Genomic DNA, 56,184 nt, shown 5'->3' with positions numbered 1-56,184 from the left:
TTGAGCTGGGTGACGCAGGCCGAGAGCAGGCCCTCGCACACGTCCTGGTTGAAGCGGCTCATCACCACGCCGACCTTGAGGCCGGCGCCGGCGAGGTTCTCGTCGTATTCGTAGATGTCGTTGAAACGGGCCATGGGGGCTCCAGTCTGGTGTTCGTTACAGGGCGGCGGCGTCCGCCGGGGAAGGCACGTAGCCGGTGACTTCCAGGTCGAAGCCGGTCATCGACGGCATGCGCCGCGGGCTGCCCAGCAGCTTCATCTTGCGCACCTTGAGGTCGCGCAGGATCTGGGCGCCGATGCCGTAGGAGCGGGGGTCCCACTTGCGCGGGGCGGGCTTGTCGGCGGGGGCGGCGGTGAGGGCCGCTTTCAGGTCGGCGCCGCTCTCGGGGCGGTGCAGCAGCACGATCACCCCGGTGCCGTGGCGGGCCACCGCCTGCTGGCACTGGTCCAGGGAAAAGGCGTGGCGGCCGCTGTCGGGGTCGAGGAAGTCGAGGATGGACACGGGCTCGTGTACCCGCACCAGGGTTTCCGTGTCCGGCCCCGGGGCGCCCTTGACCAGGGCCAGGTGCACCTCTTCGGCCACCCGGTCGGCGTAGGCGATCAACTGGAACTCGCCGTGGGGCGTGTTCACGGTGCGCTCGGCGACGCGGCTGACCAGGGTTTCGACCCGGCTGCGGTAGTGGATCAGGTCGGCGATGGTGCCGATCTTCAGGCCGTGCTCCCGGGCGAACTCGATCAGGTCCGGCAGACGGGCCATGGTGCCGTCGTCCTTGAGGATCTCGCAGATCACCGAGGCCGGTTCCAGCCCCGCCAGGGCGGCGAAGTCGCAGCCCGCCTCGGTGTGGCCGGCGCGCACCAGCACGCCGCCGGGCTGGGCGCGCAGGGGGAAGATGTGGCCGGGCTGGACGATGTCGTCCGGGCCCGCATCCTTGGCCACGGCGGCCTGCACGGTGCGGGCGCGGTCGTGGGCGGAGATGCCGGTGGTGACGCCTTCGGCGGCCTCGATCGAGACGGTGAAGGCGGTGCCGTGGGGCGTCTTGTTGTCGCGCACCATCTGCTCCAGGCCGAGCTGGCGGCAGCGGGCGTCGGTCAGGGTCAGGCAGATCAGGCCACGGCCGAACTTGGCCATGAAGTTGATCGCTTCCGGGGTGACGAACTCGGCGGCGAGCACCAGGTCGCCCTCGTTTTCCCGGTCTTCCTCGTCCACCAGGATCACCATCCTGCCGGCGCGGATGTCGGCGATGATGTCCTGGACCGGGGCGATGGCGGAGGCTTGCACGGCGTTCATGCGGCCACCTCGCTCTCGGTGTCGGCGTTGAGCATGCGCTCGGCGTAGCGGGCGATCAGGTCCACTTCCAGGTTCACCTTGGCGCCCGCCGCGAGCAGGTGCAGGGTGGTGTTGTCCAGGGTGTGGGGGATCAGGTTGATGGCGAGGTCGCGGCCGTCCACCGTGTTGGTGGTCAGGGACACGCCGTTGACCGCGATCGAGCCCTTGCGCGCGATGTAGCGGGCCAGCTCGGCCGGGGCGCGGATGACCAGGCGGCGGTTGTCGCCGATGGCATCGAAGGCGAGCACTTCACCGACTCCGTCCACGTGGCCGGACACCAGGTGGCCGCCCAGGCGGTCGGCCAGGCGCAGGGCCTTTTCCAGGTTGATCGGGCCGTCGCCTTCCAGACCGACGGTGCAGGACAGGGACTCGGGGGAGACGTCCACCTTGAACGTGCGCGGGCCGAGCTCGACCACGGTGAGGCAGACGCCGTTGCAGGCGATGGAGTCGCCCAGGGCGACGTCGCTGAGGTCCAGGGTGCCGGCGTCGATGGTCAGGCGCACCCCGGCTTCGCGGGGGGTGCGCTCGGCGATGCGGCCGACGGCGGCAATGATTCCGGTGAACATGGGGATTCCCGCGCAAGCGGTGAGGGAGGAAAGGCGGCGATTTTACCACGGGGCCCCGCCGGCACCGGGCAGGGCCGGGCCGGCGTTGCCGGAGGCCGGAAGAGGTCGGTGGTTGCCGAAGGGCGGGACGGCGCCCCGCCCCGGTGCGTCCGGCGGCGGACGGCGGCTACGGTGGCTAGGGCTTGGCGGCGGTCGGCTGGGGCGGAATGATGCCGGCGGCCTCGGCCTTGGCCCGTTCCTCGGCCCGCTGTTTTGCCTTGGCCTCGCGCTGGGCCTTCTTCTCGGCCACCTTGGCGTCGCGCTCGGCCATGCGCTGGTGGGCCTCCTGCACGCTGGCGCGCTGGTCCTCGGCCCGCTTGGCGGCTTCGGGTGCCTGGGCGGCCTTGTCGGCGCGCTTGCCGGACAGGCGCGCGGCGGTTTCGCGCCGCTCGGCGGCGGCCTGGGCGGCGCCGGCCTCCACGGCCTTGGCCTTGTCCTCCTGCCGCTGTTCCCGCTCCGCGTCCTGGCGCGCCTTGTCGGCCTTGAATTCCTCGCTCTGGCGCTGCTGGCTGGCGGCGCGGCGCGGTGCCTCTTCCCGTTCGCGGGCGGCCTTGGTGGCCTGGTCCCGAGTGCGAATCTCCAGTTCCAATTCCCGGGCTTCGGCATCCACCTTGCGGGCTTCGAGTTCGGCGGCGGTCTTGGCTTTCTTGGCCTCGTCCTGGCACGCGACGACGCGGAAGCGGGCGTAGCAGGCCTGATACTCGGCCTGGTACTTGGCCACCGATTCGTCGCGCATGGCCTTGGCCCGGGTGCGCAGGGTATCGGCCCGGCCGACCAGGCCGGCGCGCTCGGCGTCGCCGCTCCAGGGCTGGTCGTTGGCCGGGGCCGGCTGGGCGTGGACGGTGGCTGGCAGTAGGGCGCAAAGGGTGAAAAGGCCGAGAAGGGTGGCCGCGATGAGGCGCGGCGTGCGAAGGGTTGCGGTGGGGGCGGCGGGGAGGGCTGAGGCGGGACGGGAGAAGCGCATGGCGGTGGGGGAAATTCCGAATCCCCGTAAAATAGGGGATTTCCCCGTTTTCCGAAACCCGCCGGCCGTTCGGCCGCGGCGCGCCGACGCCGGTTGCCGCCCCTGTCCGCCCCCTATGGGTGCACGGCGATGGGCCGTGTGTCGGGCAGTGTCCGGGGTGATGTCCCTCTCAGTTCTGGATTTGCCATGATCGTTCTTCGCCGTTTGACCTTCGCCCGGGCGGGCCATCCCCTGGTGCGCGACGCCTCGCTACAGATCGCCCCGGGTTGGCGCGTCGGCCTGGTGGGGGGCAACGGCAGCGGCAAGTCCACCTTCTTCGCCCTGTTCAACGGCGGCCTGCACCCGGAATCCGGCGACCTGGAGTGGCCCGAGCGCTGGGTGATGGCCCACGTCGCCCAGGAAACCCCGGCCCTGCCTTCGCCGGCCCTGGACTTCGTCCTCGACGGCGACGAGGAACTGCGCCGCCTGGAGGCCGATCTGGCCCGGGCCGAGGAAAGCCACGACGGCGAGGCCATCGGTGCCATCCACGCCCGCCTGGGCGAGATCGGCGGCTACGGCGCCAAGGCCCGGGCGGCGGAACTGCTGCACGGCCTGGGCTTCCACGATCCGGATTTTTCCCGCCCGGTGGCCGAGTTCTCCGGCGGCTGGCGCATGCGCCTCAACCTGGCCCGGGCCCTGATGTGCCGCTCCGACCTGCTGCTGCTCGACGAACCGACCAACCACCTGGACCTGGACGCGGTGCTGTGGCTGGAGACCTGGCTGAAGAGCTACCGGGGCACCCTGCTGTTGATCTCCCACGACCGGGACTTTCTCGATGCGGTATGCGGCAACGTGCTGGCCATCGAGCAGCAGGCCATGACCCTGTACAAGGGCGGCTACTCCGACTTCGAGACCCAGCGCGCCGCCCAACTGGCCCAGCAGCAGTCCCTGTTCGAGAAGCAGCAGCGCGAGGTGGCCCACCTGCAGGTCTACATCGACCGCTTCCGCGCCAAGGCCACCAAGGCCCGCCAGGCCCAGAGCCGCATCAAGGCCCTGGCGCGCATGGAGACGGTGGCGGCGGCCCACGTGGACACCCCGTTCACCTTCAGCTTCCGCGATCCCGAAGCCCTGCCCGACCCCCTCCTCAGCCTGGACAAGATCCAGGCCGGCTACCGCAGCGCTGCGGGTGAGAACACGATCGAGCGCACCATCCTCAGCCACGTGCGCCTGACCATCCGCCCCGGCGACCGGATCGGCCTGCTGGGCATGAACGGCGCCGGCAAATCGACCTTGATCAAGCTGCTGGCCGGCGTTCATCCGCCCCTGGCCGGCGAGCGCCAGGAGGCCAAGGCCCTCAAGATCGGCTACTTCGCCCAGCACCAGGTGGAAGCCCTGCGCCCCGAGGGTTCGGCCCTCGACCACCTGCGCTGGCTCGACCCGGACACCCCGGAGCAGCAGCATCGCGACTATCTGGGCGGCTTCGACTTCCGCGGCGACGCCGCCACCCGGCCGGTGGCGCCCTTCTCCGGCGGCGAGAAATCGCGCCTGGCCCTGGCCCTGCTGATCTGGCAGCGCCCCAACCTGCTGCTGCTCGACGAACCCACCAACCACCTGGACCTGGAGATGCGCGAGGCCCTGGCCTTCGCCCTGCAAGGCTTCGAGGGCGGCGTGGTGCTGGTTTCCCACGACCGGCACCTGGTCAAGACCACCGCCGACACCCTGCTGCTGGTGGCCGACGGCCAGGTGACGCCCTTCGACGGCGACCTGGACGACTACGCCGCCTGGCTGACCCAGGCGCGCAACGCCGCCCGGCCGGTGGACGTGGAAGCCAAGGAAGCCAAGGCCGAGCGCGCCGCCAGCCGGGAGGCCGACGCCGCGGCGCGCAAGGAACTGCTGGCCAAGCGCCGTCCCCTGGTCAAGGAAGGCGAGCAACTGGAAAAGAAACTGCACGGCTGGCAGGGCGAGAAGAAGCTGCTCGAAGAGCGCCTCGCCGATTCGTCCCTCTACACCAGCCCGCCCCACCCCCAGCTGGCCGGCCTGCTCAAGCGCCAGGGCGAACTGGCGACGATGATCGAGGACGGCGAGATGCGCTGGCTCGAAGTGCAGGAAGCCCTGGAGTCTCTGCCCGAGGCATAACGGGGGGCAGCTCGGAAGTCCGCGCCTGGCGCGGGTTTCCACGGGGCCTGCCCCAAACCCGTGGCAGGGCGCGGCGTTTGGCCGTGCCCGCCCGAAGATGCCCGTCTGGCGCGGACCTTGCGCGCCGCCTCAACGCCTGTCCAGTCAGGGGCGGCGCCCCCTCAGCGCCCCGGGTTGAGCCGGAAGAAGTGCATCAGTTGTTGCAGGGATTCGGCCTGGGCGCCCATTTCTTCTGCCGTGGCCGCCAGCTCCTCGGAGGCCGAGGCGTTCTGCTGGGTGGCCTGGTTGAGCTGGCCCATGGCCTGGTTGATCTGGGCGATGCCGCGGGCCTGCTCTTCCGAGGCGCTGGCGATGTTCCGCACCAGGGCCGAGGTCTGGCCGATGGTCGGCACGATGCGCTCCAGCAGTTCCCCCGCATGCGCCGCCTGGCGTACCGTGGTGCCGGCCACGGTGCCGATCTCGCCGGCGGCCACCTGGCTGCGCTCGGCCAGCTTGCGCACTTCGGCGGCCACCACGGCGAAGCCCTTGCCGTGTTCCCCGGCCCGGGCCGCCTCGATGGCGGCGTTGAGGGCCAGCAGGTTGGTCTGGTAGGCGATGTCGTCGATGATGCCCACCTTGTCGGCGATCTGGCGCATGGCCTGGACGTTCTCGGCCACGGCGGCGCCGCCGGCTTCCGCCTCCCGGGCGGCCTGGGTGGCCATGCCGTCGGTGGTGTGGGCGTTCTCGGTGTTGGTATGCACCGAAGCGGTGGATTGCTCCAGAGTGGCCGAAATCTCCTCCACCGACGCCGCCTGCTGGCTGGCGGACTGGGCCAGGGACTGGGCGGTGGCCGAGACTTCCTCCGACGCCGCCGAAAGGTTGTCGGCGGCGCCGCGCACCTGGCCGATGATGTTCGCCAGGCGGTCCGTCATGTGCGCCATGGCCTGGAGCAGGCGGCCGATCTCGTCGTCCCGCGCGGCCTCGGGGCGCGCCGTCAGGTCGCCTTCGGCCAGGGCGTCGGCGGCCGCCACGGCCTGGCGGACCGGGGCCAGCACCACCCGGCGCAGGACCAGGGTGAGCAGGGCCAGCAGGGCGGCGGTGATGACCAGGCCCCCCGCCAGCACCGGCAGGGCGGCGCGGCGGCCGGCTTCGGCCACTTCCTGGCGGCTGTAGGCCACCGCCACCCGGAAGCCCCAGGCCGGAAAGTCCCGTTCGATCGCTTCCCAGTCGCGCCCGCCGTCCCGGCGGGCTTCCGCCAGGCGCGCCAGGAGCGCGTCGGGCTCGATGCCCCGGGAATGGAGGAAGGGCTGGCCCTTGCCGTCGAGCAGGGCGACGAAGCCGGAGCCGAAGGCGGCGCTCTCGCCGATCAGGGCCTTGAGCCCGGCCAGATCGGCCTTGAAGCCCACGTACCAGGCGCCGACCACCTTGCCGGCCCCATCCACGATGGGCTCGTAGCCGGTCAGGTAGGGGGAGCCGAGGATGTCCACCTGGCCGTAGAAGGCCTCGCCCCGGCTGAGGGCGGCGTAGGCCTTGCCGTTCGGGTCCAGGGCCGTGCCGACGGCCCGCTGGCCGTCCGCTGTCTTGACGTTGGTGGCGATGCGCACGAAGTCCTGCCCGTCCCGGGCGAAGAGGGTGGCGCTGCCGCCGGCGATGCCGGTCATGCCGTCCACCAGGGCCGTGCCCAGGGCCTGGCCCCGGCCGCCGAAGCGCAGGTTGGGCGGCGTGCGGCCGCCCACCGCTACCGCCTCGCCCGCGCTGGCCGGGCCGAGCTGGGCGCTCGTTTCCTTGAACAGCTTCATGGCGCTGCGGGTCTGCTCGCCGACCAGGCCGTCGCTCAACTGCAACAGTTGCAGGATGCTGGCGGCGGTGTTGGCGGACTGCTGCCGCACTTCCGCTTCCATGCGGCGGGATTCGTTGATCGAGAGGGCCATCGCCCCGATGACCAGGGCCACCACCAGGGGCGCGAAACCGAAGAGGGCGAAACGGGCCTGGAGTCCCAAACCTTTCATCTGGAGTCCTTCATGGGGATGCGGTGTCGAGTTGGCGCCGCGCGGGTGGCACGGCGCAGGGTCTTACCCTAGCAACAATCGCACTGTCATCCTTTAGGGACTATCCACAGGTCGGCCAGGCCGGAAAGCCAATGTCCACGCCATTCTTCAGCCATGCGCCCACGCAGGCGGGGCGGCGGCCGCTGGGGCAAGGCCAACCTCGCGCCCATGAAAAAGCCCGGGACGGCGTGGCCTCCCGGGCTTGTTGCAGCCGGCCCCGGGGGCCGGTTGCGGCGGTCGCTTTACTCGACGCCCTGGCTGGCCAGGTAGTCCTCGTAGCTGCCCTGGTAATTGACCACGGTGCCGTCGCCCTTCACCTCGATGATGCGGTTGGCGATGGTGGAGACGAATTCCCGGTCGTGGGAGACGAACACCAGGGTGCCCTTGAACTTGTCCAGGGCGGTGTTGAGGGATTCGATCGACTCCATGTCCAGGTGGTTGGTCGGTTCGTCCATCACTAGCACGTTGGGCTTTTCCAGCATCAGCCGGCCGAAGATCATGCGGCCCTGCTCGCCCCCGGAGATGACGTTGGTCGGCTTCTTCTGCTCATCGCCGGAGAAGAGCAGCCGGCCCAGGGTGCCGCGGATCAGGGTTTCCAGGTCGCCGCCGTCGGCGATGGTGGCCCGCGCGTAGGGCGCCACCCAGTCGGTCAGGCTGACCGGGTTGGCGAACTCGGCGGCGTGGTCCTGGGCGTAGTAGCCGAGCTTGGCCTTGTCGGCCCACTTGAGGGTGCCGTGGTTGGGGGTCAGCTCGCCCATCAGGAGCTTGAGCAGGGTGGTCTTACCGGCGCCGTTCTCACCGATCACCGCCACCCGGTCGCCGGCTTCCACGGCGAAGGTCAGATTGTTGAAGATCGGCCGCTCGCCGCCCGGGTAGGTGAAGGACAGGTTTTCCACTTCCACCGCCAGCCGGTGCAGCTTGTCCTTGTCGTCGTACTCGAAGCGAATCCACGGGTACTGGCGCGACGAGGGCTTCACGTCCTCGGGCTTGATCTTGTCGATCAGCTTGAGGCGGGAGGTGGCCTGCTTGGCCTTGGACTTGTTGGCGGAGAAGCGGCGCACGAATTCCTGCAACTCGGCGACCCGCTCCTTGGCCTTGGCGTTGGCGTTCTGCTGACGTTCCCGGGCCTGGGTCGAGGCTTCCATGAAGTCGTCGTAGGTACCCGGGTAGACCGTGATCTTGCCGTAGTCCAGGTCGGCCATATGGGTACAGACCTGGTTGAGGAAGTGGCGGTCGTGGGAAATGATGATCATGGTGGATTCGCGCTCGTTGAGCACGTTTTCCAGCCAGCGGATGGTGTTGATGTCCAGGTTGTTGGTCGGTTCGTCCAGCAGCAGGATGTCCGGGTTGGCGAACAGGGCCTGGGCCAGCAGCACCCGCAGCTTCCAGCCCGGGGCTACCTCGCGCATCGGGCCGAAGTGCTTTTCGGTGGGGATGCCCACGCCGAGCAGCAGCTCGCCGGCCCGGGATTCGGCGGTGTAGCCGTCGTATTCGGCGAACTTGCCTTCCAGTTCGGCCGCCTTCATGTAGTCGTCTTCGGTGGCTTCCGGGTTAGCGTAGATGGCGTCCTTCTCCTGCATGCACGCCCACATCTCTTCGTGGCCCATCAGCACCACGTCGATCACCCGCTGGTCCTCGTAGGCGAACTGGTCCTGGCGCAGGTAGGCCATGCGCTCGTGTACGTCCTTGCTGACGTTGCCGGCGGAGGGGTCGAGGTCGCCGCAGAGGATCTTCATGAAGGTGGACTTGCCCGCCCCGTTGGCGCCGATCAGGCCATAGCGGTAGCCCTCGCCGAACTTGACGGAGACGTTTTCGAACAGGGGCTTGGCCCCGAATTGCATGGTGATGTTGTTGGCGACGAGCACGGTGAATCCTGTGGCGGGACGAACCCGCGTAAAAACAAAACCTTGAATTATACCCGAGGGGCGTTGCCCCGCCGCGGCGCGCCCGGCCTCGGTCCGCGCCGCCGGGGCATGAGAACCGGCCCCGGGCACGTATAATCGCCCTTTTGCAATTTTTCGCCCGGCGATGACCCACGACATTCGTTCCCATCTCACCAGCCTGCTCCAGGCCGCCCTGGCCAGCGTCGCCCCCGGGGCCGAGGCCGACATTCATCTGGAGCGGCCCAAGCAGGAATCCCACGGCGACTTCGCCACCAACCTGGCCATGCAACTGGCCCGGGCCCTGAAGAAGAACCCCCGGGAAATCGCCCAGCAACTGATCAACGAGCTGCCCCGTTCCGAGTGGCTTGAGAAGGTGGACCTGGCCGGCGCCGGCTTCATCAACTTCACCCTCAAGCCCGCCGCCAAGCTGGCGGTGGTGCGTGCCGTGCTCGACGGCGGCGCCGACTTCGGCCGGTCCACCCTGGGTGGCCAGCAGAAGCTGCAAGTGGAGTTCGTCTCCGCCAACCCCACCGGTCCGCTCCACGTCGGCCACGGCCGCGGCGCCGCCTACGGCGCCTCCCTGTCCGACCTGCTCGCCTTCGCCGGCTGGGACGTGACCCGGGAGTACTACGTGAACGACGCCGGCCGGCAGATGGACATCCTCGGGGTGTCCACCTGGCTGCGCTACCTGGAACGCCACGGCGTGGCCGTGCCCTTCCCCCCCAACGGCTACCAGGGCGACTACGTGCGCGACATGGGCGCCCAGATCGACGCCGCCCACGGCGCCAAGTACGTGCGCCCCGCCGCCGAAATCCTGGCCGACGTGCCGTCGGTGGAAGCCGACAAGGAAGCACACCTGGATGGCCTGATCGCCAACGCTAAGCGCCTGCTCGGCCCCGACTGGGCCTACGTCCACCAGCACGCCCTGTCCGAGCAGCTGGCCGACGGCCGCGACGACCTGGAAGAGTTCGGCGTGCGCTTCGACGTGTGGTTCTCGGAAAAGTCCCTGTTCGACACCGGCTTGGTGGCGAAATGCGTCGAACGCCTGGAAAAGGCCGGTCATCTGTACGTGCAGGACGGCGCCAAGTGGTTCCGCTCCACCGCCTTCGGCGACGAGAAGGACCGGGTGGTGCAGCGCGAGAACGGCCTGTTCACCTACTTCGCTTCGGACATCGCCTACCACCTCAACAAGTTCGAGCGCGGCTTCGACAAGGTCATCAACATCTGGGGCGCCGACCACCACGGCTACATCCCCCGGGTGAAGGGCGCGCTCAAGGCCCTGGACCAGGACGAGGCCAAGCTGCAGGTGGCCCTGGTGCAGTTCGCCGTGCTCTACAAGGACGGCCAGAAAGCCTCCATGTCCACCCGCTCCGGCGAGTTCGTCACCCTGCGCGAGCTGCGCCGCGAGGTGGGCAACGATGCCTGCCGCTTCTTCTACGTGCTGCGCAAGTCCGACCAGCACCTGGACTTCGACCTGGACCTGGCCAAGAGCCAGAGCAACGAAAACCCGGTCTACTACATCCAGTACGCCCACGCCCGGGTGTGCTCGGTGGTCAACCAGTGGGGCGGCGAGGCCGCCGACCTGGCCAAGGTCGACCTGGGCCTGCTCGCCAACCCCCGGGAACTGGCCCTGGCCGCCCGCCTGGCCGCCTTCCCCGAGGTGATCGAGGCCGCCGCCCGGGACCTGGCGCCGCACGCGGTGGCCTTCTACCTGAAGGACCTGGCCGGCGACTTCCACGCCTGGTACAACGCCGAGCGCATGCTGGTGGACGACGCCGCCCTGCGCGACGCCCGCGTCGCCCTGGCCCTGGCCACCCGTCAGGTGATCCGCAACGGCATGGTGCTGCTCGGCGTCTCCTGCCCCGAATCGATGTAACTCCGGAATCCCTCTATGAGCCGTGACCTGAAACGACCCCAAAGCACTTCCGGCAAGCGCTCCCCGGCGAAAAAAGCCGGCGGCGGCACCCTGATCGGCATCATCATCGGCCTGGTGCTGGGGGTCTGTGCGGCCCTGGCGGTGGTGCTGTACATCAACAAGGCGCCCATGCCCTTCGTGGACAAGACCCAGCCGCCGCCCAAGGACGCCAAGGAAACCTCCGGCAACCTGGCCGCCGCCAAGCCCGGCACCCCGGCGCCGGCCCAGGCCCCGGCCGCCGGCGCCGCGCCCCAGGCGGCCGCTCCGGTACCCCTGCCGGGCAAGCCCGGCGACCCGGTGCCGGAAAAGCGCTTCCAGTTCTACGACATCCTGCCCGGCAAGGCCGAGCCCAAGACCGACGCGACGGCCGCCGACAAGCCGGCGGCCAAGGACGCCGCCAAGGATGGCAAGGATGGGGCGAAGGAATCCAAGGAGGCGAAGGAGACTAAGGACGGCAAGGAAGGCCCCTTCTTCATCCAGGCCGGTTCCTTCCAGCGCTCGGGCGATGCCGACAACCAGAAGGCCAACCTGGCCATGCTCGGCATGGAGGCCACGGTGCAGCAGGTGATGGTCGGCGACAAGGTGTGGTACCGGGTCCGCCTCGGACCTTATGGCAAGATGGACGAGGTTAACCGCGCCCGTTCCGAACTGGCCAAGGCCGGCGTCGAGGCCAGCCTGGTCAAGAACAAGGATTGATGGAGATTCCCCATGGTGAAGATTGATCGTTCCCGTCGTGATTTCGTCCTGGCCGCCGCCGCGTCGGCCTCTCTGGCCGCATTCCCCGCCCTGCCGGCCTTTGCCGCCCCGGCGGCCCGTGGCCGCGACTATCAGCCCATCGATCCGCCCCAGCCCACCGAGTCCGGCGCCAAGATCGAGGTGATCGAGTTCTTCTCCTACGGCTGCCCGCACTGCAACGACTTCCACAAGCCCCTCGACGCCTGGGTCGCCAAGCTGCCCGCCGACGTGGCCTTCAAGCGCGTCCCGGCCGGCTGGAACGCCGCTTGGGCCAACCTGGCCAAGCTCTACTACGCCCTGGAAGTGACCGGCGACGTGGCCCGTCTGGACAGCGCCATCTTCGCCGCCATCCACGAGCAGGGCGTGCGCATGCCGGTGCCCGACGACATGCAGGCCTGGGTCGAGAAGCAGGGCGTGGACGGCCGCAAGTTCGCCGACGCCTACAAGTCGTTCTCGGTCGCCAGCAAGGTCAACCGGGCCAACCAGATGGTCCAGGCCTACCGCATCAACGGCGTGCCCGCCCTGGCCGTGGATGGCCGCTACCTGGTCAGCACCGAGGGTGTGAAGAACCTCGGCGAGGTGCTCACCCGCGCCGACGCGGTGGTCGCCCTGGCCCGCAGCGACAAGGCACGCAAGTAAGCCAGCGGAACGCGCGAGCGCGTGAGCCTGTGATCCCGTGACTTCGCCCCTGCCCGTTCCCGTCGGCAAGCAGAATGCGCCGCGCCAGTCCCCCCCGGGGCTGCCGCGGCGCGTTTTCATCACCGGGGCCAGTTCCGGCCTGGGCCAAGCCTTCGCCCGCCACTATGCCGCCGCCGGTTGGCAGCTCGGCCTGGCCGCCCGCCGCGCCGACCGGCTCGACGAATTGGCCCGGGAGCTGGGTGGTGCGCTAGCCGCCACCTATCCCCTCGACGTCACCGACAGCGCCGCCCTGGCGTCCGCCGCCGCCGACTTCTGCGCCCGCTTCGGCGCGCCCCACGTGGTGATCGCCAACGCCGGCATCTCGGTGGGCACCCTCACCGAGGAAAGCGAGGACCTGGTGGCCTTCCGCCGGGTGCTGGAAGTCAACGTCTTCGGCATGGCCGCCACCTTCGCCCCCTTCCTGCCGGCCATGAAGGCCCTGCGCGACGGCCTGCCGCGCCGCGTGGTCGGCATCGCCTCGGTGGCCGGTATCCGCGGCCTGCCTGGGGCCGAGGCCTACTGCGCCTCCAAGGCCGCCGCCATCGCCTACCTGGAATCCCTGCGCCTGGAACTGGCACCGTCCGGCATCCGCGCCGTAACCATCTGCCCCGGCTATGTGGATACCCCCATGACCGCGGTCAATCCCTACCCCATGCCCTTCCTGCTGCCCGCGGCGGAAGCGGCGCGGCGCATGGCCCGGGCTATCGACGCCGGCACCGGCTACGCCGTGGTGCCCTGGCAGATGGGCGTGGTGGCCAAGCTCCTGCGCCTGCTGCCCAACGCCGTCTACGACCGCCTGTTCGGCCGGGCCAAGCGCAAGCCCCGGGGACTGCCCCTGTAGTTAGTCCCGCGGCCGACCGGGCAATCCCGTTGGCATGGCGGGGCGGTTTCCCCCGCAACCCGCATAAACCCTATGTCCGCAACGGCTTTAGGGGTGTTACAAAAGAACGCTGGTATCCCCGGCCAAGGGCGTCCACCATGGCGGTTTCATCAGGGGAGCCGCCATGTTCTTTTCGTCCGCCAAGGAAGCCCTGAGCCGCAGCGAGATCGAGTGCGCCGCCCTGCGCGCCGACAACGCCCGCCTGGAGACCCGCGTCGCCACCCTGGAGGCCGAGCGCTCCGCCTTGACCGACGAGCTGGCAGCCCTGCGCGCCCGCCAGGCCCTGCTCGATGGCGTGTTCACCAGCCTGGGGCGCTTCGGCGATTCGCTGACCGGCCTGCAGGGCTCCTTCCTCGGCCTCACCACCACCCTGCAGGGGGGCAAGGAATCGGCCACCACGGCGGCTGCGGAGTCGGAAACCAACCGGGCCGCTTTCCAGACCATCGCCGCCAATCTGACCGACATGGTGGGGCGCATGACCGAGGCCTCTGGCAGCGTCGAAAGCCTGTCCAAACGGGTCACCGACATCGCCGGCTTCGTCAGCCTGATCAAGGAAATCGCCGACCAGACCAACCTGCTGGCCCTCAACGCCGCCATCGAGGCGGCCCGGGCCGGCGAGGCCGGGCGCGGCTTCGCCATCGTCGCCGACGAGGTGCGCAAGCTGGCCGAGCGCACCACCAAGGCCACGGTGGAGATCTCCGGCTTGGTCGGCACCATCCAGGGCGATACCCAGCAGGCGCGCAGCGTCATGTCCCTGGGGGCGGCAGATGCGGCCCGTTATTCCGCCGAGAGCGAAGCCGCCACCCACAGCATGGGGCGGCTGCTCGACCTGTCCCAGACCATGGAGCGGGCGGTGTCGTCCTCGTCGCTGCTGGCCAACGTGGAATTGGCCAACATCGACGAACTGGCCTTGAAACTGGAGGTGTACAAGGTCTTCCTCGGCCTTTCCACCCTGCGCCCCGAGGAGCTGCCGGACGAAACCCAGTGCCGCCTCGGCCGCTGGTACTACGAGGGCGAGGGCAAGGCCCACTTCGCCCGCCTGCCCGGGTACGCCGAAATGGAAACGCCGCACAAGGCGGTGCACGACCACGCCCGCCGGGCGGTGGAGCGCTTCTACGCCCGGGACGCGGATGGGGCACTGGCCGCCCTGATGGCCATGGAGCAATCCAACCTGACGGTGATGGCGGGCATGAAGCGCATGCTCAACGGATTGAACTAAGCGCCCCGGCGGCCGCTCCATAGGGGAAGTTCCCCGCCTGGAGGCCGCCATGCAATCCGCCGACGAAAAGAGCCTGACCTTCGAGTTGCTGGCCGCCATCCGGCCGGTGGACGGGGACGCCCCCCTGGCCTGGCTGCGCGCCGGCTGGGCCGACCTGCGCGCCCATCCGGCCCCTAGCCTGGCCTACGGGGCGGCCTTCGCCCTGTGCGGCTGGCTGCTCGCCGCCACCCTGGACCACGCCACGGCGCTACTCAGCGCCCTGGTCACCGGCATGCTGCTGGTGGGGCCCTTCCTCGCTCTGGGCCTCTACGACCTGTCGCGCCGCCGCGAGCGGGGCGAGCCGGTGAGCTTCTTCGCCTCGGCCCTGGCCTGGCGCCACAACGTCTCCAACATCGGCCTGTTCGCCGCCGTCCTGGCCGTCGTGCTGATGGTCTGGGCGCGGGCCTCGATGGTCATCTTCGCCGTCTTCTACGAGGGGGCGATGCCCTCCTTCTCCGGTTTCGTCCACGCCTTCTCGGCCCTGGACAACCTGGAGTTCGTGGTCTTCTACCTGGCGGTAGGGGGCTTCTTCGCCACCCTGGTGTTCGCCGTGTCGGTGATCTCGGTGCCCCTGATGCTCGACCGGCGGGTGGACGCCATCAACGCCGCCATCGCCAGCGCCACGGCCCTGGCCCGCAATCCCGGGGCGATGCTGGGTTGGGCGGGGTCGATCGTGTTCCTCACCGCCCTCGGCTTCGCCACCGGCTTCGTCGGCCTGGTCGTCACCATGCCCCTGGTGGGGCACGCCACCTGGCACGCCTACCGGGCCCTGATGCCCGAGCCGCCGTCCGGCGTGTAGGCCGAACGGCGGAGCCCGGGCTTACCAGGCCACGGGCTGGCCGTCGCGGAAGAAACCGCCGCTGGGGCCGTCCTCCGGCAGCAGGGCGGCCCAGGTGATCGACGCAGCGCCCTCGGCGGCGCTGCGCGGGGCCGCCGCGCTGCCCATGTCGGTGCGGCACCAGCCCGGGCATACCGAGTTCACCTTGACGTCGGCCAGTGCCGGGTCCAGTTGCAGCTCATGGGCGGTGGTGCGGGTCAGGGCGTTGAGGGCCGTCTTCGAGATGCGGTAGCCGGGCCAGTAGGGGCCGCCCTCGGCCAGGGACCCCATGCCCGAGGCCACATTGACCACCCGGCCGTGGCCCCGCGCCACCATGCCCGGCAAGAAGGCCTGGATCAGGCGCAGGGGGCCGAGTACGTTGATGGCGAAACTGCGCTCCACCACCGCCGGATCGCTGGCAAGCACGCCCTGGGCGGCAGGATCGTCCGGGGTCTTGGGGTCCAGGTACACGCCGGCGTTGTTCACCAGGATGTCGGTACCGCCCCAGGCGGCGTCCACCCAGGCGGCCAGGGCATTCACCTCGGCGGCGTCGCCCACGTCGGCGGCCCGGCCGGCCACGTCCAGGCCTTCCGCCGCCAGGGCGGCCACCGCACGCTCCAGGGCGGTACCGTCCCGGGCGACCATCACCACCCGGCAGCCGGCCTGGCCGAGCCGGCGGCACACCTCGAAGCCCAGGCCCCGGCTGGCGCCGGTCACGACGGCGGTTTTTTTGGCTAGCATTCCGTTCTCCTCGATCATGTGGGGATAGGTGGCCGCCGCCCCGGGGGCGGCGCCTTTCCTTCTTTCTAGCATGGATTTGCCTTCCGCCGCCGCCGACACCATCGCCTCCATCCCGGCCGACGCCCGGGGTGTGCGCCATCCCGCCGCCGGCCCCGGCGCGCGCATCGTCTCCCTGGTGCCGTCGATCACCGAGCTGCTCGTCGACCTGGGCCTTGCCCCCCTGCTGGTGGGGCGCACCGGCTTTTGCATCCATCCCCGCGAAGTGGTGCGGCACATTCCCAAGGTGGGTGGCACCAAGGGCTTCGACCTGGACAAGCTGCGGGCCCTGGCCCCCACCCACGTGATCGCCAACATGGACGAGAACCGGGCCGAGGAAATCGACGCCCTGGCAGCCTTCGTGCCCCACGTGGTGGTCACCCACCCCAATACGCCGGCGGACAACCGGGCCCTCTACCGCCTGATCGGCGCCCTGTTCGGGCGGCACCGCGAGGCGGCCGCCCTGATTGCCGAACTGGACGCGGCCGAGGCCGGACTGGCCGGTCTGGGGCTGCCCCGGGAGCCGGTGCTCTACCTGATCTGGCGCGACCCCTGGCTGACCGTGGCGCGCAACACCTACATCGCCGCCACCCTGGCTGCCGCCGGCTGGGACACGGTGCCGGCCCGCCTGGGCGGCGACACCGGCGCCGATCGCTATCCAGCGGTGGATTTGGAGCGCGCCGTGGCCGAGGCCGCCCGCATTCTGCTGCCTTCCGAGCCCTACCATTTCGGCCTCGGGGAACAGGCCGAGCTGCAAGCCCGCTTTCCCACGGTGCCGGTGACCCTGGTCGATGGCGAGATGGTCTCCTGGTACGGCAGCCGGGCGCCCCGAGGGCTCGACTATCTGGGCCGTCTGCGCCGGGAGTTGGGCCAGTGACTGTTCTGCGTTGCCGGGCGCCGACGCGGTTTTAGCCGGTTTTAGCTGGCTTGGGCCGTCTCCGAAACCTCTTTGACCGAGGTCAAGGGGCGGTGGGCGGCGGGGGCCTAGACTGCGCCCTTTCCATTTCCCGCGTCGCGCCATCATGGTGAGCAGCACTCCGACGACGACTACGAGCGCCTTCCGCATCCCCCATCTGGTCTGCCCCGCCGGCAGCCTGCCCGCCCTCAAGTCGGCGGTGGACAACGGGGCCGACGCGGTCTACCTGGGCTTCAAGAATGCCACCAACGCCCGCAACTTCGCCGGGCTCAACTTCGACGACAAGAGCCTGCGCGAGGGCGTACGCTACGCTCGGGACCGGGGCCGCGAAGTGCTGGTGGCGATCAACACCTACCCCCAGGCCGGGCGCCTGGCCGAGTGGCACGGGGCGGTGGATGCCGCCGCCGACCTGGGCGCCACCGCCGTCATCCTGGCCGACGTGGGCCTGCTCGCCTACGCCGCCGAGCGCCATCCGGCCCTGCACCGCCACCTGTCGGTCCAGGGCTCGGCCACCAGCTACGAGGCGATCAACTTCGCCCAGGACGCCTTCGGCGTGCGCCGCGCCGTGTTGCCCCGAGTGCTCACCCTGGCCCAGGTGGAAAACGTGGTGCGCCACACCACGGTGGAAATCGAGGTGTTCGGCTTCGGCAGCCTGTGCGTCATGAACGAGGGACGCTGCTGGCTTTCTTCCTACGCCACCGGCGAATCGCCCAACACCGTGGGGGCTTGCTCCCCGGCTAAGTACGTGCGCTGGGAGCAGCAGGGCAAGACCATGAACGCCCGCTTGAACGGCATCCTCATCGACAGCTACGGCGAGGGCGAGCCGGCCGGCTACCCAACCCTGTGCAAGGGCCGCTTCGAGGTGGCCGGCGAGACCGGCTACGCCCTGGAAGAGCCCACCAGCCTGAACGTGGTCGAACTGCTGCCCCAGATCGCCGCCGCCGGCGTGGCCGCCATCAAGGTCGAGGGGCGCCAGCGCAGCCCGGCCTACGTCGGCCAGGTGACCCGGGTGCTGCGTCAGGCCATCGACGCCCTGAAGGCCCCGGGCTTCGCCGTCAAGCCGGCCTGGCAGAGCGAACTGGCCAAGGTGGCCGAGGGCCACCAGGTCACCCTGGGCGCCTACGATCGTCCCTGGCGCTGAGGAGCCCGTCCATGAGCAACCCGATCAAGCTCGCCATCGGCCCGATCCTGTTCTACTGGAGCAAGGACGAGGTCCAGAACTTCTACCTGCAAGCCAGCGATTCGCCGGCCGACATCGTCTACGTCGGCGAGAGCGTCTGCTCGCGCCGCTGCCAGCTGCGCACCTCCGATTGGATCGGTCTGGCCAAGGACCTGGCCGCCGCCGGCAAGGACGTGGTGCTGTCGGCCCTGGCCCTGGCCGAATCCGAGGGCGACCTGATCGCCCTGCGCAAGCTGGTGGCCGCCTGCGCCGAGAGCGGCGGGCGCATCCGCCTCGAAGCCAATGACCTGGGGGCGGTGAAAGTGGCCGCCGAGGCCGGTGTGCCCTTCGTCTGCGGCCCCCACCTCAACGTCTACAACGAAGCCACCCTGGCTTGGTTCGCCGCCAAGGGCGCCGTCGCCTGGGTGCCGCCCCTGGAAGCGCCACGCAGCCTGATCGCGCCGCTCCACGCCAGCCGTCCGGTGGGCATGGCCACCGAGGTGTTCGCCTGGGGCAAGATCCCCCTGGCCTTCTCGGCGCGCTGCTTCACCGCCCGCCACTATGGACTGAAGAAGGACGACTGCCAGTTCCGCTGCCTGGACCACGCCGACGGCCTGACCCTGGCCACCCGGGAAGGCCAGTCCTTCCTGACCATGAACGGCATCCAGACCATGTCGGCCCAGCACTACTCGCTGCTCGCCGAACTGCCCGCGCTGCTGGACCTGGGCATCGACGCCCTGCGCCTGTCGCCCCAGTCGAAGGACTTCTTCGCCGTGCTGGCCGCTTTCGACGCCGCCCGGCGCGGCGAGCCGGCCGGGTTGCCGGCCGCTTGCACCGACCACGGCACCTGCGACGGCTACTGGCACGGCCAGGCGGGGATTGCCAAGGTCGGCGCCGAGGACGACACTCTGGTTGTTGCCGCCTCCGGCGCGTGAATCCAATGAACCCGATCGCCATGACTACCCGCTTTACCCTGCCCGGCCTGCCGGGCATCAACCTGCAGGTGCCCACCTTCCGCCTGCCCGCCTTCGTCACCCGCATCGGCCAGAGCCTGCCCCAGTGGCCCCACGCCCTGGGCCTGGTGGGCGGCCTGAACGGCCTGCTGCTGCTGAAGCTGCTCGACGCCGAGGCCTTGGAGCCCCTTACCGGCCGCGTCTTCGCCGTGGAGGTGGAAGACACCGCGGCGGTGGCCCGCTTCACCTTCGACGGCCTGCGCTTCGTTCCTTTGCTCGCCGCCGATGGCCCGGCGCCGGACCTGACCTTTCGCGCCACCCTGTCGGCCTACCTGCAGCTGCTGGCGCGGCAGGAGGACCCGGATACCCTGTTCTTCCAGCGCCGCCTGGTGATCGAGGGCGACACCGAGCTGGGCCTGCTGGTGAAGAATCTGCTGGACGCGGTGGAATGGCCGCGTCTGCCTTTTATCGCCGAGCGCACCTGAGGGCTTGGCACAACGAACCTAAGCGGGGATTGGTGAGAGCCCCACGGGGAGGAAGACCGGCACCCAGTCTGGGCCAGTCGGCATAAAAGAAGGAATGGGGGCGCCTACGGGCGCCCCCGTTTCGTTGACGCCCCCCGCTTTGCGCCCCCGCCTCCACCGCCCTGGCGTAGATACGAAAACGCCCGGCGCGGGGCCGGGCGTTGCGAGGTGGCGCGATGACCTGGGCCGGATCAGAGCCGGAAGCGGCTGGTGTCCTGCGCCAAGCTGGCGGAGGCCCCCAGCAGGGTGCCGGCCCGTTCCCGGTTGGTCTGGGCGGAGCGGCCGGTCTGCTCGGCCATGACGGCCACCTGTTCGACCTGGCGGGCGATGCTCTGGGCGGCGCCGGCCTGTTCCTGGGTGGCGCCGGCGATGTCCTCGATGGCTTCGATCACCCGGGACGAGCGGTTGGCCACGTCCCCCAGGGCGGCTTCCAGCTGGCGCGAGGCCTCCACCGAGCGGGCCACCTGGTCTACGGCGCTGGCGATGGTCTCGCGTACCGAGCCGACGCCGGCCTGGACCTGGGAGAGGATGGCGGAGATTTCCTGGGCGGACTGGCCGGACTGTTCGGCCAGCTTACGCACCTCGTCGGCCACCACGGCGAAGCCGCGTCCGGCCTCGCCGGCCCGGGCGGCCTCGATGGCGGCGTTGAGGGCGAGCAGGTTGGTCTGCTCGGCGATGCCCTTGATGGCGGCCAGCACGTGCTCGATCTCCTGGGAGCGGCGGCCCAGGTCGCCCACCTGCTCGGCGGACTGCTGTACTGCCTGGGACGAATCCTCCATGGCGGCGATGGCTTCGCCCACGGTCGCCTGGCCGGTGGTCACCACGCTCCCCGCCGCCCGGGTCAGTTCCAGGGCGGAGCGGGCGCCCTCGGCCACCTGGTCGATGCTGCTGGACAGCTGTTCGGTGGAGGCGGACATGGAGGCTGCGGCCTCGCTCTGGGCGGCGGTGGCCTGGTCGAGTTCGGCCGACGTGCCGGACAGTTCCTGGGCGGTGCTGCCCAGGGCACCGCTGGTGTCCTTGAGGCGGCTCACCAGGCTGCGGATCGAGGCGATGGCCTGGCCCAGGGAGCGGGATAGCACGTCCACCTCGTTGCGGCTGGCGGGGTCGCCGTGCAGGGCCACGGACAGGTCGCCGGCACCGAGGCGCTCGGTGGCCTGGACCAGCCCGGCCACGGGCTTGAGGCGCCAGGCGGCGAAGGCGGCGATGCCGGCCACCAGGGCGATGCCGAGCAGGGCCGAGACGAGGATGACCTTGTTGCGCAGGGTCAGGGTGTCGCCGGTGAATTCGTCGGTCCAGGAACCGACGGCGACGATCCAGTGCAGCTCGGGCATTTCGCGGATCACCACCACCTTGTCGCGGACCCGGCCGTCGCTGTCGGTCCAGGGGTATTCGAGCATGCCGGTCTTGAGCTTGAAGAGCTGCTCGCCGATGGCCGCCGCCGCAGGGCCGGCGTCGGAGAGCTTCTTGCCTTCGAGCTTGGGATGGATCACGTACATCCCTTCCTTCTGGTCGCCGTGAGGCTCGGACAGCACGAAGGGGTAACCGGTCTGGCCGACCTTGGCGGCGAGCAGCTTCTCCTTGAGCAGGGTCACGTTGCTCTCGGCGTCGAGGCGCATGGTGATGGCGCCGACCACCTTGCCAGCCTCGTCCTTGATCGGCGTCACGGCAATGGCGTACATGCGGCCGCTGCGCTGGATGGTGCCGACGAAGTTCTCACCCTTGGAGATGTTGGGGATGTAGCTCTCCTTCTCCGGCACCGCCTCGCCGATCCGGGAAGCGCCGTTGGAGTCCTTGAGCAGGGTGGCGGTCCGGTAGAAACGCTCGCCCTGGCGTACCAGGAAGGCGGCTTCGCGGCCGCTGTTGAGCTTGCCGTAGTGCTCCAGGAAATCCCGGTTGCCGCTCAGCACCAGGTTGCCCGCCACCAGCTCGGGCAGTTCTTCCTGGCCCTGACGCACGGTACGGCCGGACAGTCGCACCGGGCCGGGCAGGGTGCGCTCGAAGGCGCGCAGGTTTTCCAGGGCCCGGGCCTTCAGGGACTCCTGGGCGAATTCCAGGGTGGTGATGATCAGGCCGGCCTGCTCGTTGAGGGCGGCCTGGGTGCGGGCCAGGGCGCTCTGCTTGGCCAGGTAGGCGACGACCAGGCTTTGCGCCACGATCATCAGGAGGGTGGCCAGGGCGGCCACGGCGAGGAGTTGCTTGGAGAGTGGCAGGCGTTTCATTGATTTTTATCGTGCGTTGGTCGGCAGGCGTTCTCGGGCGCGCACGTTGGTCGTGCGTCTTGGCCGGGGATTGTAGGAGAAATACCACTTTAGTCATGTGGTCTTATCCACGGCCCCAGTAAAAAGGCCCGGCGGATGCCGGGCCTGGGCGCCATCCGGGGGATGGCGGGGGCGAGATGACGGCTGCCGTGCCGGGGCCTACACCCGGAAGCGGCTGGTGTCGGCCGACAGGGCGTCGGCGGAGGCCAGCAGGGACGAGGAGCGTTCCCGGTTGGTCTGGGCGGAGCGGCCGGTCTGCTCGGCCATGACGGCCACCTGCTCGACCTGGCGGGCGATGCTCTGGGCGGTGCTGGCCTGTTCCTGGGTGGCGCCGGCGATGTCGCCGATGGCCTCGCCGAGCTGGCCCGAGTGCTCGGCCACCTGGCCCAGGGCGGCCTCCAGCTGGCGCGAGGCGTCCACCGAGCGGGCCACCTGGTCCACGGCGCTGGCGATGGTCTCGCGCACCGAGCCGACGCCGGTCTGGACCTGGGAGAGGATGGCGGAGATTTCCTGGGCGGATTTGCCGGACTGTTCGGCCAGCTTGCGCACTTCGTCGGCCACCACGGCGAAGCCGCGGCCGGCCTCGCCGGCGCGGGCGGCCTCGATGGCGGCGTTGAGGGCGAGCAGGTTGGTCTGCTCGGCGATGCCCTTGATGGCGGCCAGCACGTGCTCGATCTCCTGGGAGCGGCGGCCCAGCTCGCCAACCTGGTCGGCGGACTGCTGCACCGCCTGGGCGGTTTCTTCCATGGCGGCGATGGCCTGGCCCACCGTCACCTGGCCGTCTTCCACCACCTGACGGGCTTCCTGGGTCAGGCCCAGGGCGGAGCGGGCGCCTTCGGCCACCTGGTCGATGCTCACCGACAGTTCTTCGGACGAAGCGGACATGGAGGCGGCGGCCTCGCTCTGGGCGGCGGTGGCCTGGTCCAGGTCGGCGGACGAGGCCGACAGCTCCTGGGCGGTGGAACCCAGGCTGGCGCTGGTGTCCTTGAGGCCGGCCACCAGGCTGCGGATCGAGGTGATGGCCTGGCCCAGGGAGCGGGACAGCACGTCCACCTCGTTGCGGCTGGCGGGGTCGCCGTGCAGGGCCACGGACAGGTCGCCGGCACCGAGGCGCTCGGTGGCCTGGACCAGCCCGGCCACGGGCTTGAGGCGCCAGGCGGCGAAGGCGGCGATGCCGGCCACCAGGGCGATGCCGAGCAGGGCCGAGACGAGGATGACCTTGTTGCGCAGGGCCTGGGTGCGGCTGGTGAATTCGTCGGTCCAGGAGCCGACGCCCACCTTCCAGTGCAGTTCCGGCAATTCCCGCACCACCACCACCTTCTCCCGCTGCCGGCCGTCGGCGTCCGCCCAGTCGTAAGTGAGCATGCCGTCCTTGTGCTTGAGAATCAGCTCGCCGATGCGGGCACCCTGTTCGCCGGTCTCGGAGAATTTCTTGCCCTCCAGAGAGGGATGGATCACGTACATGCCTTCTTTTTGGTCGCCGAAGGGCTCGGCCAGGACGAAGGGATAGCCGGTTTCGGCGATGCGCGTCTCGTGCAGTTTCTTCTTGAGCAGGGCCACGTTGCTCTCGGCGTCCATGCGCAGGGCGATGCCGGAGATGACCTTGCCGCTGTCGTCGACGATCGGCACTACGGCGATGGCGTTCATCCGACCGCCGCGCTGGACCGTGCCCAGGTAGGGCTTGTTGGCCAGGATGTCCTGGGTATACGAACCGGGGGCCGGCGGCATTTCCTCGCCGTTGCGGTACTGGCCGTTGGCCCCTTTGACCAGGGTGGCGATGCGGTACAGCTTACCCTCGTGGGCCACCAGCCAGCCCACCTCCCGTCCGGGGTTGGCCTTGCTGAAGGCGTCGAGGGCGGCGGAGTTGTTGTTCAGCACCAGGTTGCCGGCGGCCACCTCGGGTAGTTCGATGTTGCCGGTCTTGACCATGCGCCCGGTCAGATGCACCGGGCCGGGCAGGTTGCGCTGGTAGTTGGCCAGGGCGTTCTGGGCCCGGTCCTTGAGGGATTCCTGGGCGAATTCCAGGGTGGTGACGATCAGGGACGCCTGCTCGTTGAGGGCGGCCTCGGTCTGGGCGATGGCGCTTTGCCGGGCCAGGTAGGCGACCACGGCGTTCTGGACGAGCACCATGACCAGGGTGGCGGCGGCGGCGATGGCAAGGATCTGTTGGGTGAGGGAGAGTCGTTTCATGGCTGGAGTGGGGCTGGCCTGGTGTGGCGCACCAAGTGCGCCACACAGTTATGCCAGAAATAGTTTTTTGTATGCACGGACGATTCTACTTCGAACGTCATAGGACGTATAGTTTGAAAATCGGTTGCTCATGGCGTAACTCCAATAGGGGCGCGGAGTTCCGGGCAGTTTGCCCGGCGAATGGCGGGCCGGCGTATCCGCAAGCCGGGGAGCGGAGCGGTGTCCGGCGGGGAGCGCGAAAAAAGAAACGGGGGCCCTGGCGGCCCCCGTCGGTTACGGCGTGTTGCAGTGTGGTCAGCGCTGGCGCATCAGGCCGTCACGGCGGTGTCGAGACGGAACTTGACGAAGCTGCCGGGGGCCGGCTCCACGGCCTTCAGGCCGCCCTGGCCGGGCACCCGGGCGGGCACCTGCTTGCTGCCGTTGAGGGCGGTGACCCACTCCTGCCAGTCGCTCCACCAGGAACCGGGATTCTGGGTGGCGCCGGCCAGGAACTCGTCGCTGGTCTCGGGTAGGGTGGCGGCCGGGTTGGTCCAGTAGCCGTACTTGTTGGCCACCGGCGGATTCACCACCCCGGCGATGTGGCCGGAGCCGCCCAGCACGAACTTGACCGGACCCTTGAACAGGCGGGCGCCCAGGTAGGTGCTCTTCCACGGGGCGATGTGGTCCTCGACGGTGGAGATGAAGTAGGACGGCGTGGTGATCTTGCTCACGTCGATCTTCACCCCGTTCAGGGTGATGCCGCCCGGGTCCTTGAGCTTGTTGGCCATGTACATGTTGCGCAGGTAGAAGCTGTGCATGGCCGCCGGCATGCGAGTGGAATCGGAGTTCCAGTACAGCAGGTCGAAGGGGAAGGGGTCCTTGCCCATCAGGTAGTTGTTCACCACGAACGACCAGATCAGGTCGTTGGCGCGCAGCATGTTGAAGGTCATGGCCATCTCGGAGCCTTCGAGGAAGCCGCGCTCGTTCATCTTCTTCTCCAGGGACGACACCTGGTCCTCGTCGATGAACACGCCCAGTTCGCCCGGGATGGAAAAGTCGATCATGGAGGTGAAGAAGGTGGCGGAGGCGACCCGCTTGTCCTTCTTGGCCGCCAGGTAGGCCAGGGTGGTGGCCAGCAGGGTACCGCCCAGGCAGTAGCCGGCCATGTTCACTTCCTTCTCGCCGGTGGCCTGGCACACCGCCTCGATGGCCGCCAGGGAGCCTTCGAGCAGGTAGTCCTCAAAGCTCTTCTTGGCCAGGTGGGCGTCCGGGTTCACCCAGCTCATGATGAAGGTGGTGTGGCCCTGGTCGGTGGCCCACTTCACGAAGGAGTTCTTCTCGCGCAGGTCGAGGATGTAGTACTTGTTGATCCAGGGCGGGATGATCAGCAGCGGGGTCTTGTTCTGTTCCTTGGTGGTCGGCTCGTACTGGATCAGCTGGAACAGGTCGTTCTGGAACACCACCTTGCCCGGGGTGGCGGCCACGTTCTTGCCCGGCTCGAAGGCGCTGGTATCGGTCATGCGGATGCGCAGCTGGCCGTCCCCCGCCTCGATGTCGTGAAGCAGGTTGTTGAGGCCCTTGATCAGGTTCTGGCCGTGGCTCTTCACCGTCTCGCGGAACACTTCCGGGTTGGTGAAGGCAAAGTTGGACGGCGACAGGGCGTCGATGTACTGGCGGGTGTAGAAATTGACCTTCTTCTGGGTGTTGTCGTCCAGGCCCTCGACGTCGCACACCGTGTCGTGGATGTGGCGGGCGGCGATCAGGTAGGACTGCTTCATGAAGTCGAACAGGAAGTGCTGTTCCCAGTCCTCGTCGCGGAAGCGGTTGTCGCCCTTGGCCGGACTGGCCACCGGCTGGGCGTTGACGCCCATCATGCGCAGCATGGAGCCCTGCCACAGGGAGAAGTAGTCCCACATCATGCCCATCTGGGCCTGGGCGATCTTGTAGGGGTTGGCCATCAGGCGGGCGGACAGGTCCATGAAGGCCCGGGCGATGCCCAGTTCGTCGGAGGGGGGGCTGACCCCTTCCTTGGCCTTCTTTTCCATGTAATGGGTCAGCAGCCGGGAGGCCCGTTGCGCCACCTCGGCATAGGACTTGGCGATTTCGGCGGGGTTGGGCAGGGGAGTGCTTTCGTTCTCGACTTGCTGCGACATCGGTGTCTCCTTGGTTTGGATCAGGTCTGGCGGCACTGCTGAAGAACGGTTGCCCCCGAGCGGATCAGGGGCGGCGGAAGCGGATCACGCCGTCGCCGCCGGCCTCGCGGCGCAGGCGACGGGCGTGCTCCAGGTAATTCAGGTGGGCGATGGCCTCGCTCATGGCGAACATCACCTGGTGCGAATCCAGCTCGCGCTTGAACAGCACTGGCAGCAGGTCGCCGGCGCTCCGGGGCTCGGTGCAGGCGGCCTCCACGTCGGCCAGGCGCTCGTCGTGGTGCTCGGCCAGGGCGGCGACCCGGTCGGCCAGGCCGTAGAACGGCCGGCCATGGGAGGGCAGCACCAGGGGATCGTCGCCCAGGGCACCGTAGCGGGCCACCGAGTCCAGGTATCGAGACAGGGAATCGGCGTCCGGCGTCACGGCGAACACGCTGACGTTGGTGGTTATACGCGGTAGGACCATATCCCCCGAAATTAATACGTCATGCTTACAGGAAAATAACGCCGCGTGTTCAGGCGCATGACCGTAACCGGTCACCACCTGCCATTCCGCATCGCCGACGGCGATCCGGTCCCCGTCGATGAGCCGCTCGTAGCGCTGCGGCAGGGCCGGCACCCCCTTGGGATAGACCGCTCCCCGGGCCGCCAGCTTGGCGCAGCGCTCGTCGTCCAGCCCGTGCAGGCGGAAGAAGCTCACCATGTCGTCGGTGCCGTGGCCGGCGGCTTGGTGCCACACCGCGTGGGCGGTGAGGAACTCGCCGGCGGTCATCGCCAGGGGGGCGCCGGTGCGCTCCATCAGCCAGGCGGCGAGCCCCAGGTGGTCCGGGTGAAAGTGGGTGACGACGATGCGCTCCACCGGCTTGTCCAGCCCGGCCAGCAGGGTTTCCCAGGCGGCCTTGACCTCGGGGGTGGCGATGCCGGTGTCCACGATGGTCCAGCCGGTGGGGGATTCGAGCAGCCACAGGTTGATGTGGTCGAGGGCGAAGGGCAGGGGCATGCGCAGCCACCAGACGCCCGGGGCCACTTCGATGCGCTCGCCCGGGGCGGGCAGGTCGGGGAAGGGGTAGCGGGGTTGGCCGGCGGTTTCGCCGGAGGCGGCGGCAGCGGGTGCGGCGGTGGTCATGAAACGTCCGTGAATTGATGGAGGTTGGGGAAACTGACTACACTGGGGGATTGGGACGGCCGTCAGGCGGTCCTGCCCTCTGGGACGGGAAGTATCTCCGTCCATGCTCCGGGAATTGTGGAGCCGTGTTGTCTCTTTTCTTCGACTATAGCCCTCAAGGCCCGGGCCTGACCACAGGCAGCGCTTCGCCGCTCCGCTTCGCCACCCTGTTCCGGCCCGCCAGAATCCATGCCCACTACCCGCACCTACACCATCTCCGAGCTCGCCCGGGAGTTCGACATCACGCCCCGGACGATCCGCTACTACGAAGACCAGGGTCTGATCGCGCCGAGCCGGGAAGGACGCAACCGGGTCTATTCGCGGCGCGACCGCATCCGCCTCAAGCTGGCCCTGCGCGGCAAGCGCCTGGGCATCTCCCTGGCCGAGATCCGCGAGATGATCGACATGTACGACATCGGTCGCGGTGACGAGGTGCACCAGCTGGAACGTTTTCTCGACGTGCTGCAACGGCGCCGCGCCGCGCTGCTGCAACAGCGCGAGGACATCGAGGCGGTGCTCGGCGAGATCGATTCCTTCGAAACCCAGTGCCGCCAGATGCTCGCCAGCCATGAAGGGGCCGTGGCTGCGCCGGGCGCGTCGACCGCTTCGTCCGCCCCGGCGCTTCAGGAGCAGGCCCGGGCCAAGGCCTGAGCGCTTTGCGCGGCGGCTTGGTTGACGTTAACGTCAACGTCACGTAAAAACACGCCATCGCCCCCCGGCCAATCCGCCACCAGACTTCCGCCATGTCCGCTCCTCGCACCCCCTTCTATCCCGCCGACGCCGGGTTCGCCGGCCGGGTGCGCGCCAGCTTTGCCCGGCAGAAGGCCATGGCCCACCTGGGCGCCAGCCTGGCCGAAGTGGAAGCGGGGCGCTGCGTCATCCAGCTGCAGCACCGCGAGGAAGTGACCCAGCAGCACGGCTACATCCACGGCGGCGTGGTGGGCGCCATCGCCGACTCGGCCGCCGGCTACGCCGCCATGACCCTGACCCCGGCCGACGCCAGCGTGCTCACCGTGTCCTACACCCTGAACCTGATGGCACCCGCCGCTGGCGACCACATCGAGGCCCACGGCGAGGTGGTCCGGGCCGGCCGCACCCTGCTCGTCACCCGGGCCGACGTGTTCGCCTATAACGACGGGGAGGCCACCCTGTGCGCCACCCTGCAACAAACCATCATGGCCCTGGCCAACCGGCCGGAGCGCTGAGGCGCCGGCCGCCGGAATCGCAAGATCGCAGCACCCCATATAAAACGACAATCCGGAGACAAACCATGCACATCCCTTCCCTCGATTTCGGCCTGGGCGAAACCCTGGACATGCTGCGCGACACGATCCGCGATTTCGCCGAAAAGGAGATCGCCCCCCGGGCCGCCGAGATCGACCGCAACAACGAATTCCCCGCCGACCTGTGGAAGAAGTTCGGCGACCTGGGCCTGCTCGGCATGACCGCCGAGGAGGAGTACGGCGGCACCGGCCTGGGCTATCTGGCCCACATCATCGCCATGGAGGAGCTGTCTCGCGCCTCCGCCTCGGTGGGCCTGTCCTACGGCGCCCACTCCAATCTGTGCGTCAACCAGATCCGCCGCAACGGCAACGCCGCCCAGAAGGCCAAGTACCTGCCCAAGCTGATCTCCGGCGACCACGTCGGCGCCCTGGCCATGTCCGAGCCCAACGCCGGCTCCGACGTGGTATCGATGAAGCTCAAGGCCGAGAAGAAGGGCGACCGCTACGTCCTCAACGGTTCCAAGATGTGGATCACCAACGGCGGCGACGCCGATACCCTGGTGGTGTACGCCAAGACCGACGTCAACGCCGGCGCCAAGGGCATGACCGCCTTCATCGTCGAAAAGGGCATGAAGGGGTTTAGCCACGGCACCCACCTGGACAAGCTGGGGATGCGCGGCTCGAACACCTTCCCCCTGTTCTTCGACGACTGCGAAGTGCCCGAGGAGAACGTGCTGGGCGGCATTGGCAACGGCACCAAGGTGCTGATGTCCGGCCTTGACTACGAGCGTGCCGTGCTGTCCGGTGGCCCCCTGGGCATCATGGCAGCCTGCATGGACACGGTAGTGCCCTACCTGCACGAACGTAAACAGTTCGGCCAGAGCATCGGCGAATTCCAGCTGATGCAGGGCAAGGTCGCCGACATGTACTCGGTGTGGTCCGCCGCCCGGGCCTACGCCTACGCCGTCGGCCGCGCCTGCGACAACGCCGATCACGCCCGCAGCCTGCGCAAGGACGCCGCCGGGGTGATCCTGTACACCGCCGAGAAGGCCACCTGGATGGCCGGCGAAGCCATCCAGGCCCTGGGCGGCGTCGGCTACACCAACGAATATCCCACCGGCCGCCTGTGGCGCGATGCCAAGCTCTACGAAATCGGCGCCGGTACCAGCGAGATCCGCCGCATGCTGATCGGCCGGGAGCTGTTCGCCGAGACTGCATGACCGAATCCGCCCGGGGGCCTCGCGGCGCCCGGGCCGGAGCATTTCAACCTAGGAGAGCACCATGTCTGACCCCATCGTCATCGTTTCTGTCGCCCGCACCCCCATGGGGGGCTTCCAGGGCGACTTCAACAGCCTGACCGCGCCCCAGCTCGGCGCCACGGCCATCAAGGCCGCCGTGGAGCGGGCCGGCATCAAGCCGGAGCAGGTGGAAGAGGTGGTGTTCGGCAACGTGCTGCAAGCCGGCGTCGGCCAGGCCCCGGCCCGCCAGGCCGCCTTGGGCGCCGGCCTGTCCCTGGCCGCCGGCTGCACCACCATCCACAAGGTGTGCGGCTCCGCCCTCAAGGCGGTGATGATGGTGCACGACGGCCTGCTCGCCGGCTCCTACGAGATCGGCGTCGCCGGCGGCCAGGAGTCGATGTCCAACGCCCCCTACCTGCTGCCCAAGGCCCGCGGCGGCTATCGCCTCGGCCACGGCCAGCTGCTCGATCACATGTTCTTCGACGGCCTGGAAGACGCCTACCAGAAGGGCCGCCTGATGGGCACCTTCGCCGAGGAATGCGCCGAGTCCTACGGCTTCACCCGGGCCGCCCAGGACGAGTTCGCCATCACCTCCACCACCCGGGCCCAGGCCGCCATCAAGGAAGGCAAGTTCAAGTGGGAAATCGCCCCCGTCACCATCGCCGGCAAGAAGGGCGACGTGGTGGTGGACCAGGACGAGCAGCCGCTGAAGGCCCAGATCGACAAGATCCCCGCCCTGAAGCCCGCCTTCAAGAAGGACGGCACCGTCACCGCCGCCAACTCCTCCTCCATCTCCGACGGCGCCGCCGCCCTGGTGCTGATGAAGGAATCCAAGGCCAAGGCCCTGGGCCTCACCCCCCTGGCCAAGATCGTCGGCCACACCACCCACGCCCAGGAACCCAACCTGTTCACCACCGCCCCGGTCTTCGCCATCGAGAAATTCCTGAAGAAGGCGGGCTGGAATGCTGCCGACGTGGACCTGTGGGAAATCAACGAAGCCTTCGCCGTGGTCACCATGGCAGCCATCCACGACCTCAAGCTCGATCCGGCCAAGGTCAACGTGCACGGTGGCGCCTGCGCCCTGGGCCACCCGATCGGCGCGTCCGGCGCCCGCATCCTGGTGACCCTGCTCGGCGCCCTCAAGCAGTACGGCAAGAAAAAGGGCGTTGCTTCCCTGTGCATCGGCGGCGGCGAGGCCGTGGCTGTCGGCGTGGAGATGCTGTAACGTGCGGACGGCCGGCGCACTCCCCATGGCGCACCTTGCGGTGCGCGGCATGGCGGGCGCCGGCCGTCCTCCCGTCCGTCCCGCGAAAGCCCCCGTCTTGAATTCCCCGACCGCCACCGCCGGTAGCACTCGGCTCACCCCGGCCATCCTGGCCAAGCTCGTCGTCACCATGTTCTTCTGGGGCGGTACCTGGATCGCCGGCCGCGTCGTCGTCCAGGAAGTCCCGCCCCTGGCCGCCGCCTTCTGGCGCTTCCTCACCGCCGGCCTGGCCCTGGCCGCCGTGGCCGTGGTCAGCGAAGGCGGCCTGCCCAAACTGTCGCGCCAGGAGTGGCTGACCGTCACCCTGCTCGCCCTGTCCGGCATCGCCCTCTACAACTTCTGCTTCCTGTTCGGCCTCAAGCACATCGCCGCCGGCCGGGGCGCCCTGGTGGTGGCCCTCAACCCCGCCGTGGTGGCCCTGTCCGCCTGGTTGTTCTTCGGCGACCGGATGACCCCGCGCAAGGCCCTGGGCATCGTCCTGGCCATGGCCGGCTGCCTGCTGGTGATCGCCAACGGCCACCCCACCCGCCTGTTCGCCGGTGCCATCGGCCTGGGCGAGGTGCTCATCCTCGGCTGCGTCGTCTTCTGGGCCATCTACACCTTCATCGGCCGGCGCGCCACCGCCACCATGAGCGCCCTGGCCGCCACCGCCTACGCCAGCCTGATCGGCTGCGCCATGCTCGGCGCCGCCGCCGCCGTCAACGGCGACCTGGGCGTGCCCGACTACAGCCCGACCGCCTGGTCGGCGATCCTCTTCCTCGGCCTGCTCGGCACCGCCCTGTCCTTCACCTGGTACGCCGACGGTGTGCAGCGGGTGGGGCCGGCGCGTACCGCGGCCTTCATCAACCTGGTCCCCCTGTTCGCCGTGTTGCAGGGGGCCTGGCTGCTCGGCGAGCGGCTGTCCACCGCCGCCTACCTGGGCGGCGCCCTGACCATCGTCGGCGTGATGTTCACCACCGGCGTCCTGGGAGGCCGCCGCGTGTAGCCGCCGCAAGCAACGCCGTCCGGCGCTCCGCCACCTAAATAAAACCGGGGGCGCCGGATTTCAATCACAGGGAGCCGCCCGGCGGCTCCGGGGAGACGAGAACGTGGAGGAGACACCCATGCATCGCAACCACCCGCCCGGCGGCCTGCCCGCCGGCAGACGCGCGCAACCCGCGCGGAGGGCGCCATGACCGCGCCCCTGGACTTCTACTTCGATTTTTCCTCGCCCTACGGCTACCTGGCGGCGGAACGGATCGACGACCTGGCGGCCCGCCACGGTCGCAGCGTGGCCTGGCATCCGGTACTGCTCGGAGTGATCTTCCAGAAGACCGGCGCCGTGCCTCTGACCCAGGCGCCCATCAAGGGCCAGTACGTGCTGCGCGACTTCGCCCGGTCGGCACGCTTCATGGGGCTACCCTACCGCCAGCCGAGCCGCTTTCCGCTCGCCACCCAGGTTGCCGCCCGGGCTTTCTACTGGGCCTGGGATCGGGATCAAGCACGGGCCCGCGACTTCGGCCGGGCCCTGTTTCGCGCCCTGTTCGTGGATGACCGGGACATTTCCGACCCGGCCACCGTGCTGGCCATTGCCGCCGCCCAGGGGTTCGACCCCGCCGCCCTGGAAGCGGCCCTGGCCACCCCGGCCCTCAAGGACCGTCTCAAGCAGGAAGTCGAGGCGGCCCTGGCGCGCGGCGTGTGCGGGTCGCCCTACATCGTCGTGGACGGCGAACCTTTCCTCGGCGCCGACCGGCTGCCCCAGCTCGAACGTTGGCTGGCGGCGGGCCCAGGCGGTTTCTGACGGCCTTCCGGCCGCGGTTTCATCCCGAATCCAATCCAACCCAGCAGCGCATCTCCCGACGCACCGCGAGTGACGCCATGACCATACTGACAACCCAGCTCAATCCCCGCTCCCTGGACTTCCAGGCCAACGCCGAAGCCATGGGCACCCTGGTGTCCCACCTCCAGGACACCGTCAACCGCATTGCCCTGGGCGGCTCCGAATCCGCCCGGCAGAAGCACCTGGCCCGGGGCAAGCTGCTCCCCCGGGAGCGGGTGAGCACCCTGGTGGACCCGGGCTCCCCCTTCCTGGAAATCGGCCAACTGGCCGCCTACGGCATGTACGGCGGCGCCGGCGAGAACTTTGAGGTGCCCGCCGCCTCGATGATCGCCGGCATCGGCCGCATCGAGGGCGTCGAATGCATGATCGTCGCCAACGACGCCACGGTGAAGGGCGGCACCTACTACCCCCTGACCGTGAAGAAGCACCTGCGCGCCCAGGAGATCGCCGAGCAGAACCATCTGCCCTGCGTCTATCTGGTGGATTCCGGCGGCGCCTTCCTGCCCCTGCAAGACGAGGTCTTCCCCGACCGGGACCACTTCGGCCGCATCTTCTACAACCAGGCCAACCTGTCGGCCAAGGGCATCCCCCAGGTGGCCGTGGTGATGGGCTCCTGCACCGCCGGCGGCGCCTACGTGCCGGCAATGAGCGACGAATCGGTGATCGTGCGCGAGCAGGGCACCATCTTCCTCGGCGGCCCGCCCCTGGTGAAGGCCGCCACCGGCGAGGTGGTGTCCGCCGAAGACCTGGGCGGCGCCGACGTGCACACCCGGGTTTCCGGGGTGGCCGACCACTTCGCCGAGAACGACGCCCACGCCCTGGCCATCGCCCGGCGCATCGTGCGCGACCTGAACTGGAAGAAGCAGCCGCCGGTGAGCCTGCTGCCGCCGCGCCCGCCCCGCTACGACGCCCGGGAGCTGTACGGCGTGATCCCCACCGACACCAAGAAGCCCTTCGACGTGCGCGAGATCATCGCCCGCATCGTGGACGGCTCCGAGTTCGACGAATTCAAGGCCCGCTACGGCACCACCATCGTCTGCGGATTTGCGCGCATCTTCGGCTATCCGGTGGGTATCGTCGCCAACAACGGCATCCTCTTCTCGGAATCGGCCCTCAAGGCCGCCCACTTCATCGAACTGTGCGCCCAGCGCGGCATCCCCCTGGTGTTCTTGCAGAATATCACCGGCTTCATGGTCGGGCGCAAGTACGAGAACGGCGGCATCGCCCGGGACGGGGCCAAGATGGTGACGGCGGTCGCCACCGCCAAGGTACCCAAGTTCACCGTGGTCATCGGCGGGTCGTTCGGCGCCGGCAACTACGGCATGTGCGGCCGGGCCTACTCGCCCCGTTTCCTGTGGATGTGGCCCAACGCCCGCATCTCGGTGATGGGCGGCGAGCAGGCCGCAGGCGTTCTGGCCACGGTCAAGCGCGACGGCCTGGAGGCCGCCGGCAAGACCTGGAGCGCCGAGGACGAGGCCGCCTTCAAGGCGCCGATCCGCGACCAGTACGAAACCCAGGGCCACCCCTACTACGCCAGCGCCCGCCTGTGGGACGATGGGGTGATCGACCCGGCCGATACCCGCCGGGTCCTCGGCCTGGGCCTGTCGGCCGCCTTCAACGCCCCGGCGGAAGAAACCAAGTTCGGCATCTTCCGCATGTGACCCCCGCACGGATACGACCATGACCACCTACAACGCCATCCTGCTCGAAGTCGACGGCCCCGTCGGCATCCTCACCCTCAACCGGGGCGACCGGCACAACGCCTTCGACGAAACCCTGATCGCCGAGATCACCGCCGGCCTGAAAGAACTGGAAGCCAACCCCGCCGTGCGCGTGGTGGTGCTCTCCTCCACCGGCAAGAGCTTCTGCGCCGGGGCCGACCTCAACTGGATGCAACGCGCCGCCGGCTACAGCCCGGAAGAGAACCTGCGCGACGCCCGCAACCTGGCCGAACTGCTGCGCACCCTCAACGAACTGGCCAAGCCCACCGTGGCCCGGGTCCAGGGCCCGGCCTACGGCGGCGGCGTCGGCCTGGTGTCGGCCTGCGACGTGGCCATCGCCACCTTCGACGCCCAGTTCGCCCTGACCGAGGTCAAGCTCGGCCTGATCCCGGCGGTCATCAGCCCCTACGTCATCCAGGCCCTGGGCACCCGGGCGGCGCGCCGCTACATGCTCAGCGCCGAGCGCTTCTCCGCCTCCGAGGCCTACCGCCTCGGCCTGGTGCACGAGATCGTGCCCGACGAGGCGGCCCTGGACGACGCCGTCGGCGAGGTGGTGGAGGCCCTGCTCAACAACGGCCCCAACGCCCAGGCCGAGTGCAAGGCCCTGATCGCCGCCGTGGCCGACCGGGCCATCGACGCGGCCGTGATCGAGGACACCGCCCAGCGCATCACCCGGGTGCGGGCCTCGGACGAAGGCCGGGAGGGCATCGGCGCCTTCCTCGAAAAACGCAAACCCGCTTGGATCGCCTAACGCCACTCCGCACCATTTCGCCCGGAGGGCCGGCGCCCGCGTGGGCTGCCGGCCTGCTCCGCAAGGGGGACACATGTTCAGCAAGATTCTGATTGCCAACCGCGGCGAGATCGCCTGCCGCGTTATCAAGACCGCCCGCCGTCTCGGCGTGCGCACCGTCGCCGTCTATTCCGAGGCCGACGCCGGCGCCCGCCACGTGCGCCTGGCCGACGAGGCCGTGTGCATCGGCCCCGCCGCCGCCCGGGAATCCTACCTGGTGGCGGACAAGATCCTGGCCGCGGCCCGGGCCACCGGCGCCCAGGCCATCCACCCGGGCTACGGCTTTCTCTCCGAGAACGCCGAGTTCGCCGACGCCTGCGCCGCCGCCGGGGTGGTGTTCATCGGCCCGCCGGCCGCCAGCATCCGCGCCATGGGCAGCAAGTCCGCCGCCAAGGCCCTCATGGAAAAGGCCGCCGTGCCCCTCACCCCGGGCTACCACGGCGACAACCAGGAGCCGGATTTCCTCAAGGCCCAGGCCGACGCCATCGGCTACCCGGTGCTGATCAAGGCCGCCGCCGGGGGCGGCGGCAAGGGTATGCGCCTGGTGGAAAAGGGCGAGGACTTCATCGCCGCCCTGGCCTCGTGCAAGCGCGAAGCCAGCTCCTCCTTCGGCAACGACCATGTGCTGGTCGAGAAGTACATCACCCGGCCGCGCCACATCGAAATCCAGGTGTTCGGCGATACCCACGGCAACTGCGTGTACCTGTTCGAGCGCGACTGCTCGGTGCAGCGCCGCCACCAGAAGGTGCTGGAAGAGGCCCCCGCCCCGGGCATGACCCCGGAGCGCCGCCGCCAGATGGGCGAGGCCGCCGTGGCCGCCGCCCAGGCCGTGGGCTACGTCGGCGCCGGCACGGTGGAATTCATCGCCAACCAGGACGGCTCGTTCTACTTCATGGAGATGAACACCCGCCTCCAGGTGGAGCACCCGGTCACCGAAATGATCACCGGCCAGGACCTGGTGGAGTGGCAGCTGCGCGTCGCCTCCGGCGAACCCCTGCCCCTCAAGCAGGCTGACCTGGCGATCCACGGCCACGCCCTGGAAGCGCGCATCTACGCCGAGGACGCCGACCGGGGCTTCCTGCCCTCCACCGGCCGCCTGCTGCGCCTCGCGCCGCCGGCGGAAAGCCTCTACGTGCGCGTCGATACCGGGGTGGAAGAGGGCGACGAGATCACCCCCCACTACGACCCGATGGTGGCCAAGCTGATCGTCTGGGACGAGAACCGGGACGCCGCCCTGGCGCGCATGCGCCAGGCCCTGGCCGACTACCGGGTGGTCGGGGTGACCAGCAACATTCCCTTCCTCTCCCGCTTGGTGGCCTGCCCGGCCTTCGCCGGGGCCGACCTGGACACCGGCCTGATCGAGCGCCAGCGCGACTACCTGTTCCCGGGCGACGCCCCGTTGCCGGCTCTGGCCTTGCAAGTGGCCTCGGTGGCCGAGCTGCTACGCGAACAGGCCCAGGCCGAGCAGGCGGCGAGCACCAGCGCCGACCCCTGGTCCCCCTGGGCGAGCCGGGACGGCTGGCGCATGAACCTGACCGGCCGGCGTACCCTCACCTGGAAGTCGGCGGGCAACGACACCGAAATCACCGTGGAGGTGGCCTACGGCAACGACAGCTGGACCCTCGCCCTGGCCGGCGAGGCCCCGGTGCTGGCCCGGGGTCGGTGCCTGGGTGGCGACCGCCTGGCGGTGGAACTGGACGACCGGCGCCTGCTCGCCAGCGTGGTGGCGGTTAATGACACCCAGAGCGAACGGCGCCACGTCTTCCTCAACGGCAGCACTTTCATCCTGGAGCGCCACGACCCCCTACACAAGGTGGAGGCCGGTGGCCATCAGGGCGGCGGCCTGACCGCCCCCATGCCGGGCAAGGTGGTGGCCCTCATCGCCACGCCGGGGCAGAAGGTCGAGGCCGGCGCGCCGCTGCTGATCCTGGAGGCGATGAAGATGGAGCACACCATTACCGCCCCCAAGGCCGGGGTGGTGAAGGCCTTCCGCTACGCCGCCGGCGACCAGGTCAGCGACGGCGCCGAACTGGTGGATTTCGAGGCGGCCTGAGCGCCCACCCGGCCTAACCGCAGGCCGGCGGGGCGGGATGTCCCGTCCGCCGGCCGCGTCCTGCTAAGGAACACGACATGTCCCTCTCCCCGATGAACCTGCCCCAGCGCGTCAAGCTGGTGGACGTGGGCCCCCGCGACGGCCTGCAGAACGAAAAGCAGGTGGTCCCCACCGCGATCAAGGTGGAACTGATCGAGCGCCTGGCCGCCGCCGGGGTGCCGGCGGTGGAGGCCACCTCCTTCGTCTCGCCCAAGTGGGTGCCGCAGATGGCCGACAACGCCGCGGTGATGGGCGCCATCCGCAAACGGGACGGGGTCGCCTACCCGGTGCTCACCCCCAACCTGCAAGGCTTCGACGCGGCGGTGGAAGCCGGTGCCCAGGAAGTGGCGATCTTCGGCGCCGCCTCCGAATCGTTTTCGCAGAAGAACATCAACTGCTCCATCGCCGAGAGCCTGAAACGCTTCGAGCCGGTGGTGGCCGCCGCCAGCGCCCTGGACATCCCGGTGCGCGGCTACGTCTCCTGCGTGGTCGGCTGCCCCTACGAGGGCGCCATCGCCCCCGAGGCGGCGGCCCGGGTCGCCCGCACCCTGTTCGAGATGGGCTGCTACGAAGTCTCCCTGGGCGACACCATCGGCGTCGGCACCCCCCTGGCGGTGGCGCGCATGATCGAGGCCTGCACCGCCCACGTGCCGGTGGAAAAACTGGCCGGCCACTACCACGACACCTACGGCATGGCCGTGGCCAACATCCTGGCCTCGCTGCAACTGGGCATGAGCGTCTTCGACGCCTCGGTGGCCGGCCTGGGCGGCTGTCCCTACGCCAAGGGCGCCTCCGGCAACGTCGCCAGCGAGGACGTGGTCTACCTGCTGCACGGCCTGGGCATCGAAACCGGCATCGACCTGGACAAACTGGTGGATGCCGGCGCCTTCATCTCGGCGGCCCTGGGCCGGGAAACCGGTTCCAAGGTGGCCCGGGCGATCCTCGCCAAGCGCGGCTGAGGTCGCTGGAGGAAAATCGGCTACCCCGTGGAACCCCGCGCCAGTCGTGGCCTCCAAAGGAGCCTGCCTGAAGATCGGCCACTGGCGCGGCTCTCCAGGCAGGGGGCATGAAGATGCCCGTCCCGCCTTGGTCTTGGCCCCTCCCTGTTTTTTGCACTGCTCAAATGACCGTTCCTTCCCCCTGCATCAACGTCTGCGTCATGGACAAGGCCAGCGGCCTTTGCCAGGGCTGCCTGCGCACCCTGGACGAGATCGCCGCCTGGGGCCGCGCCAGTGACCCCCAGCGCCTGGCCATCCTCGATGCCGTGGCGGCGCGCCGCGCCGCCCAGCCCAAGCCTTCCACCGCCCGGAGCCCGCAATGAGCAGCGATGACCTGTGCGTCGGCATCTGCATGATCGACCCGGACACCGGGGTATGCGAGGGCTGTGGCCGCACCTCGGACGAGATTTTCGGCATCCCCACCCCGCCGCCACCGGCGGAGCCGAATAAGACCGTGCCCCTGCCCGAAAACGTCCAGGCCGAAGTCGGCGCCGGGAGCGACTGATGGGGGCCGCCGAGCGCATTGCCGCGGTTCTGCCCGATTCCCTGCAACTGCTGGAGCGGGGCTGGCTGTCGTCCAACAACATCCTCGCCTTCGACGGCGAGGCCGCCACCCTGATCGACAGCGGCTACGTCAGCCACGCCGCCCAAACCGTGGCCCTGGTGGAGCGGGCCCTGGCCGGCCGCACCCTGACCCGGGTGATCAACACCCACTCCCACTCCGACCACATCGGCGGCAACGCCGCCCTCAACGCCGCCTTCGGCTGTGAGCTGGTGGTGCCCGAGGGCCTGGCCGCCACCATCGCCGAGTGGGACGAGGACGCCCTGCTGCTCTCGCCCCTGGGCCAGTCCGCCGCCCGCTTCCAGCACCACGCCACCTACGGCGCGGGCGACCGCTTCGTCCTCGGCGGCCTAGAATGGCTGGCCCTGGCCGTGCCCGGCCACGACATGGACGCCCTGGCCCTGTACAACCCGGACGAGCGCCTGCTCATCTCCGGCGACGCCCTGTGGGAAGACGGCTTCGGCGTGATCTTCGCCGAGGTGCTCGGCACCGCCGACGGCCTGGCCGCCACCCGCGCCACCCTGGACATGCTCGGCCGTCTGTCCCTCGACGCCGTGCTGCCCGGCCACGGCCCGGCCTTCGGCGCGGTGGACGCAGCCCTGGAGCGGGCCTACCGCAAGCTCGCCGGCTTCGAGGCCAGCCTGGACCGGCTGGCGCGCCACGCCATCAAGGTGATCGTCGCCTTCGTCATGCTCGAAAAGCGCCGCATCAAGCGCGCCGACCTCGCCGAATTCCTCGCCGGCCTGTCCTTCGTCACCAGCGTCAACGTCCGCTACCTGGGCCTGGACGACGACGCCCTGGCCGACTGGCTGGTGCACGACCTGACCCGGGCCGGCGCCCTGCGCGAGGACGAGGGCTGGCTGACGGCGGGGTGAGGGGGATTCACCGACTGCCGTACCTGCATCAAATGTCTCCCTGCGGGAATCTGGACCTACTTGGCAGGGGTGGGTTTTCCTGAAACCAGCAAATCAAACACGACCCGGGCGAACCCGGCGGCCTTTTTCGGGTCCGCCAGCAACTGCATCATCTGGTTCTGGTGGGCGGTGCTGCTGTCCATGATGGCATCGTCGATGGCCTTGGAAAAATCACCCAGTAAGGCTTGTTCGGCCGAGTTGTTTTCGATCTGCTGCATCACGATGTCGTTCTCGCCGATCTTGTCGCGGATGGTGTAGGCGTAGTTCACCATGTCCTTGTCCGTCAGTTGGTCGGCTACGAAGATTTCGTTCAGGCGGCTGATGATCTGGGACAGGAACTCTTCCTTCTTGTCCTGGGGCTTGGCCGTGCCTAGGCCTTCGCCCGGCTCCAACTGGTATTCACCCGTATTTTCCTTGAGCAGCAAATCCTGCTGGCGAATCTTGGCCACGCGGTAGTGGCTGAGCATCACGTTATCGAGGTTAATCTCGTTTTCGTTGCTCAAGGCTTCGCGTAGCATGGGCCGCAGGTTGCGGGCGTAGAGGCTGAGTTTTTCCAGGCCGGTGTCGTCATAATCAACGATCTGGGACATGAATTCATAGAAACGCACGAAGGTGCCCAGGTCCTTCTTGAAGATTTCCAGGGAGTCCTTTTCCTTCAGGCAGTCCTTCAGGCAGTTCTCGGCGTTGGTGATGAGCACCGTGTCACCCGTTTTCTTGGTGCGCTCGAACATCATCTTGGCCTGCTTGAAGGCCTCCAGCGCCGATTTGTAGCGCTGCTGCCAGCGTTGCACCGCCGGCTTGCAGATATTGGCGATGGCCGCGTTGCTCTTGTCCTTCATGTAGAAGGCGGCGCAGAACTGCTCCACCTCCTGCCAGGTGAAGATGCCCGACGCCCGTAGCTTGTCGTGCAATGCGAAAATCAGGTTCGGGTCCGAGACATCGGCTAGTTCCGCCGTCTGGTAGTAAGGCTGGAAGGCATTCAGGATGTCTTCCGGCTCATTGAAGAAATCCAGCACAAACGTGCCGGTTTCCGCCTTGTTGGGGTAGGTGCGGTTGAGGCGCGACAGGGTCTGCACACACTCCACACCGGCCAGCTTCTTATCCACATACATGGCGCACAGCTTGGGCTGGTCGAAGCCGGTCTGGAACTTGTTGGCCACGATCATCACCTGGTAGTCGTCCGAATCGAAGGCCGTGCGCATGTCCCGCCCCTTCAATTGGGGATTCATGTTGCCTTCGGTGAATTTCTCACCGATCAGGTTGGCGGTGTTCGGGTCGGTCGCCGTGAATTCCACCTCGCCCGAGAAGGCCACCATGGCGCGGATTTTCTGGTAACCCTGGTCCCGGATATAGGTGTCGAAGCACTGCTTGTAGCGCACGGCCTCCTTGCGCGAGCTGGTCACCACCATGGCCTTGGCCTGGCCGCCGAGCAGGCCCAGCACGTTGTCGCGGAAATGCTCGACGATCAGCTTCACCTTCTGGGCGATGTTGTGGTCGTGCAGGCGCACCCACTGGTTGAGCTTGACCCGGGCGCGCTTGCTTTCCACCTCCTGATCCGCTGCCTGAATCTTCAACGCCAGTTTGTAGGCCACCTTGTAGTTGGTGTAGTTGCGCAACACATCGAGGATGAAGCCCTCCTCGATGGCCTGGCGCATGCTGTAAACGTGAAAGGCTGCCGGCTTGTTGGTGATGGAGGCCACCTCGTCGGGCCGGGGGCGGCGGCCAAACAGTTCCAGGGTCTTGGGCTTGGGCGTGGCGGTAAAGGCAAAAAAGCTCAGATTGCCCGTGGCCCGGCGGGAAGCCACGGTGGCGGCGATGATGTCGTCGCTGTCCAGCTCCACCTCCTCACCGTTCTCGCCCTGGGCCTCCTTCATCAGCACTTCTTTCAACTGCCGGGCGGTGGAACCGCTCTGGGAAGAATGGGCCTCGTCGGCAATGATGGCGTAGCAGCGGGCCTTGAGGCTGACGCTGTTCTCGATGGCCTTGAGCACAAAGGGAAAGGTCTGGATGGTGACGATGATGATGGGCTGGGCGCTCTCCAGCGCAGCGGCCAGCTTTTCCGACTTGGAACCGTCGCCCTCCTTGTTGTTGATGCGCCCCACCACGCCATCGGTGTGCTCGAACTGGGAGATGGTGTCCTGCAACTGGTCATCCAGCACGGTGCGGTCGGTCACCACGATCACCGAATCAAAGAGCTTTTTGCCCCCCTCCCGGTAAAGGGCAGAAAGCTGGTGGGCCACCCAGGCAATGGAATTGGATTTGCCCGAGCCGGCACTGTGCTGGATCAGGTAGCGTTGCCCCGGCCCTTCGCTGCGGGCGGCGGCCAGCAGTTTGCCCACCACGTCCCACTGGTGATAGCGGGGGAAGATCAGGCTTTCCTTCTTGTACTTGCGGCCTTCCCAATCTTCCTTTTCCTCGATCTGCAAATGCACGAAGCGGGCGAGGATGTTGAGCAGGTTGTCCGGCAGCAGCACCTCGTTCCACAGGTAGTCGGTGGCATAGCGGTTCACATCCTCCGGCACCTCGTTGCCGGCGCCGCCCTCCCGCGTGCCCTGGTTGAAGGGCAGAAATACGGTCTTCTCCCCCTCCAGCCGCGTCGCCATGTGCACCTCGTACTGGCTCACCGCAAAGTGCACCAGGGCGCCGCGCTTGAAGCTCAGCAGGGGCTCGGCCTTCTTCGCCACCGGGTCCACCGGCAGGCGGGTCGTCTTGTATTGGTGAATCGCCCGACCCACGGCCTGCTTGAATTCGGATTTCAGCTCCAGGGTGACCACCGGCAGGCCATTGACGAAGAGCACCAGGTCGATGCGCCAGGCCTTGGCCTTGCTGCCCGCGGCTGCAGCATCCTCCGGCTGCCCCTCCGGGGATGCGTCCTCCTTGGCCCAGGGGCTGTACACCAGCTCTGGCACCACGCGCAGGCGGTTCTTGCCATAGCGGGCCAGGGTCTCCGGGTTCAGCCCGTGTTCGGGCTTGAACTGGCACAGGGAAAGGCGGGCATTGCGGTCGCGCAGTTCGTGGCGCAGCACGCCCAGGGTGCCGAAACGGCGGCTCTCCTGGTCCGTGGCATTGGAGTCGGCCTTGGCCAGCTGGCCCGCCACCAGTTCGAGAAATTTCTGCTCGCTGTCCTTGGGGTGATTGGCGCAGAACTTCTGCCACTGGGCCGGCTGGGTCTCCTGCACGAAGGCCAGGGCATCTTCCGCGTAGAGGGCCAGTTCCCGGTGATAGTGCGCTGACGACCCCAATCGCCAGCCATGGGCCTGTAATTGGCGGAGGATGTCGTCCTGAAAGATGCGTTCGCTGGCTTGGTCGCTCATGGCGGGGCTCGGGTCGGGTTCAGTGGGAAGGCACAGTGGCCATTCAGGCAGCGGCAGGCTGCCAGCCGCGCACGTCGATCTTGCCGGTGACGGCGGCGGAAATTAGGGCAGTGCGGCGTTCTTTGATCAGTTCAATTTGATCATTTCCTGCCACGATTAACTCATCCAGTCGTGCTGTCTTATGCCTAATAGCCCTCGCTATCTCTTCTTGCTCACTGATTGGCGGTAACGTTATATACATCTGATGTAAATGGTACGGTCCAAAATGTTGGATTGTTGAACCAGACTGCAGAAGTTTAATTTGCTCAAAAAACAAATCTGACTGAACCAAGTGCCGAATAAAGTCCTTGGTTAGTGCATTTCTTCGTGGTCTCAACCTAATGAGTCCAGTATAAGGAACTGCACCGACTACATTTTCGCCCACTTCGGAAACCAAACCGGTGGATGCGCTACAACTAATAATTAGGTCTCCCCGGGAAACACGAAAATGCTCCCACTTAGAGCTGACCTTTGAAGGTGATAGGAATGTTTTGAACTCATCACTTACAAAGTGATTTTTGATGTTTTGTATCCGAAGAAGAGGAACTCCCTCGTCGAAGAAATCATTAGCCAGTATTCCGGGGCCTTCAAGCAAATCAATTTCGTAGTGGAATTTCGTCACCCCCCAATGCTTTGGTACCTCGCCCAACCACTCCAACCCGGAATCTTTCATAGGGGCGTTGGGGTTGAGGCCTTTGGTCACGGCATGGCTGATGACCGCCTGGCGCTTTTCCTTGAGCAGTTCGATCAACCGCTGCTGCCTCTCGATCAGCGCGTCGATCTTTGCGGTTTCGTGGTCAAGGAAGTCAGAAATTCTCTCTTGCTCAAGACAAGATATTGGATGTGCAGCATGAATTGCCAGGTAGTTTTCCTTCGCAATATTTTGCATGCTGCTGCTAGCGCCTTCCGCGGCCAACGAAATTTGCGCTCTAAATCCATTGGCCATCATGAAATAAGCAACAAATTTTGGAAATAAACTAAGCGACTCTGTTTGCCACAAACGATCAGGTAGGTACAAGTTCTTTGTTTCGCATTCAACCAGCGCACTCGCCCCAACAAGGTCGGGGGTGTTCATTCGACTAATGATGATTTCCCCATTTCTGACCGGGCACTTGACGCGATGTATCTCATCTTGGAAAACGGCTTTATTTTCCGATGGTCTGAAAGAATGTGTATAGACACAACTTGTCTTCAGAACACCAATGTCCCCGTTTTGTGCCGGCACATCAGTGGCATTGACGCTAATACCAGACTCCAGTTTTGAAATCACTCTTTTCAGGCGAGTCGCTACCCAATGCGCGGGTATATCCCCCAACCACTCCACCCCCGAATCCTTGTACGCCGGATAAGCCTTATACCGACTCACGAATGCACCTCCCGCAGCAGGGCCATGATCTCGGCACTCACCGCGTCCAGGTCGGCATCAATTTCTTCCAAGGGGCGTGGCGGCTGGTATTGGTAGAAGTGGCGGTTGAAAGGAATCTCGTAGCCGACGATGCCGATTTCGCCGTCCTTGGCGTCGCGCTTGTTGGCGTCGATCCAGGCATCCGGCACATGGGGCTGCACTTCCTTGATGAAATAGGCTTCGTTGACTTCATTGACCGAGCGACTGGGGTCGAGGGCAATGTTCTCGAAGTCCCGCAGGTCGCTGTCGGCCTGGTATTCGACAATCTCCTTGCCGACGGGGAAACGCCCATAGAGGGGCGCCGGCTGGCCCTTGTGCAGTTTCTTGATGACTTTCTCGGCGGCCGGGTTCTTCCAGCTGAGGGCGTCGGCCAGCTGCTTTTTCTCTTTGGCGTCGAGGCTGATGCCGGCTTGCTGGCTAGCGGCTTTGAGGCTGTCGTCCCAGGTATTGAAGTCGTCGCACTGGGCGGTGCCGATGACGGCTTGCAGTTGCCGGGCCTTGAGCAGGAGTCGCTTCTGGGCCAGCCAGGTGTCGGCATCGAGCAGGTCCTTGATCTGCTTTTCCTTGAGGTCGGCAAAGTGGCGCTTGCAATGGGCGCGGATTTCCTCGGTGTAACTGAATAGCTGGCCGTAGTCTTCGCAGTCCGGCCCATCGCTCCAGTACTGGGCGCCGTACTCAGCGTAGGTCCATTGCATGGCGGCGTTGAGGGCACCGGGTTGGAAGCGCAGGGTGGCGATGCGCGCGTCGCTGAACTGCCAGGAGAGGCGCAAGGGCCGTTCGACGGTGATGCGACGATAGCCGAATTGGTGGGTAGCGAAGATCTTGCTGGCGAAGGTCTTGGGCGCTTCGGCCTTGGCGCTGGCGGCCGGCCGGCCCCGGGGGCTCTTTTGCTCGGCAGGCTTGTCGAGGGCGTGGGCCTCCATCACTTCAAAGTTGCCGAAGCAGCGGGTGATGGCGGCGATGTCGTCGTCCAGCATCACGTTGCGCTTGCTGCCCAGGGATTTGCGCATCTTGCCGCAGAGGTTCACGCCGTTGATGAGCTGCACCTTGCCCTTGCGCTCGGCAGTTTTCTTATTGGAGAGCACCCAGACGTAGGTGGCGATGCCGGTGTTGTAGAACATGTCGGTGGGCAGGGCGACGATGGCTTCGAGCAGGTCGGCTTCGAGGATGTAACGGCGGATTTCGGATTCGCCGGAACCGGCGCCGCCGGTGAACAGGGGTGAGCCATTGAGGATGATGCCGATACGCGAGCCGCCGTCTTTTACGTCGCGCAGCTTGCTGAGCAGGTGCAGGAGAAAGAGCAGGGAGCCGTCGGAAACCCGGGGCAGGCCGGGGCCGAAGCGGCCGTTATAGCCTTTGAGGCTGTGCTCTTTGCTGATGTCGCCTTCGATCTTCTTCCAGTCCACGCCGAAGGGCGGGTTGGAAAGCATGTAGTCGAATTTGTCGGCGTAGAGGTGATCGTTGGAGAGGGTGTTGCCCAGCTTGATGTTGCCCACCTCCTGGCCCTTGATCAGCATGTCGGCCTTGCAGATGGCGTAACTCTCGGGGTTCAGCTCCTGGCCGTAGGCGCGGATCACGGCCTGGGGGTTGAGTTCGTGCACGTATTCCATGCCCGCCGAGAGAAAGCCGCCGGTGCCGGCGGTGGGGTCGTAGATGGTGCGGATGATGCCGGGCTTGGTCAGGGCTTCGTCGTCTTCCATGAACACCAGGGAGGTGGTGAGGCGAACGATGTCCCGGGGGGTGAAGTGTTCACCGGCAGTGTCATTCGAGCTTTCGGCGAAGCGCCGGATCAGCTCCTCGAATACCAGGCCCATTTCGTAGTTGGAGACAGCCTGGGGGCTGATGTCCATGGTGCGCACCTTCTGCACGATCTTGTAGAGCAGGTTGGCGTCGCTCAGCAGGCCAATGAATTCGGCGAATTTGAAGTGATCGAAAATCTCCCGGGCATCCCGGGAGAAGCACTGGATGTAACGCTCCAGGTTGGCCTTGATGCCGGCCTCCCCAAGGGTGCCCAGGTCCATGGGCGAGGTATTGAAGAAGCTGAGGCCGTTGGTGGCCCGCAGCAGCAGCTTTTCCTGGGCTTCTTCGGGCAGCTTCATCTGCTCGACGATGGGCACTTGCTTGAGCACGGCTTCCTTGCTGGGGGCCAGCACGCATTCGAGGCGGCGCAACAGGGTGAAGGGCAGGATGATGCGACCGTACTGGCTCTGCCTGAAATCGCCGCGCAGCAGGTCGGCGAGCGTCCAGATATCGGCGGCGAGGTTGTTGGTGGCTTGGGTCATGTCTGGGGGCTTATCGGCCAGGAAAACCGTTTGAGGCCGGCTGGCCAAGCAGTAATGCTGAAAATAGAAAGACAAATCGCCGGTGGTGCCGAATGGAGAGCGGGTAACACCGTTTCGGCGTAGGCGTACAGCGAGTGCCGCGGGGCATGGTTTACAACGGCGGCTATTTTCGCCGATTTTGACTGATGCAGATCAGACGGAGCCTTCGCGGCGATGCACTATGGTTAAGCATTGCGTGCCGCTGGCATGTCATTTCGCCCGCACGTCCGGCTTCGTTGTCCCTACTGTCTCTCCCGTAGCAGCCCGGTGCTACCCGGCGTCGCCGGCCCCGTGGAGAATGGCCGGACGGGCCGGGCGGGGCAACCTCCCCGGCCTCCATCCCCCGGCGCCCGCCCCGGGCGCCCCTGCGAGGACACGAGGAGACATCGATGGCTGCCAAGAAAATCCTGATGCTGGTCGGCGATTACGCCGAAGACTACGAAACCATGGTGCCTTTCCAGGCCCTGACCATGGTCGGCCACACGGTCCATGCCGCCTGTCCGGGCAAGAAGGCCGGCGAGAGCGTGCGCACCGCCATCCACGACTTCGAGGGCGACCAGACCTACAGCGAGAAGCCGGGCCACAACTTCACCCTCAACGCCAGCTTCGACACCCTGCGCGCCGAGGACTACGACGCCCTGCTGATCCCGGGCGGCCGGGCGCCGGAATACCTGCGCCTCAATCCCCAGGTGATCGCCGCCGTGCAGCACTTCGCCCAGGCCGACAAGCCCATCGCCGCGGTCTGCCACGGCGCCCAGCTGCTCGCCGCCGCTGGGGTGATCGAGGGCCGCACCTGCAGCGCCTATCCGGCCTGCGGCCCCGAAGTACGCCTGGCTGGCGGCACCTACGCCGACATTCCGGTGGACCAGGCCCATACCGATGGCAACCTGGTCACCGCCCCCGCCTGGCCCGCCCATCCGGCCTGGCTGGCCCAGTTCCTGGCGGTGCTGGGCACCCGCATCAGCCTGTGATGCTGTGATTCGCCGGTAGGCCGGAGCGGGCCGAACCGGGGCGGCGGAGCGTTGTCCATCGATCGGTCCGGCCCGCCGGCCGGACCCGGGGGCCACGCCCCGCAGCCGCTTCGCCCCCTCGCCCATTAGCCCGTTCGCAGGAGCCGCCCATGTGCCAGGTCTACGTCCGCGCCGACCCGATCCTCTACGAATCCCGGTCCCGTTCCCTGCGCATCCACGGGGTGGTGACCACCCTGCGCCTGGAAAACCTGTTCTGGGACACCCTGGCGGAAATGGCTGCCGCCGAGGGCGTCACCACCAACCAGCTGATCGCCACCCTGCACGACGAGGTGACGGCCTACCGGGGCGAGGTGGACAACTTCGCCTCGTTCCTGCGCGTCACCTGCATGCGCTACCGGCAGTTGCAGGGAGAGTCGGCGGCGTCCGGCCGCCAGGCGGCGCCTGCTGGCGATGGCTCCGCGCCTGCCCCTCTCATGCTGGTGGGTGGCGTGGGTTAGGCACGTCGTTGGCTCGCCCGATTCAGCGGGCCGGTTCGCAGCGGATGTCCGGATTGGTTGCCGCCATCGCCAGGCAGCGCTGATTCTGCTGTGCGGCGTTGATCGCCTGCTGGTTCTTTCCGGGAGGCGCTGCGCCGCCAGTGCCGCCCGAATTGCTCGGCCGCGCGGGCACCTGCCGGACGTCGAAGGCGATTGCCGCGAAGACCTTGTCCTGTTCCGGCCAGTGGTAGAACACCGCATAGCTGCCGGCGGGCAGGCGCCAGGTGTCGATCTGGTCCCAGAAGCTGCCGTCGCTGAAAACGCCCCGCTGGCGGCTGTCGGTTTGCAGCCGTTGCGTCTGGCTGTTCATGAGCATGACGTTGAAGGTCCGCCCGGCCATTTCGGGAAAGCCCCCCTCGGCCCGGATGGTCCAGGCGCCGGCGCTGTCCTGGTACACGCGGCAGGCCAGGCCGGCGCAGCGGATGTCGCGCAACTGCGAGCCCCGGGCCACTCCGTCGCCTGCCACCTCGCTATCGCCGAGGGACTGCCAGCGCCATGCTTTCGGGTTGGTGCCCTGGACCGCCGTGCTGTTTACCGGCGTGGCGCTGCGTGGCGTCACGGCCGGCGCGGATATGGGGGGCGCGGATACGGGGGGCGGCCGCTCGCTGGCGGAACGGGGCAGGACGGGATCGGCCTGGCGAGGCTGTACCGGATCGGCGTTGCGGGGGGCGATGCCCTGGGCCCAGGCCTGGCCGGCAAGCATGGCGAGGGCGACGCAGAGGGTGAGCGGAGCGGTGTTCATGGCGGGCTTTCGCGAAGTGGGAACGCGGCAGGCTAACCCAATGGCATTGGGCCGGCAATGCGCCAGGCGCAAGCATTCACGGCGCCGCCAGGCAGGCCCATGCCCTGCGGCCCGACCTGCCCGGATGTGGCCCTTCGAAGGGCTCAGCTCGCCTGCCAGGCCGGTGGGCGATAGCCTTCCTCGCTCATGCCGGCCGCCAGCTCGTAGCGGTTGCGGCCCTCGGACTTGGCTACGTACATGGCTAGGTCGGCCTGTTCGAGCAGGCCGTCCACCTGGTCCGCGTCCCCGGGCATGAAGGCCACGCCGATGCTGGCGGTGACCTGGAGGCTGCCGCCGGGCACCAGCCCGCCGGGGATGGGGATCGGCTGGGCGATCTGCTCGAGGATCTTGTCGGCCAGTTGGGCGCCGTCGCTGTGGCTGAACATGCCCGGCAGGCCGATGATGAATTCGTCGTTGCCCGGGCGGGCGATGAAGTCGGTGGTGCGGGTGCAGGTCTTGAGGCGGCGCGCCACTTCCTGCAACACCAGGTCGCCGGGCTTGTGGCCGTAGCGGTCGTTGACCGGCTTGAAGCCGTCCAGGTCGATGACCATCAGGGCCAGTTCCTGGTGGCGGTGGCTGCCGTCCGGGCCGAAGCGGGCCAGGCGCCGTTCCAGGCCGTGGCGGTTGAGCAGCCCGGTGAGGGGGTCGCTCTGGGCCATGTCCAGGGCGGCGTGGCGCTCGCGGCGCAGCAGGTAGACCCGGTAGGCCAGGGCGATCGAGAACAGCAGCATTTCCAGGGCGGTGGCGATCTGGAAGCTGTGGTTGAGCAGGGTGCTGGCGGAGAGGTAGCCCAGGTTGCGCATCACGATCAGGGCGCTGCACGCCATGGGCAAGAGCTGGGCGGCCAGGAAGATGCGCGCCGGCAGGCTGCCGCGGACGACGCAGATGATGCTGGCCAGGGTGGTCAGGCCGATGGTCAGGCCGGCCAGGTACATGGTCAGGCGGTTGGCCAGGGGGTAGAAGCCGATCAGGCTGAACAGGATCAGGGCGGCGCAGGCGCCGACGATGGCCGACAGGGGACGGACGATCAGGGGCACCGTCTGGCGCAGGTTGAGGAAGGACTGCTGCCACAGCACCAGGGCGATCAGGTAGGCGCAGGGGATCAGGTTGTGCTGCTGGTCCGCCAGCCAGGGGAAGTTCGGCCACAGGTATTGCAGGGTGTGGCCGTTCAGTTCGGCCACGATCAGCAGGGCGAAGAACGCACAGGCCACGTAGTGGTAGAAGGTGCGGTCGCGCAGCAGGGTGCCGATGAAGGCGTTGTAGAACAGCATCGCCAGCATCAGCCCGTAGTAGAGGCCGAACAGCAGGGCCTCTTCCCGGGCGTGCTCCTGGAAGGCGTGTTCTTCCCAGACCACGAGGGGCACCGCCAGGCTGTCGGCGGTGGCCACCCGCAGGTACAGAGTGTGGGTGCCGTGGCCGGGTTCCAGGTGCAGGGGGAAGAGGAAGTTGCGGTAGGGCAGGGGCCAGCTGGCGAACGGCATGTGGTCCCCGACCCGCTGCTCCACCAGGCTGCCGTCGGTCCGGGGCGTGTACAGGCGCACGTCGTCCAGATAGGGGTAAGGCAGTTCGAGCAGCCAGTTGCGCGGCAGGCCGTCCTGGGTGAGGGTGAAGCGCAGCCAGTAGACGTCGGTGCTGTAGCCGAAGCCGCCGGTGCCGGTGAGGGGTTTGAAGCGGGCGCTGTTGGCGCGGGCCTCCTGGGGGCTGAGACGGCCGCCCGGGTCCACCAGCATGCTCAGGTGCCCGGTGAGGGACTGGCCCAGGGTGGCGTATTCCAGCACCAGGTCGGCCCGGGCCGGGGCGGCGGCCAGCAGGGTCCACAGCACGGCGAACAGGGCCAGGCCGGCGCGGCACAGCCGGGCGAGCGGGCACGACGAATCGGCCTGGGATCGCCGCCAGGCCAGCGGGAGCGGGGACCTCACCGCGCCAGGGCCCGTTCCGCCAGGCGCACCCAGTAGGTGACGCCCAGGGCCAGGACCTCGTCGTTGAAGTCGTAGTGGGGGCTGTGCAGGGTGCAGGCCCCGGCGGTGATGCCGTGGGCGGCGTGGGCATCGCCCTGGATGCCGTTGCCCAGCCAGACGTAGCAGCCGGGCTTGACCGCCAGCATGTAGGCGAAGTCCTCGGCGCCCATGGAGGGCAGGGCGTCGACGATCACCCGGTCGGCGCCGCACACTTCGGCGGCCACGTCGCGGCACAGGGCGGCCTCGGCGGCGCTGTTGACCGTGGGTGGGTAGCGGTGGTCGAACCAGACGCTGGCCTGGGCGCCGTGGGCGGCGGCCACGCCCTTGCACAGGCGCTCGACGGCGGTTTCGATCTGCTCCTGCACCGCCGGCTTGAAGCTGCGGATGGTGCCGCGCAGCACCACTTCCTCGGGGATCACGTTCCAGGCCTCGCCGGCGTGGATCTGGGTCACCGACACCACCCCGGCCTCGCAGGGGTGCAGAGTGCGCGACACCACGGTTTGCAGGGCCTGGACCAGTTCGGCGGCGGCGACGATGGGGTCGCTGCCCAGGTGGGGCATGGCGGCGTGGCAGCCGTGGCCGCGCATCTTGATCTCGAAGGCGCAGGTGCCGGCCATCACCGGGCCGGGCATCACCGCCATCTGCCCGACCGGAACGCCGGGCCAGTTGTGCAGGCCGTACACCGCCTCCATGGGGAACTGTTCGAACAGCCCTTCCTCCACCATCACCTTGGCGCCGCCCTCGGCCTCCTCCGCGGGCTGGAAGATGCAGTACACCGTGCCGTCGAAGTTGCGATGCTCGGCCAGCCAGCGGGCGGCGCCGAGCAGCATGGCGGTGTGGCCGTCGTGGCCGCAGGCGTGCATCTTGCCCGGGTGGCGGGAGCGGTGGCCGAACTCGTTGAGCTCCTGGAGGGGCAGGGCGTCCATGTCGGCGCGCAGGCCGATGGCCCGGTCCGAGGTGCCGGCGCGGATGGCCGCTACCACCCCGGTCTTGGCCAGGCCGCGATGCACTTCCAGACCGTAGCGGACCAGCTCGGCGGCGACCTGGTCGCTGGTGCGCTGCTCGTCGAAAGCCAGTTCGGGATGGGCGTGGATGTCGCGGCGGAACGCAGTCAGTTCGGCCAGGAAGGGAAGGTCCAGGGGGCGCATGGTAAAGCCTCGGCGTGCTGAGTGTGCGGCGGACGGCATGACGTCCGGGCAGGGCTGGTCGACGTTCCATTATGCCGCGTCTTTCGGTCGTGCAGCGCATCCGGTAAAGTGGCCCCATGCACCTCGTCCTGATCAGCGGCCTGTCCGGCTCGGGCAAGTCCATTGCCCTGAACGTCCTCGAAGACGCCGGCTACTTCTGCGTCGATAACCTGCCCACCTCCCTGCTCCCCGCCCTGGTCGAGCAGCTCGAGGCGAGCGGCTACCAGCGCGTCGCCGCGGCGGTGGACGTGCGCGCCGGCGCCAGCCTGGAGGCGCTGCCGGGCATCCTGGCGGAACTGCGCCCGCGCATGGACCTGCGCTTCCTGTTCCTCAATGCCAAGGACGACACCCTGGTCAAGCGCTTCTCCGAGACGCGCCGCCGCCATCCCCTGGCCCGGGACGGCCGGGCGCTGCTCGAAGCCATCCGCGAGGAGCGGGAGCGCCTTGCCGACATCGCCGACCTGGGCCACCACATCGACACCTCGGACCTCAAACCGGCGGTGCTGCGCGAGTGGGTCAAGCAGTTCGTCTCGATGGACCCGGATGCCGGGCTGACCCTGCTCTTCCAGTCCTTCGGCTTCAAGCACGGCCTGCCCCAGGACGCCGACCTGGTGTTCGACGTGCGCTGCCTGCCCAACCCCTACTACGATCCGACCCTGCGCCCCCTGACCGGCCTCGACCAGCCGGTGATCGACTTCCTGGCGGCGATCCCCGACGTGGCGGCCATGGCCGAGGACATCCGCGCCTTCGTCGCCCGCTGGCTGCCCGCCTACATCCGCGACAACCGTTCCTACCTGACCGTGGCCATCGGCTGCACCGGCGGCCAGCACCGTTCCGTCTACATGAGCGAATGGCTGGCCCGCCACTTCCGTGCCCACGGCGCCCTGGCGGGCGCCCCCGCGGCGCCCGCCGTGCCCCGGGTACTGGTGCGCCACCGCGAACTGAGCGGCGTGCCGGCCGCTGCCAGCTGAGGCCGCCGGCGTGGCCCGCAGCACCCTTGCCGCGCTTTCCGCGGCGACGGCCTACCCCTGGCACCGCCTGGTCCGCCCCGGCGACTGGCTGGTGCTGGCCGGTGGCGCCGTCCTGACCGCCGCCAGCGCCGCCCTGTTCTGGCAGCAGGGCGCCGCCGAGCGTGCCGTGGTGCGCCAGGAAGGGCAGGTGGTGGCCGAACTGGCCCTGACCGTGCCGCGCACCCTGGACGTGGCCGGCCCCTTGGGCACCACGGTGATCGCCGTCGAGCACGGCCGCGCCCGGGTGATGTCCGATCCCGGCCCGCGCCAGCTGTGCGTGCGCCAGGGCTGGCTGGCCCGTCCCGGCGAAATGGCCCTGTGCGCCCCCAACCGGGTCAGCCTGACCATCGCCGGCGGCAAGGGCGCCTACGACACCCTGGCCTACTGATCCCATGGCCTCGCCTTCGCCCGGCACCGTCGCCATTCCCCTCGGTCCCGAGGACTACCGCATCGCCCGGCTGGCGGCGGCGGCCATCGGCCTGGCCCTGGTGGACGCGGTGATTCCCTCGCCGCTGCCCGGGGTCAAACCGGGGCTGGCCAACATCGTCACCCTGGTGGTGCTGGTCCGCTACGGCTGGGGCGCAGCGGCCTGGGTGAGCGGCCTGCGGGTGGTGGCTGGCAGCCTGCTGCTCGGCCAGTTCCTCGCCCCGGGGTTCTTTCTCGCTGCCGCCGGGGCCCTGGCCAGCCTGCTGGTGCTGGCGCCGGTGGCGCGCCTGCCGCGGCGCTGGTTCGGCCCGGTGACGGCCTCGGTGCTGGCCGCCCTGGCCCACATCGGCGGCCAGTTGCTGCTCGCCCGGCTGTGGCTGATCCCCCACGACGGCCTGTGGGTGCTGCTGCCGGTGTTTTCCGCGGCGGCCCTGTTCTTCGGCACCATCAACGGCCTGATCGCCGCCAGGTTGCTGGCCGAGGCCGACGCCGGCCCCACGCCTCCGCCTTCTCCGGAAAAATCATGAATACCGCCAAGACCGTCTGCCTGGCCTTCACCGGCGCCTCGGGCCTGCCCTACGGGGTGCGCCTGCTCGAATGCCTGCTCGCTGCCGGCTGCCGTGTGCAGCTGCTCTATTCGTCGGTGGCCCAGGTGGTGGCCCGCCAGGAGATGGACCTGGAACTGCCGGGCCGGCCCAAGGAGGCGGAAGCCTTCTTCCGCCAGCGCTTCGCCGCCCTGCCCGGTACCCTGGAGGTGTACGGCCGGGAGGAATGGTTCGCCCCGGTGGCCTCCGGCTCCAATCCGCCGGACGCCATGGTGGTGTGCCCGTGCACCATGGGCACCCTGGCCTCGATTGCCGCCGGCCTGGCCGACAACCTGATCGAGCGGGCCGCCGACGTGGCGCTGAAGGAGCGCCGGCCCCTGATCCTGGTGCCCCGGGAAACGCCGTTCTCGACCCTGCACCTGGAGAACATGCTGCGCCTGTCCCGGGCCGGGGCGGTGATCCTGCCGCCCAACCCGGGCTTCTACCACCATCCGGAGACGGTTCAGGACGTGGTGGATTTCGTCGTCGCCCGCATCCTCGATCACCTGGCGGTGCCCCATACCCTGATGCGCCGCTGGGGCGAGGAGGCGTGATGGGGCTGGGCGACTGGCTCAAGCGCCATCTGGGTGACGGCTCGGCGACGGAAACGGCGCTGCCCGAAACCCTGGACATTCCCCTCTTTCCCCTGGGCACCGTGCTGTTTCCCGGCGGCGTGCTCGGGCTGAAGATCTTCGAGGCCCGCTACCTGGACATGGCTGCCGCCTGCCTGCGCGAGGACGTGCCCTTCGGCGTCTGCCTGATCGCCGAGGGCAAGGACACCGGTACCCCGGCGGTGCCTCACCCGGTGGGCACCCTGGCCCGCCTGACCCGCTGCGACATGGAGCAGCCGGGCATCCTGCTCGCCTCGGCCCAGGGCGGGCGGCGCTTCCGCATCGTCGAGCGGCGCATCGAGGCCAATGGCCTGCAACGGGCCCGGGTCGAGCTGCTCGCCGAGCCGCCCCCCGCCGCCGTGCCCGAGGCCCTGGCCGGGCTGGCGCCCCTGGCCCGGCGCATCGCCGCCGACCTGGGTGAAGAAAAAATGCCTCCGCCCCACGATTTCGCCGACGCCCTGTGGCTCGGCTACCGCCTCGCCGAGGCGATGCCGGTGCAGCCCCTGGCCAAGCAGAAGCTGCTGGAACTGGACGATCCCCTGTCCCGGCTGGAAATCCTGCATACCTACCTGGCCCAGCGGGGCTTGGTGCAATGACGCAATGACGATGTGGTCGAAAAGCCGGACCGCCGCCCGGGCGGTGCGGCTGGTCGCCGTGTTCTGCTTGGGCGAGGTGCTGACCATGTCCGGCTTCGCCCTGGTGCCGGTGCTGCTGCCCCGCTTCACCGCCGAATGGGGCCTGTCGGCCACCGAGGGCGGCTGGCTGGGCGGGGTGTTCTTCCTCGGCTACGTGGCCGCCGTGCCGGTGCTGGTGGCCGCCACCGACAAGCGCGACGCCCGCCGCGTCTACCTCGGCGCCACCCTGGTGAGCGGCGCCTCCCTGCTGCTCTTCGCCCTGTGGGCCCGGGACTTCGTTCCCGCCCTGCTGTGCTGGATGGGCGCGGGCCTGGGCCTGGCCGGCACCTACATGCCCGGCCTGCGCGCCCTCACCGACCGGCTCGACCCCGCCCACCAGTCCCGCGGCACCGCCTTCTACACCGCCACCTTCGGCGTCGGCGCCGGCCTCTCTTACCTGCTCGCCGAAGGCGCCCAGCGCCTCTTCGACTGGCCCTGGCTGTTCGCCGCCGCAGGCTGCGCAGTGCTGGCC

At 68.3% G+C, this 56,184-nt stretch carries 49 protein-coding genes (2 of these 49 cut by a window edge); 32 read left to right on the top strand and 17 right to left on the bottom strand.

Going from position 1 to position 56,184, the window contains the following annotated elements; all coding sequences use genetic code 11:
* From ribH to LWW89_RS02440, 4 genes are all read right to left on the bottom strand, one after another.
* Positions 1-134, bottom strand: partial view of a 6,7-dimethyl-8-ribityllumazine synthase gene (ribH, locus tag LWW89_RS02455; RefSeq protein WP_293260598.1) — the beginning only. The gene continues 352 nt to the left of window position 1, outside the view; only the first 134 of its 486 coding nucleotides appear in the window; it begins with the start codon at positions 132-134; its stop codon lies beyond the left edge, outside the window.
* Between the two features lie 22 nt (positions 135-156).
* Positions 157-1,287, bottom strand: a complete 1,131-nt coding sequence (gene ribBA, locus LWW89_RS02450) for a bifunctional 3,4-dihydroxy-2-butanone-4-phosphate synthase/GTP cyclohydrolase II (protein WP_293260597.1) — start codon at positions 1,285-1,287, stop codon at positions 157-159.
* The gene (locus LWW89_RS02445; RefSeq protein ID WP_293260596.1) at positions 1,284-1,892 is read right to left on the bottom strand and encodes a riboflavin synthase; all 609 of its coding nucleotides are present in this window, start codon (positions 1,890-1,892) and stop codon (positions 1,284-1,286) included. The genes ribBA and LWW89_RS02445 overlap by 4 nt, the downstream gene beginning before the upstream one ends.
* Before the next feature lie 175 nt (positions 1,893-2,067).
* Positions 2,068-2,895, bottom strand: a complete 828-nt coding sequence (locus LWW89_RS02440) for a hypothetical protein (protein WP_293260595.1) — start codon at positions 2,893-2,895, stop codon at positions 2,068-2,070.
* A 186-nt stretch (positions 2,896-3,081) separates the two neighbouring features.
* On the opposite strand from LWW89_RS02440, the gene LWW89_RS02435 reads away from it, so the two are divergent.
* Positions 3,082-5,010: an ATP-binding cassette domain-containing protein gene (locus tag LWW89_RS02435; RefSeq protein ID WP_293260594.1), complete on the top strand. Its 1,929-nt coding sequence runs from the start codon at positions 3,082-3,084 to the stop codon at positions 5,008-5,010.
* A gap of 161 nt (positions 5,011-5,171) precedes the next feature.
* On the opposite strand, the gene LWW89_RS02430 is transcribed toward LWW89_RS02435, so the two are convergent.
* Positions 5,172-6,998 (bottom strand): Cache 3/Cache 2 fusion domain-containing protein, encoded by a 1,827-nt coding sequence (locus LWW89_RS02430; protein ID WP_293260593.1) that lies wholly within the window; start codon positions 6,996-6,998, stop codon positions 5,172-5,174.
* A gap of 281 nt (positions 6,999-7,279) precedes the next feature.
* The gene (locus LWW89_RS02425) at positions 7,280-8,902 is read right to left on the bottom strand and encodes an ABC-F family ATPase (protein WP_293260592.1); all 1,623 of its coding nucleotides are present in this window, start codon (positions 8,900-8,902) and stop codon (positions 7,280-7,282) included.
* A gap of 163 nt (positions 8,903-9,065) precedes the next feature.
* Here LWW89_RS02425 and argS point away from each other — a divergent pair, with 163 nt between their 5' ends.
* The 6 genes from argS (at position 9,066) to LWW89_RS02395 (ending at position 15,185) form a co-directional block, all read left to right on the top strand.
* Positions 9,066-10,796, top strand: coding sequence for an arginine--tRNA ligase (argS, locus tag LWW89_RS02420; RefSeq protein ID WP_293260591.1), 1,731 nt, complete (start codon positions 9,066-9,068; stop codon positions 10,794-10,796).
* A 15-nt stretch (positions 10,797-10,811) separates the two neighbouring features.
* Positions 10,812-11,531 carry an SPOR domain-containing protein gene (locus LWW89_RS02415; RefSeq protein ID WP_293260590.1) on the top strand — a complete coding sequence of 240 codons (720 nt, stop codon included), beginning with the start codon at positions 10,812-10,814 and terminating at the stop codon, positions 11,529-11,531.
* A gap of 12 nt (positions 11,532-11,543) precedes the next feature.
* Positions 11,544-12,209: a thiol:disulfide interchange protein DsbA/DsbL gene (locus LWW89_RS02410; RefSeq protein ID WP_293260589.1), complete on the top strand. Its 666-nt coding sequence runs from the start codon at positions 11,544-11,546 to the stop codon at positions 12,207-12,209.
* Between the two features lie 37 nt (positions 12,210-12,246).
* Positions 12,247-13,089 (top strand): SDR family oxidoreductase, encoded by an 843-nt coding sequence (locus tag LWW89_RS02405; protein ID WP_365780882.1) that lies wholly within the window; start codon positions 12,247-12,249, stop codon positions 13,087-13,089.
* 163 nt (positions 13,090-13,252) lie between these two features.
* Positions 13,253-14,347 carry a methyl-accepting chemotaxis protein gene (locus LWW89_RS02400; protein WP_293260586.1) on the top strand — a complete coding sequence of 365 codons (1,095 nt, stop codon included), beginning with the start codon at positions 13,253-13,255 and terminating at the stop codon, positions 14,345-14,347.
* 49 nt (positions 14,348-14,396) lie between these two features.
* Complete coding sequence (locus LWW89_RS02395) at positions 14,397-15,185, top strand: DUF2189 domain-containing protein (RefSeq protein WP_293260583.1); 789 nt, start codon at positions 14,397-14,399, stop codon at positions 15,183-15,185.
* A gap of 21 nt (positions 15,186-15,206) precedes the next feature.
* Here the strand turns inward: LWW89_RS02395 and LWW89_RS02390 are convergent, their stop codons facing one another.
* The gene (locus LWW89_RS02390; protein WP_293260580.1) at positions 15,207-15,944 is read right to left on the bottom strand and encodes an SDR family NAD(P)-dependent oxidoreductase; all 738 of its coding nucleotides are present in this window, start codon (positions 15,942-15,944) and stop codon (positions 15,207-15,209) included.
* Between the two features lie 70 nt (positions 15,945-16,014).
* Here LWW89_RS02390 and LWW89_RS02385 point away from each other — a divergent pair, with 70 nt between their 5' ends.
* The 4 genes from LWW89_RS02385 (at position 16,015) to LWW89_RS02370 (ending at position 19,493) form a co-directional block, all read left to right on the top strand.
* Positions 16,015-16,857 carry a helical backbone metal receptor gene (locus LWW89_RS02385; protein WP_293260577.1) on the top strand — a complete coding sequence of 281 codons (843 nt, stop codon included), beginning with the start codon at positions 16,015-16,017 and terminating at the stop codon, positions 16,855-16,857.
* Positions 16,858-17,002: 145 nt separating this feature from the next.
* Positions 17,003-18,037: a peptidase U32 family protein gene (locus LWW89_RS02380; protein WP_293260574.1), complete on the top strand. Its 1,035-nt coding sequence runs from the start codon at positions 17,003-17,005 to the stop codon at positions 18,035-18,037.
* An 11-nt stretch (positions 18,038-18,048) separates the two neighbouring features.
* A complete protein-coding gene (locus tag LWW89_RS02375; RefSeq protein ID WP_293260571.1) occupies positions 18,049-18,990 on the top strand; it encodes a U32 family peptidase in 942 nt (313 codons plus the stop codon).
* A gap of 20 nt (positions 18,991-19,010) precedes the next feature.
* Entirely contained in the window at positions 19,011-19,493 is a 483-nt protein-coding gene (locus LWW89_RS02370; protein ID WP_293260568.1) for an SCP2 sterol-binding domain-containing protein, read from the top strand.
* A 230-nt stretch (positions 19,494-19,723) separates the two neighbouring features.
* Here LWW89_RS02370 and LWW89_RS02365 read toward each other — a convergent pair whose 3' ends face one another.
* The 4 genes from LWW89_RS02365 to LWW89_RS02350 all read right to left on the bottom strand — a co-directional run bounded on the left by LWW89_RS02365 (position 19,724) and on the right by LWW89_RS02350 (position 27,235).
* Positions 19,724-21,751, bottom strand: a complete 2,028-nt coding sequence (locus tag LWW89_RS02365; RefSeq protein ID WP_293260565.1) for a Cache 3/Cache 2 fusion domain-containing protein — start codon at positions 21,749-21,751, stop codon at positions 19,724-19,726.
* Positions 21,752-21,949: 198 nt separating this feature from the next.
* Positions 21,950-23,980, bottom strand: coding sequence for a Cache 3/Cache 2 fusion domain-containing protein (locus LWW89_RS02360; RefSeq protein ID WP_293260562.1), 2,031 nt, complete (start codon positions 23,978-23,980; stop codon positions 21,950-21,952).
* Positions 23,981-24,288: 308 nt separating this feature from the next.
* The gene (gene phaC, locus LWW89_RS02355) at positions 24,289-26,112 is read right to left on the bottom strand and encodes a class I poly(R)-hydroxyalkanoic acid synthase (protein WP_293260559.1); all 1,824 of its coding nucleotides are present in this window, start codon (positions 26,110-26,112) and stop codon (positions 24,289-24,291) included.
* A 64-nt stretch (positions 26,113-26,176) separates the two neighbouring features.
* Positions 26,177-27,235, bottom strand: coding sequence for an MBL fold metallo-hydrolase (locus LWW89_RS02350; RefSeq protein WP_293260556.1), 1,059 nt, complete (start codon positions 27,233-27,235; stop codon positions 26,177-26,179).
* Positions 27,236-27,463: 228 nt separating this feature from the next.
* Between LWW89_RS02350 and LWW89_RS02345 the strand changes: the two genes are divergently transcribed.
* The 13 genes from LWW89_RS02345 to LWW89_RS02285 all read left to right on the top strand — a co-directional run bounded on the left by LWW89_RS02345 (position 27,464) and on the right by LWW89_RS02285 (position 39,856).
* Positions 27,464-27,925: a MerR family DNA-binding transcriptional regulator gene (locus LWW89_RS02345; protein WP_293260553.1), complete on the top strand. Its 462-nt coding sequence runs from the start codon at positions 27,464-27,466 to the stop codon at positions 27,923-27,925.
* Positions 27,926-28,017: 92 nt separating this feature from the next.
* Positions 28,018-28,479, top strand: a complete 462-nt coding sequence (locus LWW89_RS02340) for a PaaI family thioesterase (protein WP_293260550.1) — start codon at positions 28,018-28,020, stop codon at positions 28,477-28,479.
* Positions 28,480-28,544: 65 nt separating this feature from the next.
* Positions 28,545-29,717 (top strand): isovaleryl-CoA dehydrogenase, encoded by a 1,173-nt coding sequence (locus LWW89_RS02335; protein ID WP_293260547.1) that lies wholly within the window; start codon positions 28,545-28,547, stop codon positions 29,715-29,717.
* A 61-nt stretch (positions 29,718-29,778) separates the two neighbouring features.
* Positions 29,779-30,960 carry an acetyl-CoA C-acetyltransferase gene (locus LWW89_RS02330; protein ID WP_293260545.1) on the top strand — a complete coding sequence of 394 codons (1,182 nt, stop codon included), beginning with the start codon at positions 29,779-29,781 and terminating at the stop codon, positions 30,958-30,960.
* Between the two features lie 97 nt (positions 30,961-31,057).
* Positions 31,058-31,984, top strand: coding sequence for a DMT family transporter (locus LWW89_RS02325; protein ID WP_293260543.1), 927 nt, complete (start codon positions 31,058-31,060; stop codon positions 31,982-31,984).
* Positions 31,985-32,170: 186 nt separating this feature from the next.
* Positions 32,171-32,779, top strand: a complete 609-nt coding sequence (locus tag LWW89_RS02320) for a 2-hydroxychromene-2-carboxylate isomerase (protein ID WP_293260541.1) — start codon at positions 32,171-32,173, stop codon at positions 32,777-32,779.
* 77 nt (positions 32,780-32,856) lie between these two features.
* Complete coding sequence (locus tag LWW89_RS02315) at positions 32,857-34,479, top strand: carboxyl transferase domain-containing protein (RefSeq protein WP_293260538.1); 1,623 nt, start codon at positions 32,857-32,859, stop codon at positions 34,477-34,479.
* 19 nt (positions 34,480-34,498) lie between these two features.
* Positions 34,499-35,290: an enoyl-CoA hydratase/isomerase family protein gene (locus tag LWW89_RS02310; protein ID WP_293260535.1), complete on the top strand. Its 792-nt coding sequence runs from the start codon at positions 34,499-34,501 to the stop codon at positions 35,288-35,290.
* Positions 35,291-35,363: 73 nt separating this feature from the next.
* On the top strand, positions 35,364-37,382 hold the full coding sequence (locus LWW89_RS02305) for an acetyl/propionyl/methylcrotonyl-CoA carboxylase subunit alpha (RefSeq protein ID WP_293260532.1): 2,019 nt from the start codon (positions 35,364-35,366) through the stop codon (positions 37,380-37,382).
* Between the two features lie 92 nt (positions 37,383-37,474).
* Positions 37,475-38,380 (top strand): hydroxymethylglutaryl-CoA lyase, encoded by a 906-nt coding sequence (locus tag LWW89_RS02300; RefSeq protein WP_293261273.1) that lies wholly within the window; start codon positions 37,475-37,477, stop codon positions 38,378-38,380.
* Between the two features lie 164 nt (positions 38,381-38,544).
* Positions 38,545-38,742 carry a DUF1289 domain-containing protein gene (locus tag LWW89_RS02295; protein ID WP_293260529.1) on the top strand — a complete coding sequence of 66 codons (198 nt, stop codon included), beginning with the start codon at positions 38,545-38,547 and terminating at the stop codon, positions 38,740-38,742.
* The gene (locus tag LWW89_RS02290; RefSeq protein WP_293260526.1) at positions 38,739-38,924 is read left to right on the top strand and encodes a DUF1289 domain-containing protein; all 186 of its coding nucleotides are present in this window, start codon (positions 38,739-38,741) and stop codon (positions 38,922-38,924) included. Before LWW89_RS02295 ends, LWW89_RS02290 begins: the two co-directional genes overlap by 4 nt.
* Positions 38,924-39,856, top strand: coding sequence for an MBL fold metallo-hydrolase (locus LWW89_RS02285; RefSeq protein WP_293260523.1), 933 nt, complete (start codon positions 38,924-38,926; stop codon positions 39,854-39,856). The genes LWW89_RS02290 and LWW89_RS02285 overlap by 1 nt, the downstream gene beginning before the upstream one ends.
* A 56-nt stretch (positions 39,857-39,912) precedes the next feature.
* Here LWW89_RS02285 and LWW89_RS02280 read toward each other — a convergent pair whose 3' ends face one another.
* Genes LWW89_RS02280 through LWW89_RS02270 form a run of 3 tightly spaced genes read right to left on the bottom strand, consistent with a single transcriptional unit; the run spans position 39,913 to position 46,935 of the window.
* A complete protein-coding gene (locus tag LWW89_RS02280; RefSeq protein ID WP_293260520.1) occupies positions 39,913-43,209 on the bottom strand; it encodes a DEAD/DEAH box helicase family protein in 3,297 nt (1,098 codons plus the stop codon).
* A gap of 43 nt (positions 43,210-43,252) precedes the next feature.
* Positions 43,253-44,614, bottom strand: coding sequence for a restriction endonuclease subunit S (locus LWW89_RS02275; protein WP_293260517.1), 1,362 nt, complete (start codon positions 44,612-44,614; stop codon positions 43,253-43,255).
* Positions 44,611-46,935, bottom strand: coding sequence for a class I SAM-dependent DNA methyltransferase (locus LWW89_RS02270; RefSeq protein ID WP_293260514.1), 2,325 nt, complete (start codon positions 46,933-46,935; stop codon positions 44,611-44,613). Before LWW89_RS02270 ends, LWW89_RS02275 begins: the two co-directional genes overlap by 4 nt.
* Positions 46,936-47,363: 428 nt before the next feature.
* Here LWW89_RS02270 and LWW89_RS02265 point away from each other — a divergent pair, with 428 nt between their 5' ends.
* Positions 47,364-47,945: a DJ-1/PfpI family protein gene (locus tag LWW89_RS02265; protein WP_293260511.1), complete on the top strand. Its 582-nt coding sequence runs from the start codon at positions 47,364-47,366 to the stop codon at positions 47,943-47,945.
* Positions 47,946-48,094: 149 nt separating this feature from the next.
* Positions 48,095-48,442: a ribbon-helix-helix domain-containing protein gene (locus tag LWW89_RS02260; RefSeq protein ID WP_293260508.1), complete on the top strand. Its 348-nt coding sequence runs from the start codon at positions 48,095-48,097 to the stop codon at positions 48,440-48,442.
* Positions 48,443-48,464: 22 nt separating this feature from the next.
* On the opposite strand, the gene LWW89_RS02255 is transcribed toward LWW89_RS02260, so the two are convergent.
* From LWW89_RS02255 to LWW89_RS02245, 3 genes are all read right to left on the bottom strand, one after another.
* Entirely contained in the window at positions 48,465-49,223 is a 759-nt protein-coding gene (locus LWW89_RS02255; protein WP_293260505.1) for a hypothetical protein, read from the bottom strand.
* 143 nt (positions 49,224-49,366) lie between these two features.
* A complete protein-coding gene (locus LWW89_RS02250; protein WP_293260502.1) occupies positions 49,367-51,181 on the bottom strand; it encodes a diguanylate cyclase in 1,815 nt (604 codons plus the stop codon).
* A complete protein-coding gene (locus LWW89_RS02245; RefSeq protein WP_293260499.1) occupies positions 51,178-52,368 on the bottom strand; it encodes a M20 aminoacylase family protein in 1,191 nt (396 codons plus the stop codon). Before LWW89_RS02245 ends, LWW89_RS02250 begins: the two co-directional genes overlap by 4 nt.
* A gap of 116 nt (positions 52,369-52,484) precedes the next feature.
* On the opposite strand from LWW89_RS02245, the gene rapZ reads away from it, so the two are divergent.
* The 6 genes in view from rapZ to LWW89_RS02215 are tightly spaced (at most 10 nt apart) and all read left to right on the top strand, a layout consistent with a single transcriptional unit that may run on beyond the window.
* A complete protein-coding gene (gene rapZ, locus LWW89_RS02240) occupies positions 52,485-53,378 on the top strand; it encodes an RNase adapter RapZ (protein ID WP_293260496.1) in 894 nt (297 codons plus the stop codon).
* 10 nt (positions 53,379-53,388) lie between these two features.
* A complete protein-coding gene (locus LWW89_RS02235; RefSeq protein WP_293260493.1) occupies positions 53,389-53,805 on the top strand; it encodes a NusG domain II-containing protein in 417 nt (138 codons plus the stop codon).
* A gap of 4 nt (positions 53,806-53,809) precedes the next feature.
* The gene (locus LWW89_RS02230; RefSeq protein ID WP_293260490.1) at positions 53,810-54,370 is read left to right on the top strand and encodes a Gx transporter family protein; all 561 of its coding nucleotides are present in this window, start codon (positions 53,810-53,812) and stop codon (positions 54,368-54,370) included.
* Complete coding sequence (locus LWW89_RS02225) at positions 54,367-54,981, top strand: flavin prenyltransferase UbiX (protein WP_293260487.1); 615 nt, start codon at positions 54,367-54,369, stop codon at positions 54,979-54,981. The genes LWW89_RS02230 and LWW89_RS02225 overlap by 4 nt, the downstream gene beginning before the upstream one ends.
* Entirely contained in the window at positions 54,981-55,634 is a 654-nt protein-coding gene (locus LWW89_RS02220) for an LON peptidase substrate-binding domain-containing protein (RefSeq protein WP_293260484.1), read from the top strand. Before LWW89_RS02225 ends, LWW89_RS02220 begins: the two co-directional genes overlap by 1 nt.
* Positions 55,635-55,644: 10 nt before the next feature.
* On the top strand, positions 55,645-56,184 hold the beginning of the coding sequence (locus LWW89_RS02215; RefSeq protein WP_293260481.1) for an MFS transporter. It continues 726 nt past the right edge of the window; the window shows 540 of its 1,266 coding nt (coding positions 1-540); the start codon lies at positions 55,645-55,647; its stop codon lies beyond the right edge, outside the window.

Source organism: Oryzomicrobium sp. (assembly GCF_021287045.1).
In the GTDB taxonomy this organism is placed as follows: domain Bacteria; phylum Pseudomonadota; class Gammaproteobacteria; order Burkholderiales; family Rhodocyclaceae; genus Oryzomicrobium.
Note: the sequence above shows the minus strand (reverse complement) of the source record. Positions and strands in the feature narration are given on the sequence as shown.

What these genes read in the sequence shown, in the direction of transcription:
- ribBA (WP_293260597.1), bottom strand. Translation starts at nt 1,287, where the DNA reads ATGAACGCCGTGCAAGCCTCCGCCATCGCCCCGGTCCAGGACATCATC.
- LWW89_RS02445 (WP_293260596.1), bottom strand. Translation starts at nt 1,892, where the DNA reads ATGTTCACCGGAATCATTGCCGCCGTCGGCCGCATCGCCGAGCGCACC.
- LWW89_RS02440 (WP_293260595.1), bottom strand. Translation starts at nt 2,895, where the DNA reads ATGCGCTTCTCCCGTCCCGCCTCAGCCCTCCCCGCCGCCCCCACCGCA.
- LWW89_RS02435 (WP_293260594.1), top strand. Translation starts at nt 3,082, where the DNA reads ATGATCGTTCTTCGCCGTTTGACCTTCGCCCGGGCGGGCCATCCCCTG.
- LWW89_RS02430 (WP_293260593.1), bottom strand. Translation starts at nt 6,998, where the DNA reads ATGAAAGGTTTGGGACTCCAGGCCCGTTTCGCCCTCTTCGGTTTCGCG.
- argS (WP_293260591.1), top strand. Translation starts at nt 9,066, where the DNA reads ATGACCCACGACATTCGTTCCCATCTCACCAGCCTGCTCCAGGCCGCC.
- LWW89_RS02415 (WP_293260590.1), top strand. Translation starts at nt 10,812, where the DNA reads ATGAGCCGTGACCTGAAACGACCCCAAAGCACTTCCGGCAAGCGCTCC.
- LWW89_RS02410 (WP_293260589.1), top strand. Translation starts at nt 11,544, where the DNA reads ATGGTGAAGATTGATCGTTCCCGTCGTGATTTCGTCCTGGCCGCCGCC.
- LWW89_RS02400 (WP_293260586.1), top strand. Translation starts at nt 13,253, where the DNA reads ATGTTCTTTTCGTCCGCCAAGGAAGCCCTGAGCCGCAGCGAGATCGAG.
- LWW89_RS02395 (WP_293260583.1), top strand. Translation starts at nt 14,397, where the DNA reads ATGCAATCCGCCGACGAAAAGAGCCTGACCTTCGAGTTGCTGGCCGCC.
- LWW89_RS02390 (WP_293260580.1), bottom strand. Translation starts at nt 15,944, where the DNA reads ATGCTAGCCAAAAAAACCGCCGTCGTGACCGGCGCCAGCCGGGGCCTG.
- LWW89_RS02385 (WP_293260577.1), top strand. Translation starts at nt 16,015, where the DNA reads ATGGATTTGCCTTCCGCCGCCGCCGACACCATCGCCTCCATCCCGGCC.
- LWW89_RS02380 (WP_293260574.1), top strand. Translation starts at nt 17,003, where the DNA reads ATGGTGAGCAGCACTCCGACGACGACTACGAGCGCCTTCCGCATCCCC.
- LWW89_RS02375 (WP_293260571.1), top strand. Translation starts at nt 18,049, where the DNA reads ATGAGCAACCCGATCAAGCTCGCCATCGGCCCGATCCTGTTCTACTGG.
- LWW89_RS02370 (WP_293260568.1), top strand. Translation starts at nt 19,011, where the DNA reads ATGACTACCCGCTTTACCCTGCCCGGCCTGCCGGGCATCAACCTGCAG.
- LWW89_RS02365 (WP_293260565.1), bottom strand. Translation starts at nt 21,751, where the DNA reads ATGAAACGCCTGCCACTCTCCAAGCAACTCCTCGCCGTGGCCGCCCTG.
- LWW89_RS02360 (WP_293260562.1), bottom strand. Translation starts at nt 23,980, where the DNA reads ATGAAACGACTCTCCCTCACCCAACAGATCCTTGCCATCGCCGCCGCC.
- phaC (WP_293260559.1), bottom strand. Translation starts at nt 26,112, where the DNA reads ATGTCGCAGCAAGTCGAGAACGAAAGCACTCCCCTGCCCAACCCCGCC.
- LWW89_RS02350 (WP_293260556.1), bottom strand. Translation starts at nt 27,235, where the DNA reads ATGACCACCGCCGCACCCGCTGCCGCCGCCTCCGGCGAAACCGCCGGC.
- LWW89_RS02345 (WP_293260553.1), top strand. Translation starts at nt 27,464, where the DNA reads ATGCCCACTACCCGCACCTACACCATCTCCGAGCTCGCCCGGGAGTTC.
- LWW89_RS02340 (WP_293260550.1), top strand. Translation starts at nt 28,018, where the DNA reads ATGTCCGCTCCTCGCACCCCCTTCTATCCCGCCGACGCCGGGTTCGCC.
- LWW89_RS02335 (WP_293260547.1), top strand. Translation starts at nt 28,545, where the DNA reads ATGCACATCCCTTCCCTCGATTTCGGCCTGGGCGAAACCCTGGACATG.
- LWW89_RS02330 (WP_293260545.1), top strand. Translation starts at nt 29,779, where the DNA reads ATGTCTGACCCCATCGTCATCGTTTCTGTCGCCCGCACCCCCATGGGG.
- LWW89_RS02320 (WP_293260541.1), top strand. Translation starts at nt 32,171, where the DNA reads ATGACCGCGCCCCTGGACTTCTACTTCGATTTTTCCTCGCCCTACGGC.
- LWW89_RS02315 (WP_293260538.1), top strand. Translation starts at nt 32,857, where the DNA reads ATGACCATACTGACAACCCAGCTCAATCCCCGCTCCCTGGACTTCCAG.
- LWW89_RS02310 (WP_293260535.1), top strand. Translation starts at nt 34,499, where the DNA reads ATGACCACCTACAACGCCATCCTGCTCGAAGTCGACGGCCCCGTCGGC.
- LWW89_RS02305 (WP_293260532.1), top strand. Translation starts at nt 35,364, where the DNA reads ATGTTCAGCAAGATTCTGATTGCCAACCGCGGCGAGATCGCCTGCCGC.
- LWW89_RS02300 (WP_293261273.1), top strand. Translation starts at nt 37,475, where the DNA reads ATGAACCTGCCCCAGCGCGTCAAGCTGGTGGACGTGGGCCCCCGCGAC.
- LWW89_RS02295 (WP_293260529.1), top strand. Translation starts at nt 38,545, where the DNA reads ATGACCGTTCCTTCCCCCTGCATCAACGTCTGCGTCATGGACAAGGCC.
- LWW89_RS02290 (WP_293260526.1), top strand. Translation starts at nt 38,739, where the DNA reads ATGAGCAGCGATGACCTGTGCGTCGGCATCTGCATGATCGACCCGGAC.
- LWW89_RS02285 (WP_293260523.1), top strand. Translation starts at nt 38,924, where the DNA reads ATGGGGGCCGCCGAGCGCATTGCCGCGGTTCTGCCCGATTCCCTGCAA.
- LWW89_RS02280 (WP_293260520.1), bottom strand. Translation starts at nt 43,209, where the DNA reads ATGAGCGACCAAGCCAGCGAACGCATCTTTCAGGACGACATCCTCCGC.
- LWW89_RS02270 (WP_293260514.1), bottom strand. Translation starts at nt 46,935, where the DNA reads ATGACCCAAGCCACCAACAACCTCGCCGCCGATATCTGGACGCTCGCC.
- LWW89_RS02265 (WP_293260511.1), top strand. Translation starts at nt 47,364, where the DNA reads ATGGCTGCCAAGAAAATCCTGATGCTGGTCGGCGATTACGCCGAAGAC.
- LWW89_RS02260 (WP_293260508.1), top strand. Translation starts at nt 48,095, where the DNA reads ATGTGCCAGGTCTACGTCCGCGCCGACCCGATCCTCTACGAATCCCGG.
- LWW89_RS02255 (WP_293260505.1), bottom strand. Translation starts at nt 49,223, where the DNA reads ATGAACACCGCTCCGCTCACCCTCTGCGTCGCCCTCGCCATGCTTGCC.
- LWW89_RS02245 (WP_293260499.1), bottom strand. Translation starts at nt 52,368, where the DNA reads ATGCGCCCCCTGGACCTTCCCTTCCTGGCCGAACTGACTGCGTTCCGC.
- rapZ (WP_293260496.1), top strand. Translation starts at nt 52,485, where the DNA reads ATGCACCTCGTCCTGATCAGCGGCCTGTCCGGCTCGGGCAAGTCCATT.
- LWW89_RS02230 (WP_293260490.1), top strand. Translation starts at nt 53,810, where the DNA reads ATGGCCTCGCCTTCGCCCGGCACCGTCGCCATTCCCCTCGGTCCCGAG.
- LWW89_RS02225 (WP_293260487.1), top strand. Translation starts at nt 54,367, where the DNA reads ATGAATACCGCCAAGACCGTCTGCCTGGCCTTCACCGGCGCCTCGGGC.
- LWW89_RS02220 (WP_293260484.1), top strand. Translation starts at nt 54,981, where the DNA reads ATGGGGCTGGGCGACTGGCTCAAGCGCCATCTGGGTGACGGCTCGGCG.